The organism is Xanthomonas euvesicatoria pv. euvesicatoria, from assembly GCF_020880415.1.
Taxonomy (GTDB): Bacteria; Pseudomonadota; Gammaproteobacteria; order Xanthomonadales; family Xanthomonadaceae; genus Xanthomonas; species Xanthomonas euvesicatoria.
In genome coordinates this window covers 1-57,671 of record NZ_JAJIUJ010000115.1, presented here as the reverse complement: position 1 = coordinate 57,671, position 57,671 = coordinate 1, and the positions used below count along the sequence as shown (strand labels likewise).

General features: G+C 65.0%; 43 protein-coding genes and 1 riboswitch (1 of these 44 running past the window's edge). Of the genes, 21 read left to right on the top strand and 22 right to left on the bottom strand.

The features are described 5' to 3' along the window. On the top strand, window positions 1-1,189 hold the 3' portion of the coding sequence (locus LN450_RS20370; protein ID WP_011348176.1) for an MFS transporter. The gene continues 185 nt to the left of window position 1, outside the view; the window shows 1,189 of its 1,374 coding nt (coding positions 186-1,374); its start codon lies off the left edge, out of view; it ends in the stop codon at window positions 1,187-1,189. Between the two features lie 564 nt (window positions 1,190-1,753). On the opposite strand, the gene LN450_RS20365 is transcribed toward LN450_RS20370, so the two are convergent. The 8 genes from LN450_RS20365 to pdxH form a co-directional block, all read right to left on the bottom strand. Further along, entirely contained in the window at window positions 1,754-2,920 is a 1,167-nt protein-coding gene (locus LN450_RS20365) for a glutathionylspermidine synthase family protein (RefSeq protein WP_011348178.1), read from the bottom strand. Window position 2,921: 1 nt separating this feature from the next. Next, complete coding sequence (locus LN450_RS20360) at window positions 2,922-3,494, bottom strand: DUF1190 domain-containing protein (RefSeq protein ID WP_008573065.1); 573 nt, start codon at window positions 3,492-3,494, stop codon at window positions 2,922-2,924. 12 nt (window positions 3,495-3,506) lie between these two features. Beyond that, complete coding sequence (locus tag LN450_RS20355; protein WP_003489536.1) at window positions 3,507-3,911, bottom strand: DUF350 domain-containing protein; 405 nt, start codon at window positions 3,909-3,911, stop codon at window positions 3,507-3,509. A 37-nt stretch (window positions 3,912-3,948) separates the two neighbouring features. Then, window positions 3,949-4,626: a YjfK family protein gene (locus LN450_RS20350; protein WP_029819938.1), complete on the bottom strand. Its 678-nt coding sequence runs from the start codon at window positions 4,624-4,626 to the stop codon at window positions 3,949-3,951. Further along, entirely contained in the window at window positions 4,623-5,705 is a 1,083-nt protein-coding gene (locus LN450_RS20345) for a potassium channel family protein (RefSeq protein WP_011348180.1), read from the bottom strand. Before LN450_RS20345 ends, LN450_RS20350 begins: the two co-directional genes overlap by 4 nt. Window positions 5,706-5,730: 25 nt before the next feature. Further along, window positions 5,731-6,504 carry a PspA/IM30 family protein gene (locus LN450_RS20340; protein ID WP_011348181.1) on the bottom strand — a complete coding sequence of 258 codons (774 nt, stop codon included), beginning with the start codon at window positions 6,502-6,504 and terminating at the stop codon, window positions 5,731-5,733. A 12-nt stretch (window positions 6,505-6,516) separates the two neighbouring features. Then, window positions 6,517-6,933 carry a YjfI family protein gene (locus LN450_RS20335; RefSeq protein WP_007965635.1) on the bottom strand — a complete coding sequence of 139 codons (417 nt, stop codon included), beginning with the start codon at window positions 6,931-6,933 and terminating at the stop codon, window positions 6,517-6,519. A gap of 179 nt (window positions 6,934-7,112) precedes the next feature. Then, the gene (gene pdxH, locus LN450_RS20330) at window positions 7,113-7,712 is read right to left on the bottom strand and encodes a pyridoxamine 5'-phosphate oxidase (protein WP_008571714.1); all 600 of its coding nucleotides are present in this window, start codon (window positions 7,710-7,712) and stop codon (window positions 7,113-7,115) included. A gap of 167 nt (window positions 7,713-7,879) precedes the next feature. On the opposite strand from pdxH, the gene LN450_RS20325 reads away from it, so the two are divergent. The 5 genes from LN450_RS20325 to mdtD all read left to right on the top strand — a co-directional run bounded on the left by LN450_RS20325 (window position 7,880) and on the right by mdtD (window position 12,939). Then, window positions 7,880-8,422, top strand: coding sequence for a shikimate kinase (locus tag LN450_RS20325; protein WP_011348183.1), 543 nt, complete (start codon window positions 7,880-7,882; stop codon window positions 8,420-8,422). Next, entirely contained in the window at window positions 8,419-9,531 is a 1,113-nt protein-coding gene (gene aroB, locus LN450_RS20320) for a 3-dehydroquinate synthase (RefSeq protein ID WP_011348184.1), read from the top strand. Before LN450_RS20325 ends, aroB begins: the two co-directional genes overlap by 4 nt. 290 nt (window positions 9,532-9,821) lie before the next feature. Next, window positions 9,822-10,076, top strand: coding sequence for a WGR domain-containing protein (locus LN450_RS20315; protein WP_005928169.1), 255 nt, complete (start codon window positions 9,822-9,824; stop codon window positions 10,074-10,076). A 14-nt stretch (window positions 10,077-10,090) separates the two neighbouring features. Then, window positions 10,091-11,155 carry a uroporphyrinogen decarboxylase gene (gene hemE / locus LN450_RS20310; RefSeq protein WP_011348185.1) on the top strand — a complete coding sequence of 355 codons (1,065 nt, stop codon included), beginning with the start codon at window positions 10,091-10,093 and terminating at the stop codon, window positions 11,153-11,155. Between the two features lie 362 nt (window positions 11,156-11,517). Next, window positions 11,518-12,939: a multidrug transporter subunit MdtD gene (mdtD, locus tag LN450_RS20305; RefSeq protein ID WP_014090726.1), complete on the top strand. Its 1,422-nt coding sequence runs from the start codon at window positions 11,518-11,520 to the stop codon at window positions 12,937-12,939. Between the two features lie 34 nt (window positions 12,940-12,973). On the opposite strand, the gene LN450_RS20300 is transcribed toward mdtD, so the two are convergent. The 4 genes from LN450_RS20300 to LN450_RS20285 form a co-directional block, all read right to left on the bottom strand. Then, window positions 12,974-16,519, bottom strand: coding sequence for a hybrid sensor histidine kinase/response regulator (locus LN450_RS20300; protein WP_039418851.1), 3,546 nt, complete (start codon window positions 16,517-16,519; stop codon window positions 12,974-12,976). A gap of 391 nt (window positions 16,520-16,910) precedes the next feature. Then, window positions 16,911-20,480: a hybrid sensor histidine kinase/response regulator gene (locus LN450_RS20295; RefSeq protein WP_039418849.1), complete on the bottom strand. Its 3,570-nt coding sequence runs from the start codon at window positions 20,478-20,480 to the stop codon at window positions 16,911-16,913. 204 nt (window positions 20,481-20,684) lie between these two features. Beyond that, window positions 20,685-24,212, bottom strand: coding sequence for a sensor histidine kinase (locus LN450_RS20290; protein WP_041855075.1), 3,528 nt, complete (start codon window positions 24,210-24,212; stop codon window positions 20,685-20,687). A 301-nt stretch (window positions 24,213-24,513) separates the two neighbouring features. Beyond that, a complete protein-coding gene (locus tag LN450_RS20285; RefSeq protein ID WP_011348190.1) occupies window positions 24,514-28,089 on the bottom strand; it encodes a hybrid sensor histidine kinase/response regulator in 3,576 nt (1,191 codons plus the stop codon). A gap of 96 nt (window positions 28,090-28,185) precedes the next feature. On the opposite strand from LN450_RS20285, the gene LN450_RS20280 reads away from it, so the two are divergent. The 3 genes from LN450_RS20280 to LN450_RS20270 are packed head-to-tail and all read left to right on the top strand — an operon-like array spanning window position 28,186 to window position 29,987. Then, complete coding sequence (locus tag LN450_RS20280) at window positions 28,186-28,848, top strand: YceI family protein (protein ID WP_011348191.1); 663 nt, start codon at window positions 28,186-28,188, stop codon at window positions 28,846-28,848. Continuing rightward, on the top strand, window positions 28,845-29,408 hold the full coding sequence (locus tag LN450_RS20275) for a cytochrome b (RefSeq protein ID WP_011348192.1): 564 nt from the start codon (window positions 28,845-28,847) through the stop codon (window positions 29,406-29,408). The genes LN450_RS20280 and LN450_RS20275 overlap by 4 nt, the downstream gene beginning before the upstream one ends. A gap of 9 nt (window positions 29,409-29,417) precedes the next feature. Next, the gene (locus tag LN450_RS20270; RefSeq protein ID WP_011348193.1) at window positions 29,418-29,987 is read left to right on the top strand and encodes a YceI family protein; all 570 of its coding nucleotides are present in this window, start codon (window positions 29,418-29,420) and stop codon (window positions 29,985-29,987) included. A 146-nt stretch (window positions 29,988-30,133) separates the two neighbouring features. Here the strand turns inward: LN450_RS20270 and LN450_RS20265 are convergent, their stop codons facing one another. Continuing rightward, window positions 30,134-30,373: a glutaredoxin family protein gene (locus LN450_RS20265; RefSeq protein ID WP_041855076.1), complete on the bottom strand. Its 240-nt coding sequence runs from the start codon at window positions 30,371-30,373 to the stop codon at window positions 30,134-30,136. Window positions 30,374-30,460: 87 nt separating this feature from the next. Here LN450_RS20265 and LN450_RS20260 point away from each other — a divergent pair, with 87 nt between their 5' ends. Both LN450_RS20260 and LN450_RS20255 read left to right on the top strand, forming a co-directional pair. Continuing rightward, complete coding sequence (locus tag LN450_RS20260) at window positions 30,461-31,843, top strand: L-serine ammonia-lyase (RefSeq protein ID WP_011348195.1); 1,383 nt, start codon at window positions 30,461-30,463, stop codon at window positions 31,841-31,843. Window positions 31,844-32,179: 336 nt separating this feature from the next. Continuing rightward, window positions 32,180-33,187 carry an alpha/beta fold hydrolase gene (locus tag LN450_RS20255; RefSeq protein ID WP_039416471.1) on the top strand — a complete coding sequence of 336 codons (1,008 nt, stop codon included), beginning with the start codon at window positions 32,180-32,182 and terminating at the stop codon, window positions 33,185-33,187. 152 nt (window positions 33,188-33,339) lie between these two features. Here the strand turns inward: LN450_RS20255 and LN450_RS20250 are convergent, their stop codons facing one another. The 3 genes from LN450_RS20250 to metX are packed head-to-tail and all read right to left on the bottom strand — an operon-like array spanning window position 33,340 to window position 36,670. After that, window positions 33,340-34,428, bottom strand: coding sequence for a homoserine dehydrogenase family protein (locus tag LN450_RS20250; RefSeq protein ID WP_011348197.1), 1,089 nt, complete (start codon window positions 34,426-34,428; stop codon window positions 33,340-33,342). Continuing rightward, window positions 34,425-35,642, bottom strand: a complete 1,218-nt coding sequence (locus LN450_RS20245) for an O-succinylhomoserine (thiol)-lyase (RefSeq protein WP_008575294.1) — start codon at window positions 35,640-35,642, stop codon at window positions 34,425-34,427. Before LN450_RS20245 ends, LN450_RS20250 begins: the two co-directional genes overlap by 4 nt. Next, window positions 35,639-36,670, bottom strand: a complete 1,032-nt coding sequence (gene metX / locus LN450_RS20240) for a homoserine O-succinyltransferase MetX (protein WP_011348198.1) — start codon at window positions 36,668-36,670, stop codon at window positions 35,639-35,641. The genes LN450_RS20245 and metX overlap by 4 nt, the downstream gene beginning before the upstream one ends. A gap of 69 nt (window positions 36,671-36,739) precedes the next feature. After that, window positions 36,740-36,860: riboswitch (SAM riboswitch) on the bottom strand. Between the two features lie 127 nt (window positions 36,861-36,987). Between metX and LN450_RS20235 the strand changes: the two genes are divergently transcribed. The 4 genes from LN450_RS20235 (at window position 36,988) to LN450_RS20220 (ending at window position 42,370) form a co-directional block, all read left to right on the top strand. Further along, window positions 36,988-37,893, top strand: coding sequence for a M23 family metallopeptidase (locus tag LN450_RS20235; RefSeq protein WP_011348199.1), 906 nt, complete (start codon window positions 36,988-36,990; stop codon window positions 37,891-37,893). A 138-nt stretch (window positions 37,894-38,031) separates the two neighbouring features. Continuing rightward, on the top strand, window positions 38,032-39,636 hold the full coding sequence (locus LN450_RS20230) for a peptide chain release factor 3 (protein ID WP_011348200.1): 1,605 nt from the start codon (window positions 38,032-38,034) through the stop codon (window positions 39,634-39,636). Between the two features lie 75 nt (window positions 39,637-39,711). Further along, on the top strand, window positions 39,712-40,356 hold the full coding sequence (gene trhA / locus LN450_RS20225) for a PAQR family membrane homeostasis protein TrhA (RefSeq protein ID WP_008572085.1): 645 nt from the start codon (window positions 39,712-39,714) through the stop codon (window positions 40,354-40,356). Window positions 40,357-40,414: 58 nt separating this feature from the next. Beyond that, on the top strand, window positions 40,415-42,370 hold the full coding sequence (locus LN450_RS20220; RefSeq protein WP_041855077.1) for an AsmA family protein: 1,956 nt from the start codon (window positions 40,415-40,417) through the stop codon (window positions 42,368-42,370). Between the two features lie 12 nt (window positions 42,371-42,382). Here LN450_RS20220 and LN450_RS20215 read toward each other — a convergent pair whose 3' ends face one another. The 3 genes from LN450_RS20215 to mtgA are packed head-to-tail and all read right to left on the bottom strand — an operon-like array spanning window position 42,383 to window position 44,560. Then, window positions 42,383-42,811 carry a CBS domain-containing protein gene (locus LN450_RS20215; RefSeq protein WP_011348202.1) on the bottom strand — a complete coding sequence of 143 codons (429 nt, stop codon included), beginning with the start codon at window positions 42,809-42,811 and terminating at the stop codon, window positions 42,383-42,385. Continuing rightward, window positions 42,771-43,817 carry a glycosyltransferase family 2 protein gene (locus LN450_RS20210; protein ID WP_011348203.1) on the bottom strand — a complete coding sequence of 349 codons (1,047 nt, stop codon included), beginning with the start codon at window positions 43,815-43,817 and terminating at the stop codon, window positions 42,771-42,773. The genes LN450_RS20215 and LN450_RS20210 overlap by 41 nt, the downstream gene beginning before the upstream one ends. Further along, window positions 43,814-44,560, bottom strand: coding sequence for a monofunctional biosynthetic peptidoglycan transglycosylase (mtgA, locus tag LN450_RS20205; protein WP_011348204.1), 747 nt, complete (start codon window positions 44,558-44,560; stop codon window positions 43,814-43,816). Before mtgA ends, LN450_RS20210 begins: the two co-directional genes overlap by 4 nt. Before the next feature lie 74 nt (window positions 44,561-44,634). On the opposite strand from mtgA, the gene hslO reads away from it, so the two are divergent. From hslO to LN450_RS20190, 3 genes are all read left to right on the top strand, one after another. Beyond that, window positions 44,635-45,525 (top strand): Hsp33 family molecular chaperone HslO, encoded by an 891-nt coding sequence (hslO, locus tag LN450_RS20200; RefSeq protein ID WP_008572080.1) that lies wholly within the window; start codon window positions 44,635-44,637, stop codon window positions 45,523-45,525. Between the two features lie 153 nt (window positions 45,526-45,678). Further along, on the top strand, window positions 45,679-46,512 hold the full coding sequence (locus tag LN450_RS20195) for an XOO1806 family protein (RefSeq protein ID WP_041855078.1): 834 nt from the start codon (window positions 45,679-45,681) through the stop codon (window positions 46,510-46,512). A 243-nt stretch (window positions 46,513-46,755) separates the two neighbouring features. Beyond that, window positions 46,756-49,656, top strand: coding sequence for a TonB-dependent receptor domain-containing protein (locus tag LN450_RS20190; protein WP_011348206.1), 2,901 nt, complete (start codon window positions 46,756-46,758; stop codon window positions 49,654-49,656). Between the two features lie 114 nt (window positions 49,657-49,770). Here the strand turns inward: LN450_RS20190 and LN450_RS20185 are convergent, their stop codons facing one another. Then, complete coding sequence (locus LN450_RS20185; protein ID WP_003482399.1) at window positions 49,771-50,379, bottom strand: TetR/AcrR family transcriptional regulator; 609 nt, start codon at window positions 50,377-50,379, stop codon at window positions 49,771-49,773. 136 nt (window positions 50,380-50,515) lie between these two features. Here LN450_RS20185 and LN450_RS20180 point away from each other — a divergent pair, with 136 nt between their 5' ends. Beyond that, the gene (locus tag LN450_RS20180; protein ID WP_011348208.1) at window positions 50,516-51,439 is read left to right on the top strand and encodes an alpha/beta fold hydrolase; all 924 of its coding nucleotides are present in this window, start codon (window positions 50,516-50,518) and stop codon (window positions 51,437-51,439) included. Continuing rightward, window positions 51,436-53,910, top strand: a complete 2,475-nt coding sequence (locus LN450_RS20175; RefSeq protein WP_008572075.1) for an acyl-CoA dehydrogenase — start codon at window positions 51,436-51,438, stop codon at window positions 53,908-53,910. The genes LN450_RS20180 and LN450_RS20175 overlap by 4 nt, the downstream gene beginning before the upstream one ends. A gap of 302 nt (window positions 53,911-54,212) precedes the next feature. Here the strand turns inward: LN450_RS20175 and LN450_RS20170 are convergent, their stop codons facing one another. Further along, a complete protein-coding gene (locus tag LN450_RS20170; RefSeq protein ID WP_011348209.1) occupies window positions 54,213-54,566 on the bottom strand; it encodes a DUF1304 domain-containing protein in 354 nt (117 codons plus the stop codon). A 179-nt stretch (window positions 54,567-54,745) separates the two neighbouring features. Next, a complete protein-coding gene (locus LN450_RS20165) occupies window positions 54,746-56,107 on the bottom strand; it encodes an NTP/NDP exchange transporter (RefSeq protein WP_011348210.1) in 1,362 nt (453 codons plus the stop codon). 333 nt (window positions 56,108-56,440) lie between these two features. Between LN450_RS20165 and LN450_RS20160 the strand changes: the two genes are divergently transcribed. After that, window positions 56,441-57,671, top strand: a 1,231-nt coding sequence (locus LN450_RS20160) for a serine hydrolase domain-containing protein (protein WP_484607058.1), incomplete at its 3' end; no start/stop codon positions are given.

The following is a 57,671-nucleotide window of genomic DNA, read 5'->3' as shown; positions in this document are numbered from 1 at the left end:
GCTGTATGCATTGGCGTTCGGCGGCGCGCTGGCCACCAGCGTGATCGGGATGACGGCGGCCGGACGCTGGAGCGACCGGGCCGGTCCTGGCGGTGCATTGGCTGCCGGCCTGTTGTGCTTTGTGGTCGGCCTGCTGGTCGCCGGCCTGGCACCGAGCATGCCGATATTGATCGCCGGGCGCTTGCTGCAGGGGCTGGGGGCCGGCGCCTATTCGGTGGCCCTATACGTCATCGTGGGGCGGCTGTACCCGGAGGTCTTGCGCCCACGCGTGTTTGCCGCGTTTTCGGCCGGGTGGGTGGTGCCCTCGTTGATCGGGCCGGGCATCAGCGGATTGATCGTGCAGCACCTGGGCTGGCGCTGGGTATTTTTGTCGGTGCCGCTGTTGGCGATTCCGGCTGGATTACTGCTGTGGCCGGCGCTGCGCGGACAGGCCTGGACACGCGACCGGTCCGACGCGCCAACCGCCTCGATGGGGTGGGCTATCGGAGCGGCGATGGGCGTGCTTGGCGTGTATCTGGGCGGGCAACTGCACGGCATGCTGGCGCCGGGCGCAATGCTGCCGGCCGTGTTGCTCACCGCGTATTGCGCCTGGCGCCTGCTGCCGGCTGGTACGTTGCGGCTTGCGCGCGGCTTGCCGAGCGTGATCGCGCTGCGTGGCATTGCGGCGGCCGCCTTCTTCGGCTTTGAAGCCTTTTTGCCGCTGCTGCTGTCGCGCGAACGCGGACTTTCGCCGCTGCTGGCCGGCGTGGCACTGAGCGTGGGTGCGTTGGGCTGGTTTGGCGGTTCGTGGTACCAGGGCCACAGCCGCGCCGGTTGGTCGCGCCCTCGCCTGCTCAAGAGCGGCGCGCTGTTGATGACGCTGGGCATTGCGATCAGCGCGGGTGCGGTGTGGCCGCCGATTCCTGTGCCGTTGGCAATTGCCGGCTGGGCGCTGACCGGCCTGGGCATGGGCCTGCTGTATCCCAGCCTGTCGGCGGTGATGCTATCGCTGTCGCCACCGGCCCAGCAAGGCGCCAACAGCTCTGCCTTGCAACTGAGCGAAGCCATCGCGGTGGCGGCCATGCTGGCGCTGGCGGGCGCAGTGTTCGCCGCGCTGCTGACGTCGGCCACGCGCGCCGCCTACCTGAGCGTGTTCGCGTTGGCGTGGTTGCTGGCGGTGGCGAGTTTTCTTGTGGCGCGGCGGGTGTGATGGCGTCCGCGGCGACTACGCGGCATCGACGTGACGCCATACCACATTGCCGAGGCAACGTGGCCGGTCGATGGCAGCACGCGAATGAGCCCCAAGGCTTGGCGGGTCGCAAAGACCGACGTGATCTCCAGGTTCACCACATCGAGAGGGTCGCTCGATGCCGGCCCGAGACCACAGCGTTACCAGCGCCGACCACTTTGCCGATCCTGCCGGGATCGCATGGACCCACACACGAAAAAAGTCCCCCTCGAACCGCTGGTCATTTTTTCGCCACCCATCTTGACAGCGTTGCAGGCCGGGGCCTGCGCGCACTTGTCCACAGCCTTGTGCAACTTCCATCCACAGGGGATGTGGAAAAGATGCGTCGCCTTGCATGCGCCTGAGGCCTTGCGCGGCGCTGGCGCATCTGTCATGCGCGACCGGCGGAGCCGGCGCGGTGGCGTTGTCGCCGCCGCCCCCCTGGGCATGGCTCCCCACACCCGTCTGCAGGTGTGCCGCAAAGGACGGCCTGCTCCAATTAGCGGCACCGCTACTTCGCACTGGCGATGCACCCGCCGATACACATCAATCGGTGATGACGTGCGGCACGAAGCGCGAGGTGTCGCGGGTGATCGGGCCAGCGTCGTCGCGCATGCCCAGTCCGGCAGGACGATCCGCCACAACCCAGCTGCCCACCAACGCATGGCGCCCGTCGAACACCGGCAGCGGGTGATGCGCCTGCAGAATCGCCGGGCCGTCCACGTACGGGCCATCGGTGTGCGCGGCCTCGCCTTGCGCCGTCACCAGCGCGATGTTGGCGCCCTCGCGCGACAGCAGCGGCTTGCGCACCCAGCCTGCGGTTGGTGCCTCACCGGCCTGCGCAAAGCGGGCAGGCAGCAGATTCGGATGACCCTGATGGCGGTCCCACAGCAGCGGCAGGATGCCCTTGTTGCTCAACACCGATTTCCATGCCGGCTCGATCAGGCGCACCCGGTCGGCGATCAATGCCGGCCCGAAGCGTTCTTCCATCATGAATTCCAGCGGATACAGCTTGAACAGCGTGTGGATCACCCGGTCCTGTTCGTCGGTGAACCAGCCCTCGGCACTCAGGCCGATGTCTTCGATGGCCACTTCCTCGGTGCTGATGCCCACCTGATGCGCACAGTCGCGCAGGTAACGCACGGTGGCGCGATCCTCCAGCGAATCGCGCACCGCCGCAAAATGCATCTGCGCACCGATCGCGCCATCCACGGCCAGCGCGCCTAGGGTTTCGCACAGCAGGTCCTGGATCAGGTTGTACTGATCGGTTCCCTTGGGCAGCGCACCGCTGGCGATCTGCTGTTCCAGCCACAACCACTGGAAGTAGGCCGATTCGTAAAGCGATGTTGGCGTGTCGTAATTGAGTTCGTACAGCTTGGCCGGGCCATCGCCCGAATACGCCAGGTCCATGCGGCCATACAGATGCGGGTCGCGCCCTTTCCAGGAGTTGGCGATCCAGTCCCAGTAGAACGGCGGAATGGCCAGCTGGGTCATCAGCGCTTCCGAGCCCACCACCTCGTCCACCAGCTGCATCGCCATGTCGTGCAACTCTTGCGTGGGCGCTTCGATGTCGTCTTCGATCTGACGCAGCGAAAACGCGTAGTAGGCGCTTTCGTCCCAATACGGTTCGCCGTCGATGGTGTGGAAGTGGAAGCCCAGCGATTCGGCCTGCGTGCGCCAGTCCGCGCGTTCGGGGATCAGGATGCGTTGCATGTCAGCCGCCGAAGCCCGAGCTGCGCCCGCCGCTGCCGAACGAACTGCGCGCCGCCGCGCTGGAACCGAAGCCCGAACGCGACACGGTGATGGCGCGCGTGGGCATGTCGATGGCGCCGCTGCGCCCACGCACCGTGCCAATGCGGTTGCTGGCCAGATCGCCATTGGGCTTGTAGTAACCGCCGCTGCGGTAATCGCGGTACAGCGGAATCGAGCCGCCATAGCGGTAACCGCCGCCGCTCATGTTGCCCAGCGCATAACCCAGCAAAAAACCGCCCATCGGCGGGATCCAGCTCTGCTGCCCCTGCGGATTGGTGATCGCCGTGCAGCTGCCGAACTGTTCATCGCACTCGTAGCGCGTGGTGAAGCGCGGCGCGGCCTGCTGATGCTTGGCCACCGCCTCGTCGTAGGCCTTGAGGCATTGCTGGATATCGGACTGTTCCTGCTTGATCTGGTAACAGTCCGACGCCGATTGCAGCACCACACCGGTCTCCGGCTCCGAGCCGCAGCCGGTGACGAAGGCGGCCGGCAGCGCAGCCATCAGGGTGAGTTTGAGATTGCGTGATCGCTTCATGCCCGCGCTCCGTTACGGCGTGATCGCGGCGGCATTGATCAGCCCCACCGCGATCGACACGCCGGCCGAAAAGATACCGGCGGCGGTGATGTTGTCGGTGATCTGCCGCGAGATGCGCCCAGCCACCAGATTGGCCAGCAGGTAGGCCACCACCTGGATGCCGCAGGCCACCAGGCCCCAGATCAGGGCGTCGATCAGGCTCACCGAATGGGTGATGGCCGAATGCAGCGGCAGCGCCACGCCGATCAGGTTGCCGGCCAGCGCGGTGGCCGCTGCCACATTGCCCTGCCGCAGCAAGGTGAAATCCTTATGCGGGGTGACCAGGGTCACCAGCACCACCGAGACGATCAGCACACCCAGGCCGGTACCGAAATAGGAAAGAAACGCGAGAAAACTCTGCAGATTGATCGGATTCATGACAGGACCAAGGTGGGTGGAAGACGCGCGGGCGCGCTCAGGTGATATCCAGATCGGCAACGGTGACATCGATACCGACCGCATAGGTGACGCAGAATTCGTTGGGGCCGGAATCTTCGCCGGTCACCAGCAGGAATTCTTCGCGCTGCAGCTCCGGCACATCGCGGCTGTAGAGCATGGCGTAATGGGTCAGATCGCCATCGCGGCGCGGCGGCTGGTAGCGGTACAGCACTTCGTCGTAGGCGATCGGCGGAATCCGTGACGCGTCATCGGTGGATTGCGTTGCGCGCTGCCACTGTTTGCCGGCGTACTCGATCTGCGCCGCGCCCAGGTGCGGATGCTGCATGACGAACTCCTGAAACGCCTGCTTGCTGGGCGGGTTCACCGTTTCGCAATACACGAAGGCCTTCATCGCTTCCAGATCGCCCCCCACGGTGGTGACCTGCAGGAACGCATCGTCGTCCAGGTAGAAGCGATGCAGCGCATAGCCATCGCCCAGATTGACGTGACCGTAGCAGGGAATGCCCTGGTGCCCGCCCGGCAACTCGGCGGTCATGGCCTCCGGCGCCATGCGGTACAGGGTGGTGTCGATCTCCACCTGACCACCGACACGCAGCCCCAGGGGCAGCGCGTGACCGATCGCGCCACTTCCGGAAGTGGGCAGCGGCGGCGGTTGCGGTTGACCGAACAACTTGTTGAAAAAACTCATCGTCAGACACCTTGTGGCGATGTAGAAATGGGGGACGCCTCGCTGCGCATGGCCGGCCACGCGATGGCGTGCGCCGGCACGCGCTGCTCGGCCAGGTAATACAGCATGGCACCGGCGGCGACAGCGGTGCGTGCTGGCGGGTTCAAGCGCAACGCGCCGTCGGGCGCGCGCAGGCCCAGCAGCAACGCGCCACGCTGGCCGAAATCGGCCGCAAGCCGGCTGTAATCCAGCGGTTGCACATTCGCAGGCACAACAAGACTGAACTGGGTGGGACCATCGTCCACCGACAGCAGCTCGGCGGTGAGCGCCGCACTGCCCGGATCCTGCGCCGCACGTGCCAGGATCTCGGCGGTCATCGGCCGCGTGCACTCGATGGCCGGGTAATGGCAGTTGACCAATCGCGCCGCGCTGGCCGAATCGAAGTGCGCCACGACATGCGCGGCCGGCGCATGCGCCATCAACGCGAACACCGCCGCCAGGGTCTGGTCGTCGGAGGGCGGGTTGACGATCACCCGCGCCGCGCCGGCAATGCCGGCACGCAGGTACACCTCGGTGTGCGTGTACGACTCGGCGGCGATGAAGCGCATGTGGTCGGGCATCGGGTTTTCCGCCACGCCCTCGGCGATCAGCACCACGCCTTCGTCATCGGTGGCGGTGTCGGACAGCAGCAATTCCAGCAGGCGCGTGGAGGCCGCGCCCTGCCAGCCGATCAGAATGGTGTGCCCGCGCAGGTCTGCATAGGCCATCTTGCCCATGTGGTGGCGCCTCCAGAAAGTGATGAGCACGCCGCTGGTCTTGGCCAGCACCGTGGCGAACAACGCCACCGCGCCCGGCATCAACACGAACGCGGCGATATAGCGCCCGGCCACCGAACCCGGCGACAGGTCGCCGTAGCCGATGGTGGTGGCAGTGGTCATGTAGTAGTACGGAAATGCGTCCAGGCCGACGAGCTTGTGCTCGCCGGCCCACAGCAGCAGCAACCAGCTCAGCCCCATGTGCGCCAGCAGTGCCAGCGCCACCATGCCCCAGCTGACGCGGCGCACGTGGCGCCGCAGGACCCGCAACAGCCGTCCAACGATGATCATGGCGCATCCTGTGCCGTGCGATGGATCAGCTGTCGCTGCGCGGAACCTGCTGCACGTCGCGCACCTGGCCAATCAGCGGCGCGGTGCCGCCGGCGTTCTCGTGACCCAGCTGCGCGGCCGGCTTCTTGAAGCGTGCCAGCACCGCAGCGGCGTTGGATTCGCCTTCCATCAGGCCGGCCGCCGCCAGGCGCCGATTGAGATCGCCATCGCCGGTGGACGCTTCGAGTTCTTCGGCCGATTCGATGCGCGCCGAGGTTTCGGCCTGGCGCGCCTTGATGCGCTCCAGCGATTCCAGCGCCGAGCCCATCTTGCTGCTGGCGCCGGAGTGGCGCGCGGCAATGGCGGCCTGCGCCTTCTGCACCGCGTCGGTGGCCTTGACCGTATCGATCTGCTGGCGCATGCCGCGCAGCTGGTTCTCGGTCTTCTGGATGGTGGCCTTGAGCGTCACCACCGACTGGTCCAGCGCGGTCTTGGAGGCCTTGTCGCCGGCATCCTCGCTTTCCAGGGCGGCCAGCTTGACCGCCACATCGTGTGCCAGCGCTTCATCGTTCTTGGCCAGCGCGCCTTCGATGTAGCGCGTGTATTCGGCCATCTTGCCGGCGCGTGCGTCGATCTTCTGCTGGGCCAGCTTGCTCTGCGCCATCAGCTTGGTGAGCTCTTCGCGCGAGCGCGTGAGCTGGGCGCCGGCATCGCGCATTTCCTGATCCAGGATGCGCAGCGCATTGGCGTCGACGGCCTTCTGGCCGGTTTCGTGTGCGGTACCACGCAGCAGCGTGATCAGCTTGGAAAAGATACTCATGACAACACGCCTTTAGGAAAAGAACGGCTTGAGAGATTCGGCGGCATCCAACGTATTGGCCGCCAGGGTCTGGATTTCTTCGTCGATCTGGTCGAGCGTTGAGGAGGCCGACAGTTCGCCAAACACCACGTAACGGTCCTTGCCGTCGACCTGGACCAGGCCCAGGTTGGACAAGGGGTTGAGCGGATTCAGGCGCAGGCAGGCGTCGTTGAAGGCGGCGCGGTCGTTGACGTGCTCGGCATGGGCCAGCAGCGTGGACACAAAAACCTGCGAGCCGGAAGCGGCAACCTGGATCTGCATGTCGCCGTGGTCGGCCAGGGTGAGATTGATGGCCGGCTCCAGGCCGTCGATCAGTTCGACCTGGATTGGCTGGCCACGGTAGCGCTCGGCCAGCAGGCCGTGCAATTCGACGGTGGTGTACTGCGTCATACGATGTCCTGTCCTTTGGTCATGCCGTGGTGGTGATGCAGCGAATGTCCTGCAGCGACCGGACATACTACAGACTGCCCGTGACCGGCAGAAAGGGCCGGAAGTCAGCTGGTCAGGCGCGCGGCAGGCGAGCAAACCGCCCGTTCAGCTGGCTTGTCGCCCCCTGCCGGGCGGCTGCCTCACGGATACAGCATCCGCTTGCTCCAATGGCTGGCCGCGTCGGCCTCGTAGCGCCAGCGCTCGTGCAGGCGGAACTTGGCGCCGTACCAAAACTCGAACGCCTGCGGCACCACCCGGAACCCGCCCCAACCATCCGGGCGCGGCACCTCGCGCCCTTCGAACGTCGCTTCGACCTTGGCAATGGCCGCATCGAACTCTTCGCGCGAACCCAGCGTCTGCGACTGCCGCGAGGCCCACGCGCCGATCTGGCTCATGCGCGGGCGCGAGGCGAAGTACGCATCGGATTCGTCCGCGCTCACCAGCTGCACGCCGCCTTCGATGCGCACCTGGATGCCGGCTTCGCGCAGGCTGCGCCATAGGAACAGCAGCGCCGCCTGCGGGTGGGTCTGCAGGTCGCGGCCCTTTGCGCTGTCCAGATGGGTGTAGAACACGAACCCGCGCGCGTCGAAGGCCTTGAGCAACACGGTGCGCGCGCTCGGCCGGCCATCCACGTTGGCGGTGGCCACGGTCATCGCGCTGGCTTCGGGTTCGGCGCTGTTCTGCGCCTCGGCATACAGCGCGGCGAAGGTGGCAAGAGCTTCTGCGTACAGATCGGTCATGACGGTGCGTGGCAGCCAGATGGACGCCTATTGTGGGCGCATCGCCCGCGCTTCGCCTATGCACCGCGATCCAATCGCCGAAACGACGCGGGTTGGCGTGGTTGGAGACGGCAATTGCGCCGTGCCATCGGCCCGGCCCGATGGCGTGAATGCTACGATCCCTGCGCATGAACCCCGCACCCAATCTCGTGATGGTCGGCCCGATGGGCGCCGGAAAAAGCTGCATCGGCCGTCGCCTGGCCGAGCGCTTCGGGCTGGAATTCGTCGATGTGGACCAGGCCATCGTCGACCAGGTGGGCAGCAGCATCCCGGCCATCTTCGAGCAGCATGGCGAAGCCAGGTTTCGGCAGTACGAGGCCCAGATCCTGCAGGCGCTGCTGGAACAGGACAACAAACTGATTTCCACCGGCGGCGGCGCCGTGCTGGATCCGCGCAACCGCGAGCGCATCTGCGCGCGTGGCTTCGTGGTGTACCTGCATGTCAGCGTGCCGGCCCAACTGACGCGACTGGCGCGCGATCGCAATCGCCCGCTGCTGCAACGCGCCGACCGCGAGCAGGTGCTGCATGCGATGGCCGCGCACCGCACGCCGCTCTACCGCCAGGTCGCCGATCTCAGCCTGGAAACCGATCATCTTTCCCCCGCCGAGGCCACCGCGCAGCTGGTGCTGCGCCTGGCCGCGCAATGGCGCATGTCGAGTACCCCCGCATGACACTTCCCCGTTCCTCGCGCAGCGTCGATCTCGACGGTGTGCAGCCTTACACCATCACCATCGCCCCGGGTCTGCTGGCCGACGGCGCGCGCCTGGCCGGCCATGTGCGTGGCCGCCACGCGCTGCTGCTCAGCGACTCGCAGGTGGCTCCGCATTACGCGGCCGGCGTACGCACCGCCTTGTTGAACGCGCGGCCGGACCTGCAGGTCGGCGAGTTGGTCATTGCCGCCGGCGAAGCCTCCAAAACCTTGGAGACCTTTGGCTCTGCAATCACCGCGCTGGCCGAACTCGGCGCCACCCGCGACGCCTGCGTGTTCGCGCTGGGCGGCGGCGTGGTCGGCGACCTGGCCGGCTTTGCGGCAGCGTGCTGGATGCGCGGCGTGGACTGCGTGCAGCTGCCCACCAGCCTGCTGGCGATGGTGGATTCATCGGTCGGCGGCAAGACCGCAGTGGACATCCCGCAGGGCAAGAACCTGGTCGGCGCCTTCCATCCGCCGCGTGCGGTGATCGCCGACACCGACACCTTGCGCACGCTACCGCCGCGCGAACTGCGCGCCGGCCTGGCCGAGGTGATCAAGTACGGCGCCATCCGCGACCCGCTGTTCTTCCAGTGGCTGCACGCCGAGCGCCGCGCCCTGCTCGATGGCGATGCAGCGGCGCTGGCGCAGGCCATCGCCCGCAGCTGCGAGCACAAGGCCGAGATCGTGGCGCGCGACCCGCTGGAAAAAGGCGAGCGCGCCCTGCTCAACCTGGGCCACACCTTCGGTCACGCCATCGAAACCGAGCAAGGCTACGGCGCGCCCGGCAACGACAACCTCAACCATGGCGAGGCCGTCGCAGTGGGCATGGTGCTGGCGGCGCGCCTGTCGGCCGCGCTGGGCATGAGCGATGCCCAGGACACCGAGGCCTTGCGCACGCTGCTGCACGACTTCGATCTGCCCACCGAGATCCCGCCCGGCCTGACCCCTCAGGCCCTGCTCGCACGCATGCGCCTGGACAAGAAAAACATCGCCGGCCGCCTGCGCCTGGTGTTGTGGCGCGGCATCGGCAAGGCCGAGATCGTGCCGGATGTGGAAGAGGCAGCGGTGCTGGAGATACTGGCGGGATAAGGCCAGCCGGCCGAAGGCACGGAACGCTGGACGCCCGCACCCAGCTGCCGTCGATCGCCACGACTCACTCTTGGTAGGAGCGTCCCCGGCGCGATGGGGCCTTCCCGACAATCCCTATCGCGCCCAGGTGCGCTCCTACGCACTGCCTGCCGCCGTCTGCACGGCGGTCGGAACCTCGCGCAGGAGCGCACCGGCAAGCGTGGACGCCCAACGACGCTCCCGGCGCAACCAGCACACCCGGACGCGCCACTGCTCTCAGCCTTCAGCAGCGCCCGGCTACAATCGGCCGCATGCGCATCCTTCTACAACACGATCCCGGCGGTAACGCGCCGCTCCGCTACGTCCAGCTGACCCTGCAACCGGATCTGTTCGGTGGCTGGGAATTGCTGCGCGAAACCGGCGAGATCGGCGGACGCACGCAACTGCGACGCGACCAGTACCTGCAACAGGATGAAGCGGACCGCGCCTTCGACAAGGCGCGCGACACCCAACTCAAACGCGGTTTCCAACTCATCACCGGCGGCGCCGACGACGCGCCGCGCTGAGGACATACTTTCCCATGCTCAAGAACGATCGTCTGCTGCGCGCGCTCAACCGTCAGCCCGTGGACCGCACCCCTGTGTGGTTGATGCGCCAGGCCGGCCGCTATTTGCCGGAGTACCGCGCCACCCGCGCGCGTGCCGGCAGTTTCCTGGGCATGGCCAAGAATCCGGACATCGCCTGCGAAGTGACCCTGCAGCCGCTGCAGCGCTTCCCGCTGGATGCGGCAATCCTGTTCTCCGACATCCTCACCATCCCCGATGCGATGGGCCTGGAGCTGTACTTTGTCGAAGGCGAAGGCCCCAAGTTCCGCCACCCGGTGCGCGATGCCGCCGCAATCCACCGCCTGGGCGTGCCGGACATGGAAACCGAGCTGCGCTACGTGATGGATGCGGTGCGGGTGATCCGCCGCGAACTGGATGGTTCGGTGCCCTTGATCGGTTTCTCCGGCAGCCCGTGGACGCTGGCCTGCTACATGATCGAAGGCGGTGGCAGCAAGGAATACGCACGCATCAAGGCCATGGCCTTCAACGCGCCGGAGCTTCTGCATCACCTGCTCGGCACCGTCACCGACGCGGTGATCGCCTACCTGGCCGCCCAGCGCGCGGCAGGCGCGCAGGCGCTGCAGGTGTTCGACACCTGGGGCGGCGTGCTTTCGCCGGCGATGTACCGCGAATTCTCGCTGCCCTACCTGACCCGCATCGCGCGTGAACTGGAGCGCGGCACCGGGGCCGAGCGCACCCCGCTGGTGCTGTTCGGCAAGGGCAACGGCGCCTACGTGGCGGATCTGGCCGCCAGCGGCGCCGAAGCCGTGGGCGTGGACTGGACCATCTCGCTGGCTGACGCCGCTCAACGGGCGGGCGGCCGCGTTGCCCTGCAGGGCAATCTCGACCCGGCCACGCTGTACGGCTCGCCCGACGCGATCCGTAGCGAAGTCGCCAAGACCCTGGACAGCTACGCCCAAGGCAATGGCGGCTCGCGCGAAGGGCACGTCTTCAACCTCGGCCATGGCATGTCGCCGGATATGAATCCCGAGCACGTGGGTGTGCTGGTGGAAGCGGTGCAGAGCCTGAGCAAGCGCTAAGCCGCCGCGGCGAGCGGGCCGGGTCGCACGGACCCGGCCCGTGCCAGTGCCAGTTCCCGCGTGCATGTAGGCACTGCCGAGTCACCTATTTCGCAACTGAACCGACCCACTGGCTCTGCGCATTCACTCCGCCGCCAGATATATCGGTGCCGGACGCGTTGTGTCATCAAACGCGTCGCGCGATTCACTCCTGCACCCAAGCCGCCAATGCGATGACGCGATCTGCCTGAGCGTGCAGCGTCGGCCTTACGCGTGCACGCGGCGCAGGCTGCCAACGCAGGCATTCCCGGGCGTCGCACACAGCGTTCCGTGCCGTGCACAGCAGGGAGACGATAATGCAGCGTTCCCCCGGCCAAGCCCCCATGTCTCAGCCCGTCCCCACCTTGCGCGCCTACGCCACCATCAAGCCGCTGCTGTGGCTGGTGTCGCTGGCCATCTTCATGCAGATGCTGGATGCGACCATCGTCAACACGGCGTTGCCGTCGATGGCGCGCAGCCTGCGCGAAAGCCCGCTGCAGATGCAGTCAGTGGTCTTCAGTTATGCGCTGGCAGTGGCGATGTTCATCCCTGCCTCGGGCTGGATCGCGGACCGCTTCGGTACGCGGCGCACCTTCCTCGCCGCGATCATCGTGTTCACCTTGGGCTCGCTGCTGTGCGCGGCAGCCCAGCACCTGCCGCAATTGGTGGCCGCACGCGTGGTGCAAGGCATCGGCGGCGCGATGCTGCTGCCGGTCGGGCGGCTGGCGGTGCTCAAGACGGTGGCACGCGCAGACTTCCTGCGCGCGATGAGCTTTATCGCCATTCCCGCCCTGATCGGCCCGCTGATCGGCCCGACCCTGGGCGGCTGGCTGGTCGAAGTCGCCTCGTGGCACTGGGTGTTCCTGATCAACCTGCCGATCGGGGTGCTCGGGTTTATTGCCGCGCTGAAGATCATGCCCGACCATTATGGCGATGCACGCAGGCGCTTCGATTTGGTCGGCTACCTGATGCTGGCGTTCGGCATGGTGGCCTTGTCGCTGGCGCTGGATGGCATCTCGGAACTCGGCCTGCGCCATGCGTTCGTGATGTTGCTGGCCATCGGCGGACTGGCTGCACTGGCCGGCTACTGGCTGCATGCGGGCAACACCGCCAACGCGCTGTTTCCGCTGGCGCTGTTCAAGGTGGCGAGCTACCGCATCGGCATTTTGGGCAACTTGTTCGCGCGCGTGGGCAGCGGCTCGATGCCATTCTTGATCCCGTTGCTGTTGCAGGTGGGCCTGGGCATGAGCCCGATGAATGCCGGGCTGATGATGGTGCCGGTGGCACTGGCCGGCATGGCCGCCAAACGCGCGGCGGTCAAGCTGGTGGGGCGCTTCGGCTACCGGCGCGTACTGATGCTCAACACCGTGTTGGTCGGCGTGGCCATGGCCAGCTTTGCGCTCATCGATATCGGCCAGCCGCTGTGGCTGCGCCTGGTGCAACTGGCCTGCTTCGGCGCGGTGAACTCACTGCAATTTACGGTCATGAACACCGTGACCCTGCGCGATCTGGACCGCGACCAGGCCAGCCCCGGCAACAGTCTGCTGTCGATGGTGATGATGCTGGCCACCGGTTTCGGCGCTGCGGCAGCGGGCAGCCTGTTGGCGGCATTCAATACCCATCTGGGCGATACGCATGGCGCTACCGCCGCCTTGCATGCCACCTTCCTGTGTGTGGGCGGCATCACCTTGTCGTCGACGTTGATCTTCTGGCAGCTGGCCGAGACGCGCCCCCACCCCAAGGAAGTGGAAGCGGTTGCCGAGTAGGTGCCGCACTGGCGCACTGTCACTTCCGCCGCGGCTACGCCCCATCGCGCGCGCGGGCATGCCGCAACGCTTCGGCGATGGTATTGGCCAACATCTCGCCGGTGAGCGGCTTGCGCAGGAAACGGTCGAAACCCGCTTCCTGCGCGTTCGGTTCGGCGGCTTCATCGGAGCGTGCGGTCACCGCGATCAACGGCATCTCGTAGCCGAAGACGCGCAACTGCCGCGCCAACGCAAAACCATCCAGCCCGGGCAGGTCCAGATCCAGCAATGCCAGATCGAACGTGTTGTCGGCCGCTTCGGTCAACGCCGCCAGCCCATGCGGCGCATGCACCACCGAGTGCCCCTGCGCGCGCAGCAGGCCGATGATGACCTCGGCGATGGTCGGGTCGTCTTCCACCAGCAGGATGCGCTGCGGCTCGATGGGGCTGGCGGCATGTGCCACCTCGCCGTCCAGCGTTGCATCCGACGCCACCCAGCGCAGCGGCAGATCCACCACAAAGCGCGTCCCGGCGCCGAGCCGGCTGATCACCTCGATATGCCCACCCATCGCCATCGCCAGCTCCTGACAGATGGCCAGGCCCAGGCCACTGCCGCCATAACGTGAGGTGGTCTTGGCACCGTCGCCCTGCTCGAAGCGCTGGAACAATCGCGCCTTCTGTTCGGCATTGATGCCCGGGCCCGTGTCGGCAACCTCGAAGCGCAGGCCTTGATAGGAACCGAGCGTGGTCAGCTTCAGCGCGACCACGCCGCGCTCGGTGAATTTGATCGCGTTATTGAGCAGGTTGAGCAGGATCTGCCGGATACGGGTGGAATCACCGCTGGCGGTGATGTCGCCCAGCAGCCCGATCTCCAGGCTGAAGCGCAACCCGCGCTCTTGCGCCAATGGCGCCATCAGCGCTTCGACTTCGGCCACGAGCTGACGCACCGAAAATGGCTGGAAATCCAGTTCAAGCCGGCCCGATTCGATGCGCGCCAGATCCAGCGCATCGTTGACCAGCCGCAACAGATGCGCACCCGCACGACGGATCGACTCGGTGTAGCTGCGCTGCGTGGCGTCCTGCGTGGTCTTGAGCAGCAATTCGCTCATGCCCAACACACCCGTCATCGGCGTGCGCACTTCATGGCCCAGCGTCGCCAGAAACCGGGTCTTGGCCAAGGACGCCTGTTCGGCCAGCTCCTGTTTGTGCACGGCCAGCTGCCAGGCATTCAGGCGCCGCAGCCGACGGCGATACAACAAGATGGCCGCGGCGATCACGCACACGCTCAGCACCGCCAACAGGCCCAGACCCCACGGTGACAGCCACCACGGCGGCAATACCTGGAAACGGACGATCTGGCTGGCCGACCAGATGCCATCTGCCGTGCGCCCCTGCACTTCCAGCGTGTAATGCCCGGAAGGCAGGCGCGAAAACAGGCGTTCGCCGGTGGAGCCCACGTCGACCCAGTCCGGATCGTAGCCACTGAGGCGGAAGCGGTAACTGGTGGATTCGGGATTGGTGAACGTGGGCATCCGCGCCACGATATGCAGGTCGCGATCGCCGTCCTGCACCTGCAGCGGCGCCTTGCCGGTGACATCCAGTTCGCGCTCGCCGCGTCGCAGGCTGACACGTTCGATCAACAGCTGCGGTCGGCGCAGATTCGGACGCATCGTGGCCGGATCGAACACCACGATGCCATCGGATGTGCCGCCCAGGATCTGCCCCGTGCTTGCCTGCACCAGCGTGGCCACCTGCATGGGCGAACTGGGAAGTCCGTCGTGCACGTCGTACACGCGCACCAGCTTGCTGCCGGGGTCGACCCGGATCAGCCCACGATGACTGGAGACCCAGGCCACGCCACCGGCATCGATCACCAGGCCGGTCGGCGAGACCATCGGAAATTCCTGGTCCTTTCCCAGCGTATCCAGATGCGTAAGCTGCTTGCCGTCCCAGAGATAGCGCCGCAATTGTCCGGCCAATCCGATCCAGACGATGCCGCCATCTCCCTGGCGAAACACATAGGTTGGCAGGGACGGCGCGCCGCGTACCGGAACGAACTGGTCGGCAAGCGGATCCCATCGCCACAGCCCGGCATTGTTGCTCAGCCAGATCTGCCCATCCGGCCCGATCCGCATGTCCAGGACCGTCAGCGCCTTCAGCCCGTGGCTTCCGTAGTCGAGCGTCCTGAGCAGCTGGCCCTCGCTGCTCCACAGCTGCACCCCGTGCGTCAGCAGCGCCACCCAGATGCGCCCCTGTGCATCTTCGGCCATCCTGCCAGGCCTGCCGACATCTTCGAGATCGGCTGCGGAATCCTGGTGCCCGAGCAGTGGCCAACGCCTGGCCTCGCCCGTCTTCGGGTTGTACCGAACCAGCCGTTCCTGCACGCCGATCCAGACCATTCCCTGCCTGCTTTCGATGACCGTATCGGGAATGCGTTCCGGATCGACCGGGGCCAGGCGTGGCTCCACGCGGCCGGTGACGGGATCGAAATGCTCAAGCGTTCCACGCGTGCCGACCAGCCAGATGCCGCCGGTGACCGAAGGCGCTGTGGCAACGACCGAGGGATTGGCGAGCGATTGCGGAACATCTGCGCGATGCGAAAACAACGCGAAGGTGTCCCAGCGCGGAGGCAGGTGCCACAACCCGCCCTCCAGGCTGGCGAACCACAGACCTCCTTCGCGGTCCTGGTAGGCGGTGATCCAGTTCCGGTTGACCAGACCGTGCGCTGAAAAACTGTAGACCGGCACGCGTTCGACGCCACCGTCGCTGGAACTCATGCCCAGGCCGGTGGCGGTATCCAGCCAGTAGCGCCCGAGCCGGTCACGGAGCAGGACGCCCCGGACCTGCGCGGTGTCCTCACCGCTTTGCCAGCGGCGGGCCATGGGCCGCCCGACCGTGTTGAACTGGACGGGGTTGCCGTCGAAATCGGCAACCCAGAGCACCTTGCCGTCGGGCTCCTTGTACATTCGGTTGACCGACTGGGACGGGCCCGGAAGCGGCACGCGCTCCAGGCGCCGACCATCCCAGTGCACAAGCCCGCCCCAGGTGCCGATCCACAGGCCGCCGTCGGGCGCGACTTCCAGACCAACGATATTGTCGGACGGCAAGCTAGCGGCATCGCCCGCCTTGGCAGAAAAGTGCTGCATGCGCCCGTCGGGGCGATAACGATAGAGGCCCTGCTTGGCGGTGCCGATCCAGATATCCCCGTCCGGCGTTTGTGCCAACGACCACAGGGTGGCGTCGCGCAGTTCGGGGAATTGCGGATCTTCCAGTCGTTTGAACGTGCGCGTGTTCGCTTCCAGATAGCCGACGCCGCCGTCCTCGAAGCCCATCCACACCCGATCGTTGGCATCGACACAGATGGTCCAGACCACGTTGCTGGTCAGGCCATCTTCCATCCGCCAGATCCGGTAGTTGCGGCCATCGAATCTGGCCAGGCCGTCATCGCTGGCAAGCCACAGATATCCCTGTCTGTCCTCGGCCAACTGATTGATCGTGTCCGACGGCAGCCCGTCGGCGATCGTCAGCTGGATGGGCACCGGTGTTGCGGGCGTCCGCGCCTGCACCGGAAACACTGCCAGACACAGGCATACCCAGAGCACAGCGAGCAGCCGATGGGGCAAGCAGGATAGAAAGCGCACCGGATCAACTTCACGACAAGTCGGCGCATAGTGCGGGCCACGCGCGGTGCGGGCAAGCGCGCTCTGCCCGTTGTGCGCACGCGCTCAGGCTGCAAGGCGCCCGCGGCAGCGTCATTGGTCAGTCCGTTGCACGTTGCAGGGCTTGCGAAAAGCGGGCCCGACAATTCTTTCCGCCGACACTTGCTTGCGACGCAACCGCTTGCCGCGCCCCGGGTGGCAGGGCACCTGCAGCGCCCTTCCGCCTGGCCAGACCATCGCGACCCGCATCGCTGTTCGAGCGGCCCAAGAGCGGACGAACACGCCGCGTGATACTTGGATGCCTGCTCCGGTGACAGAGCATCCGCAGCGCTTGTCAGCGCTTGCTGCGTAACGCTTCGGCAATGGTGGCGGCCAGCATGTCGCCAGTGAGCGGCTTGCGTAGGAAGCTGTCGAAGCCGGCTTCCTGCGCGCTTGGTTCGGCGACCTCGTCGGCGCGTGCAGTCACGGCGATCAACGGCATGTCGTAGCCGAAGACGCGCAACTGCCGCGCCAGCGCAAAACCATCCAGCCCGGGCAGGTCCAGATCCAGCAATGCCAGATCGAACGTGTTGTCGGCCGCTTCGGTCAGCGCCGCCAGGCCATGCGGGGCATGCACGACCGAATGCCCTTGCGCTTGCAGCAGGCCGACGATGACCTCGGCGATGGTCGGGTCGTCTTCCACCAGCAGGATGCGCTGCGGCTCGACAGCCGTCTCGGCATGCGCGGTCTCGCCACCGAGCGCGGCGTTGGAAGCCACCCAGCGCAGCGGCAGATCCACCACGAAGCGCGTCCCCGCACCGAGTCGGCTGATCACCTCGATCTGCCCGCCCATGGCGATTGCCAGCTCCTGGCAGATCGCCAAGCCCAGACCACTGCCGCCGTAGCGCGAGGTGGTTCTGGCACCATCGCCCTGCTCGAAGCGCTGGAACAGCCGCGCCTTCTGTTCGGCGTTGATGCCCGGCCCCGTGTCGGCCACTTCAAAGCGCAGGCCTTGATAGGAACCGAGCGTGGTCAACTTCAACCCGACCACGCCGCGCTCGGTGAATTTGATCGCGTTATTGAGCAGGTTGAGCAGGATCTGCCGGATGCGGGTGCAATCGCCACTGGCAGTGATATCGCCGAGCAGCCCGATCTCCAGGCTGAAGCGCAGGCCACGCTCCTGCGCCAGCGGCGCCATCAACGCCTCCACTTCGGCCACCAGCTGACGCACCGAAAACGGCTCCACATCCAGCTCCAGCCGCCCGGATTCGATGCGCGCAAGATCCAGCGCATCGTTGACCAGCCGCAACAAATGCGCGCCTGCGCGGCGGATCGACTCGGTGTAACTGCGCTGTTTGAGATCCAGCGAAGTCTTGAGCAGCAGCTCACTCATGCCCAAGACGCCCGTCATCGGCGTACGCACTTCGTGGCCCAGGGTCGCCAAAAAACGCGTCTTGGCCAGGGACGCCTGCTCGGCCACTTCCTGTTTGTGCACCGCAAGCTGCCAGGCATTCAAGCGACGCAACCGACGGCGGTACAACAAGATAGCTGCAGCAATCACGCACACGGTCAGCAGGGCCAGCAGGCTCAAGCCCCACGGCGACAGCCACCATGGCGGCAACACCTGAAAACGCAAGGTCTGGCTCGCCGACCAGATCCCGTCTGCAGTGCGCCCCTGCACTTCCAGCGTGTAACGGCCTGAAGGCAGACGCGAAAACAGGCGCTCGCCACTGGGCCCGACATCGATCCAGTCCGGGTCGTAGCCGCTCAGGCGGAAGCGGTAGCTATTGGATTCGGAGTCGGCGAAGCTGAGCAGGCGGGCGACGATATGCAAGTCGCGGTCGCCGTCCTGCATGACCAAAGGCGTGACATGACTCAGATCCAGCCCGCTCTCGCCGCGACGTAGACCCACACGTTCGATCACCAACGGCACCCGATGATCATTCGGCTTGAGTTCGGCAGGATCGAAGATCACCAGCCCATCCGGCGTCGCGCCGACGATCATGCCCTTTGACGATTGCACCAAAGAACGCGCAACGAATTGCGGATTGGGCAGGCCGTCATGAACCCCGAACACGCGCACGCCCCGCGTGGCCGGGTCAACGCGAATCAGGCCACGCATACTGGACATCCAGGCAACACCGTCGTGGTCGATCACCAGTCCCTGTGGCGCAAGCGCAGGGAAGTTCTGCTCGGGGCCCACTGTATCTAGATGTTGCAGGGTGCCGTTCTTCCACAAATAGCGGCGGAGCTTCCCTAGCCCGGCAAACCAGGCGATCTGGTTGTCGCTGAAGCGAAAAGTGAAGATAGGTTCGTCGGGTGCGCCGGCAATGCGCTCGAAGCGCGCAACCGACGCGTTCCAGCGCTGCAGACCACGATTACTGGCCAGCCAGAGCGCTCCGTCCGGCCCAGCCTGCAGGTCGTAAACCACCAGATCTGCTGCAAGGCCGTGGGTCCCGCGCAACATGGTGCGCAGCAAGCGACCTTGTTCGTCCCGCTCTTGTAGCCCAAGCGTGGCATGGACCCAGATGTGACCATCGGCGGTCTGCTGCAGCGCTTCCAAGGAAGCGTCCAGTGTCGCGTCCTGTGCAGCCGCGTCCGAGCCGCTTGCTGCAGCCTTCCAGTGCTGCACCTGGCCAGTAGCGGGATCAAAGCGCACCAGCTCGGCAAACTGCCCGACCCAGACGTTACCCTTGCGATCCTCCAGCACGCTATTGGACCAGCTGGCAGACCCCAGGGTGGGCAATACACGCTCGATTTTGCCGGTGGCAGGATCTACGCGTTCGAGCACGCCCGAGGTGCCCACCAACCACATCCGACCATCGCGCGATTTTGCAGTGCCCTGGATCGCCAGGTTGCCACCTTGGCCACCGTCGTCCATGTAGTTGAAAACTACCGCGAAACGATGCCAGTTCGAGGGGAGATGCCAGAGCCCGCCGTTGGGGCTGGCAAACCATACACCGCCCTCGCGATCCTGATATGCCGATTCCCAGTTGGGACGGATACGCCCGTGCGCAGACAGACTGTACAGGGGGACATTGCGCACCTCCGCACCAGTCGTATGGCCTAGGCCGGCCAGGGTGTCCAGCCAATAGCTGCCGTCCTGGTCGCGCAACAACACGCCCAATACCGGATATTCTGCAGGTGCCTGCCAACGGTGCGGACTGAGATGACCACTTGGATCGCGCCGAAACAGCTTGTCGTCGCTGGTCCCGATCCAGATGCTGCCATCGGCATCGGCAGTTAGCCGGGTGATGATCTGTGCGGTGCCATCCGGAAATGCCTGCCGCTCGAAGTCATTACCCGTCCAATGCGCAGCACCATCGGCGGTACCGATCCAAAGTGTGCCGCGGGTATCGACATCAAGCCGATAGATCGCGTTGTCGGGCAAGCTGCGCGGATCGTCGACACGATGTGCGAAATGCTCCAGCGAACCATCCGGCCGCAGCCGGTATAGCCCACTCATTTCAGTGCCGAACCATATGCTGCCGTCGTCGGTAGACTTGATGTTCCAGATCGCAGCGCCGCGAAGTTCCGGATAGCGCGCACCATCATAGAAAGTGAATTGATGGCGTGCGGGGTCCAGCATCGCAAGGCCTGCCATGCCGGTCCCGATCCAGACCCGGTTGCGCTTGTCGACGTGAACCGCCCAGATCTGGTTGTCGCGCAAACCGTCTTCGATGCGCCAGATACGGAAGTTTCGCCCGTCGTAACGCGCTAACCCATCGCTGCTGGCCAGCCACAAATATCCATTGGCATCCTCATCGAAGCCGTACACCACGTTGGATGGCAGCCCGTCGGCCACGGTCAGCTGCCGCGGCTGCGGCAGTACCGGCACGCCGGCCAGCGTAAGACTCGGCCAGCCTGACACGACGGCCAGGCAAAGCAGTAATAAAGCCCGCGTCATCAAGGCTTTCAGCGGCATGCGACGACTGGGGTGTTGTGGTGGTAGCAGCATGCGCTCGCGTGTCCTTTGCACGCATAGTGCGGACCTTGCCTGATGCTGGCAACACACAGAAGCGCGCCAACGGTGATCGTTACAGCAGGCAGGCATCGTACGGCCGTCTTTACGCGATGCGATGCCCGATGAGCACCGGCATCGTCAACGCATCGGGGCCGTGCACCCACGCTAGGTCGCGGCCTGCATGCCGGCGGCTGCGCGCGCAGCCGTAATCGCTTCCACCAGCAGATCGGCAGTGACCGGTTTGCGCAGGAATCCGTCGAAACCTGCGGCCTTGGCCTGGGTCTGCGCGGCGCTGTCAGCGCGTGCCGTGACTGCCAGCAGCGGGAAGCGATGGCCAAGCTGGCGCAGCTGCGATGCCAGGGCAAAGCCGTCCAGCCCGGGGAGATCCAGATCCAGCAGCGCGATGTCGAACCTGCCATCCACCGTTTCCGACAATGCAGCCAGCCCATGCGCGGCATGCACCACGCGGTGACCTCGATTGGTCAACAAGCCGCTGATCACCTCCGCCACGGTCGGGTCGTCTTCCACCAGCAGGATGCGCAGCGGCTCGCCTGCAGGCACCTGCACCTGGCCGGTGGCGATACGTGTGCCGGAGCGGTCGATCGGCAAGGGCAGATCCACGGTGAACTGGGTGCCGACGCCAAGCCGGCTGCGCACGCGGATTCGGCCCTTCATCGCCACGGTGAGTTCCTGGCAGATCGCCAGCCCAAGCCCGCTGCCGCCGTAGCGCGAACTGGTGCGCGCGCCCTCGCCTTGTTCGAAGCGCTGGAACAGTCGCTTCTGCTGTTCCGACCCGATGCCAGGACCCGTATCGCGCACCTTGAAGCGCAGGGCATCGCCGTGCTGGCTGACGGTGAGCGACACCTCGCCGCGTTCGGCAAACTTGATCGCATTGCCCAGCAGGTTGATCAGGATCTGACGCACCCGCGTTGCATCGCCCACGACCACCACATGCGGGGGAAGCTGATTGCGGTACTCCAAGCGCAGGCCGCGCGCGTCAGCGATGGGATGCATGAAATCGGCCAGTTCCTGGGTGAGCTGCGCGGGATCGAAGGGCTGCTGTACCAACTCCAGCTTGCCGGCCTCGATGCGTGCCAGATCCAGTGCATCGTTGACCAAGCGCAGCAGATGCGTGCCGGCCTTGCAGATCGCATCGACATACCCGCGCTGCTTGGCATTCAGCGGCGTGGCCAGCAGCAACTCGCTCATGCCCAGCACGCCGGTCATGGGTGTACGCACTTCGTGGCCAAGCGTCGCCAGGAAATGCGATTTGGCGATCGATGCCTGCTCGGCCAGCTGTTGCCGCTGCTGTGTCAGCACCCACTCCTGCTGCCGCCGCACGCGCTTTCGCCAGGCCCAAACACTTAAGTACAGCAGCAGCATGCAGAGCGCTGCCGCCGCCAACTGCGCGGCCGTGCTCAACCACCACGGCGGCCGCACCTCCAGTTGCAACACCGGCGCAGCGACCCAATCGCCATCGCCGGCACGCGCCTGGACCTCGATGCGGTAGTCGCCAGGCGGCAATCGCGAGATCACGCGCTCGCCGCTGGCACCCTGCTCCACCCAGCGTTCGTCGTAGCCATTGACACGGTAGCGGTAATGCGCGGAGGCCGGATCGACAAACGACAACAGCCGTGCGCTGATGCGCAGATCGCGATCGCGCGCCTGCAGGATCACCGGCGCGTTGTGGGCAACCGTCTGCGGGCGCTCGGCATCGTTGCGCCGCACCTGCACCGATTCGATCACCAGGCGGGCCAGCGGCGCAGGCGCAAATGGCCGCGACGGATCGAACAACACGATGCCGCTGGTCGTCAGCGCCAGCACCTGGCCGTTGGGACCAATCGCCGGCGGACGCATCGAAAACTCGCTATCTGGCAGGCCGTCGCGTGGACCGAACCGGCGGACCTGCGGCTGGCCGCGCCTGTAGGCGTACAGGCCCCGCGAGGTGGTGGCCCAGACCGTGTCGTCGCCGCCCAGCGCCAGGCCGCGTATCTCGGTAGGAGGCAGGCCGTGTTCGTGCCCGACCCGCTCCAGCAGGCGCGCCTGCCGCCCGTCCCAGCCGTAACGTTCCAGCGCACCGGAACGCCCAACCCAGAACTCGCGCGGCGACACGAAGGCCAGCGCATAGACTTCATGATTGGCGTCCTCGATCACTGCGCGAAAGCGTTCGCCCTGCCAGACCCACACACCATCCCCGGCTGCGACCCAGGCGGTGCCATCCGGCCGCACCGTCAGTTGCTGCACCATGCCGCCGACTTCACTGAGATCGGTGCCGAAGCGGAACGTGGCCAGCAGCCGTCCATCCGCGGCACGTCGCTGTACGCCACCTTCCACGATCGAAACCCAGAATTCGCCATCGATGCCGGGTGTCATCAGTTCCACCCGATGCGTTGCGGAAACACCGATCTGCATTGCGAGCTTCTGCTGCTGGCCGGTCTCCGGGGTATAGCGCGTCACGCCATCGCGCAGCGCGATCCACAAACTGCCGCCGCCGGCCGGCAGCACCGACTGCACGGTGCCGCCGCCCAATGCGTCGCTATGCAGGACCGGCACCAGCTCACCGTCATTGCCGAGCCGGTAGACGCCTTCGCCGGTCGTCACCAGAAAGCTGTCGCCATCGGCCACAGCGTTGACCAGATACAGGCTCTCCAGCGGCTTGCCCTGGGTCTGGAAAATGGTGGAGAACCGCCGCCAGTCCGGCGGCAAATACGCCACGCCCTGCGAAATCAGTCCGAGCCATAGCCCGCCCTGCCGGTCCTGCATCACATCGAGCACGCCGCTATGTGCGGTGAGGAAGCCGCTGCCGCGATCGCCTTCCATCAGGCGCAGCGCGGTTTCTCCCGGCGCCACCCGGAAAAATCCGTCGGCTGCACCAATCCAGTAGCCACCGTGCACATCGTGTACCACGGTCGCGGCACGCAGGGCATCGGCCCCGCTCCAGGGCGCGCGTTCCAGCGCACCAGCAGGCGTCACCCTGTACAAGCCATTGCTGGTCCCGACCCACACCGTACCGTCGGCATCCTTGCTGAGCTTGAAAACCGTCGTGCTCAGTCGGTCTGGCGCGATGCGCACGAAGCGCTCGCCGTCGCGCATCACCAACCCGCTGTCGGTGCCGATCCATAGCCGGCCGCGCGCATCGGTCAGCAGGCTCATGATGGTGTTGCTGGGCAGTCCGTCCGCCGCATACGGTGTGGCACGGAACGCCGTCACCCGACCATTTTCTTCGCGCCGGCACAGCCCGGCGCTGCTGGTTCCTACCCAGATCGCATCTTGTGCCTGGGCCAGTGCCCAGACCTGCCCATCGCATGCGCTGCCAACGTCGGGAAATGTCGTAAACGCCGAGCGCGCCGCATCCAGCATGCTCGGTGGCGAGCCGTTGATGCCAACCCATATCCGGTCGCGATCATCGACCAACAGCGTTTCCACTTCGTTGCCCGGAATCGAACTGGCGACATGCGGATCGTGCTGCCATACCTGCAAACCGATGCCGTCATAGCGCGCAAGGCCATCGCTGGTCGCCGCCCAGACATAGCCTTGCCGATCCTGGGCCAAGGCCAGCACCATGCGCGAAGGCAGGCCTTCGGCACTACCGAAGCGGCGCATGCGCGGGGTCTCGATCTGATTCACCGCCGCCGCATCCAGCCCGCTCAGCAGCAAGAGCACGGCCAGCACCGACATCAGCACGTTCTTCATCGTCATCCGTGTCCCCATCGCCGCGTGTGCGCCCGGCGTTCCTTGTTGGGACTGCACTTTACCCGCTACGCCGCAGTTCTTGGTCCCAGGAACTGGCTCGCTCCCTGGCCGAGTTGCCGTTCTGCTGCCCGCTGCGACTGACCCGGCATGCGACCAAATGCTTGGCCGGCCAGTGCAGCAGGTATCTGCTGCGCATGGCACTGGTCGTGGCGAACGCACTGCCGGTTTGCTGTCTGCCATGGAACCAAGACAGCGCCGGCGCGAGGCTGCTGTCGCGTCCTCGCCTGGCTTGCACCTGGACCTACGCGTCGCCGGCCTCGCGATCGCGCTGGCCATCATCGACATCGGCAAGCACCCGCGCCAAGGCCTGCGCCAGCAAATCGCCCGTGACCGGTTTGCGCAGAAAGCCATTGCAGCCGGCGGCCATCGCCTGCGGTTCGGCATCCGTGTCGGCACGTGCGGTCACGGCCACGATCGGGAAGCGCACACCGCGCGCGCGCAACTGCGCCACCAGCGCCGCACCATCGAGGCCGGGAAGATCCAGATCGCACAATCCCGCATCGAAACTGCGCGTGCTCACCTCTGCCAGCGCGGCAAGACCATGCAGCACATGCGTGACGTGATGCCCACGCGTCTGCAGCAGGCCCACGATCACCTGCGCCACGGTCGCATCGTCCTCGACCAGCAGCAGCTGCAACGGCGCTTGCTCACGCAGCGACGGAGCGCGCACTGCAGGCAGCGTGACCGCAGGCAAGGTGGACACCCAGTGCAACGGCAGCTCGACCACAAAACACGCGCCCTGCCCCAATTCACTGGTGACCGTCACCGCGCCGCCCATCGCCGCGGCAAGTTCGCGGCAGATCGCCAGCCCCAGCCCACTGCCGCCGTGCCGTGCCAGCGTGAGCGCGCCTTCGGCCTGTTCAAACCGCTGGAACAGCCGTCCGCGCTGCTCGGCGCTCATGCCCGGCCCGGTGTCGCGCACTTCCACGCGCAGACCCTGCCGGGTGTACTGCGGCAACGTGGTAAGGCGCAGGTGCACGCTACCGCGCTCGGTGAACTTGACCGCATTGAACAGCAGATTCAGCAGGATCTGCTGCACGCGACTGGCATCGCCATGCAATGCCGGTGGCAATGCCTCGTCGAGCTCGCACTGGAAGGCCAGCTGCTTCTGCTCGGCACTCGGGCGCACTAGTTCCACCACCTGGCCGACCAACTGGCGCAGATCGAAATCGCGGTAATCCAGCGGCAATTTGCCCGCTTCGATCCGGGCCAGATCCAGTGCATCGTTGACCAGACGCAGCAGGTGCTTGCCGGCCAGCTGGATCGCGCTTGCATAGCCTTGCTGACGGCCATCCAATGGGGTCTGCAGCAGCAACTCGCTCATGCCCAGCACACCGGTCATCGGCGTGCGCACCTCGTGACCCAACGTTGCCAGAAAGCGCGTCTTGGCCAGCGATGCCTGCTCGGCCAACTCGCGCTTGTGTTGCGCCAGCTGCCATTGCGCGCGCATGCGAATACGTCGCCGATATGCGGCGGCCAGCAAGGCGCTCAACAGCAATCCGGAAAACCCAATCGCCGCAATCCCGATCTCGCTACGCCACCAGGGCGGCCTGACCGAAAACTGCAGCGAACGTACCTGCGAGCGATTGCCCAGCGGGTCGATGCCCTGCAGCGCAAGCGCGTAGTTGCCGGCAGGCAGGCTGGCGAATTCGCGGATGCCGGTGTTGCCTATGGTCTGCCAGTCCGTATCGAAGCCTTTCAGGAAGCTGCGATACCGATTGGACAGCGGGTCGCTGTAAGACAGCAGGCGGCTGACGATCTGCAGCTGGCGGTCCTCCGGGCCCAGCTGGAACGGGCGGTCCATCGGCAAGGCGATGCGTGCGCCATTGCGCAGCACGCTGACGTGTTCCAATTGCAGTGCCGGCACGAACGGTGCAACGTCCGGCATTGCGGTATCCAGCAGCACGGTAGAGCCATCGCTGGTTGCCCCGATCAAGGTGTCGCCCGAGGTCAACAGGCAATGCTGGATGAACTCCTGACTGGTGAGGCCATCGCGCGTGCCGATATTGCGGACCCGCGCCGGATGCACTGAGGGATCGATCCGCCAAAGCCCGCGCAGACTGGAAATCCAGACCCGGCCACGCGGGTCGATCTGCATGGCAGAGGCATCGAACCCGCTCAGTCCATCCGCTTCGCCTACCTGACGCACGCGCTTCCAGCCGGCGGCGCGCTTTTGCCACTGCTCTGCACCGGAGGCGCGATATACCCAAAGTGTGTCCGCAGACTGGCTGGCGAATGCCTGGATCGGCGTCCCCTCAAGCCCTGCCACCGGCACGAAGCGGCTTGTCGCGTCGTCCCATGCGAACATGCCGCCCTCGCCGGCCACCCAGACGCGTCCGTCGGGGCCCTGGTCCAGTTGTTGGATGTCGATCGCGCGTAGGCCATGCAGGCCTTGTTGGGTCATCCGCTGCAAGACCTTGCCGGTGCGTAGATCGCGCTGCTGCACCATGTCGATGAAGGCCATCCAGACGGTGTCGCCATGCTCCATGATCCATTCCGGCGCCGACAACGCCGACGACGGCTCGGGCCCATCGGACGGCCAGTGCACGAAGTCACCGGTACGCAGGTCCATCCGCGAAAGGCCAAAGGTCAAATTCCCCAGCCACACCCGTTGCAGGCGATCTTCCAATGCCGACACCAACTCCATCCCTTTGAGCTGCGGCGACTGCAGGCCTGTCTGGAACGAATCGCCGGTGCTCGGATCCACGCGCAACAGACGCCCCTGCGCATCGACCTGCCATAAGCCCCCTGAGCGCTTGGCAGGCGCCAGGTTGCAATAGATCGCATCGCCCATCGGCACCGCGGGCTTGAGCACGGCACTGCGTTTCCAGTCGGCTGGCAGATACCCAAGCCCGGTGCCATGCATGGGCACCCATAGGCCGCCATCGGCCGCCCCCATCAAGCCGATCACGTTACGACGCGACAGCGGCCCCTCCCCGCTCAGGGCGGGCACCGGTGGACGCTCTCCGCGCGTGCGCCAAAGACCACGTCCGCTGCCCAGCCAGAATTCGCCATCCGGCGTCGCGACTGCGCCCCAGAACTCATTACCGTTGCCGAACATCGTTGACCAGGCAAGCGGCTGCCAGCGACCGTCGGCGCGCAGCACGTGCAATCCCGATTCGCTTCCCAGCCACAAACGGTCCCCGGCCCACTGCAAACCGAAGATGGCCGCTTCCCGGTTTGGCTCGTCCGCGACGTATTGGCGGTGCAGTTGCGTGCCGTCGTAATAGGCCAGGCCATTGCTGGTGCCGATCCACAGGCGGTGCTGGTTGTCCACCGCCAGGTTCATGACCATGGCGTGATCCAGCGCGCCTTCGATCCCGCCCAGGTTCACCGACGACATTCCTCCGTCGGCACCGATGCGCACCAGCGCACCGGTGGTGGTGCCGGCCCAGATGCCGCCATCGAATGCGGCGATGCTGAAGATCTCGCCGTCCTTCAGCAATGGATAGTCTGCAGCGCGATAGTGAACAAAGCGCCTGCGGCCGGCATCCAGCACGCTCAGCGTCTTGCCGCAGCCCACCCAGACCCGGTCCAGCGCATCGATATGCAATGCCTGCACCGCGTTGCAGGGCAACGACCCGGGGTCGGCCGGATCGTGCCGCCAGGTCCTGAAGCCCGCGCCGTCGTACCGCACCAGACCGTCGAGCGTTCCAAGCCATAGATAGCCGGCGCGATCCTGGCTGATGGCAACCACCATCGTCGAAGGCAATCCTTCGCTGGGTCCCACGATCCGAAAGCGTGGCACTTCCGGAATCTTTGCCGCGCACGGCCAGATCGCCAACAGCACGGCCAGCACCACGATGAGTACACGCATGGGGGAATCCTTTCCTCGTCCAGCCGGCATGCTCGCAACGGATCGTTGCGAGCGCAAGCCGAGCGCGCGTTGCCGGGATATGTCTAGAATCCGCCCATGACAATCCTCGCCCGCCTATTGGTGTCCTCTGCCCTGGTTGCAACCAGCCTCGCCGCCACCGCTGCGCCTGTGCGGTATGCGCTGGATCCGGTGCATACCCGGGTGTTGTTCGCGGTGGAACATGCCGGCTTTTCCAAGGCATTGGGCACCGTTTCCGGAAGTAGCGGCACCTTGGTCTTCGACCCGGACGACTGGGCCGCCGCCCGGCTGGATGTCACCGTGCCGCTGCACCGCGCAGACCTGGGCGATGCCAAGTGGAACCAGGCCACCCTGGCACGCAACCTACTCGACGCCGAGCGCTTTCCCGACGCGCATTTCGTCTCCACGCACGTCGAGGCCAGCGGCGAAAACCACGCCAAGGTCAGCGGTAACCTGACCCTGCACGGGGTCACCCGCCCGGTTACCCTGGACGTCACCCTCAACGCGCTCAAGCGCCATCCGCTCCCGCCGTTCCGCCGTACGGCCGGTTTCTCCGCCACCGCCACGCTGAGCCGTTCCGAGTTCGGGATTGATGCCTGGAAATCGATGATCGGCGACAGCGTGGAGTTGCGCATCGAAGCCGAAGCCGTGCGCGAAGGGCGCGCCGACGACGAGACCCACGAGCCGCAAGCCGCACCCACGCCTGCGGACGCCGCCGCCACCCAGGAATCGGGCACATGAGCACGAAGAACCTCGAGCGCTGGGGCGGTGTGAGCCAGACCCTGCACTGGTTGATCGCACTGCTGATCCTGGTGCTGGGCATCGTCGGCCTGACCATGGGCGAGCTGCCCAAGACCCCGAAATACTTCTGGGTGTACACGGCGCACAAATCGGTGGGGCTGACTGTCCTGGCCTTGGTGATCGTGCGGCTTGGGTGGCGCATCTACGCCGGCGCACCGCCGCCGGTGGCCGGTACGCCGCGCTGGCAGGAGCGCATCGCCGGGTTCACCCACTGGCTGCTGTACGCCATGATCTTCGCCATGCCGCTGTCGGGCTGGTTGTACGACTCCACCAGCGGCCTGCGGCCGTTTCGCTGGTTCGGCCTGTTCAATGTGCCCAAGCTCAGCCCCCCGGACGAACAATTGCGCGCCATTGCGCACTTCGTCCACGAATGGGGTTTCTGGTTGCTGATTGCCGTGGTATTGGCGCATGCCGGCGCTGCGTTTTACCACCACCTGTTCCAGCGCGACGCCACCCTGGCGCGGATGTTGCCGCGTGGCTGGCTGGCTCCCAAACCATAAGGATTTCCCATGTCGTCCAAGTTGTTTGTCTCTCCGATGCTGGTCGCGGCCTCGCTGGTGGCCACGTTCGCCGCCGCGCCGGTGCTGGCCGCCGATTACGTGCAGGCGCCCGGCTCCAGCCTGGTATTTGCCAGCAAGTACGACGGTGAAGTGTTCACCGGCAAGTTCCCCGGCTTCGACACCACGCTGAGTTTCGATCCGGCCAACCTTGCCGGGGCCAAGCTCGACGTGCGCATCCCACTGGCCAGCGCGGTCAGCGGCAACAACGATCGCGATTCCACCCTGCAGGGTCCGGATTTCTTCAATGTCGCCAAGTTCGCCACTGCGCGCTACCGCGCCGACAAGTTCCGCGCCCTGGGCGGCAACCAGTACGCTGCCGATGGCACCTTGGAACTGCGCGGTGTCAGCAAGCCGGTGACGCTGACCTTTACCTGGACGCCCGGCGCGCAGCCGGTGCTGTCCGGCAAGGCCGTCGTCAAGCGGCTGGACTTTGGCGTGGGCGGCGGCGACTGGGCCGACACCAAGACCATTCCCAACGAAACCGCGATCAGCACCAAGGTCGTGTTGAAGGCGAAGTAACGCCACAGGCTGCAACCGGACGCAGCCACTGAGCGGCGGACTACTCGTCGGGTCCGCCGCTTTTTTGTGCCCACATGGCGTGGAACAGCGAGCCGGTGCTCACCGGCTGCAATAGATTGCGGAGCCGGCGCGTTGTCGTGCCGCTCCTACCGCTCGGCGACGTCGTCGTCCAGCCATGCACGCAAGCGCACGCGATCGAACGGCCAATCCAGCTCGCGTCCACGCGCATCGCGCAGCACCGGCACGCGCGCGCCGTAAACGACCTCAAGCGCCGCGTCGTCGTCGATGAACGCGCTGTCGAAATCGCCTGCACGCGCCTGCGCCAGCACTTCCAAGGCCTGGTCGCACAGGTGGCAATCGTCGCGCTGGTACAGGGTCAGGGGCATCGGCCGGGCTCTCATGCTGCGCTGCAGCCGTGCCGCAAGCGCCGAACGACTAGAATAGCCGCCTTTACGCTCACCTCTCCGGCACGCATGGCTGTCAGCACGTTCGACCTGTTCAAGATCGGTATCGGCCCGAGTTCCTCCCACACCGTGGGGCCGATGCGCGCCGCCGAGCGCTTCGTGCATCGCTGGCTGCTCGATGCCGGGCGCCTGCAGGACGTGGTGCGCATCCGCGCCGAAGTCTTCGGCTCGCTCGCCCTGACCGGCCGCGGCCATGGCACCGACAAGGCGGTGCTGCTCGGGCTGGAGGGCCACCGCCCCAACCTGATCGACCCGGACATCATCCCCGCCACGCTGGAGCGCATTCGTACCAGCAAGCGCATCACCTTGATGGGCCAGCACGCCATCGTCTTCGACGAAAAGCGCGACCTGCCGATGAACAAGCGGCAGAAGCTGCCGTACCACACCAACGGCATGCGCTTTACCGCCTACGATGCCGATGAAGCCGTCATCGCCACACGCGATTACTATTCGGTCGGCGGCGGCTTCGTGGTCAATCAGGATGACGCCGCAGACGACCGCATCGTGGCCGACGAAACGCCGCTGCCCTACCCGTTCCTCAGCGGCGACGAACTGCTGGCGCAGTGCGCGCGCAGCGGCCTGAGCATTGCCGCGCTGATGTTCGAGAACGAAAAGAGCTGGCGCAGCGAAGAGGAGATCCGTGCGGGCCTGCGCGAACTGTGGAATGCAATGCAGTCCTGCGTGAAGCGCGGCATCCGCGAAGAAGGCACGCTACCGGGCGGCCTGAATGTCTCCCGCCGCGCACCAGCGCTGTACCGCGAACTGTCCTCCAAGCCGGAGGCGGCCATGCGCGACCCGTTGACCACGCTGGATTGGGTCAACCTGTACGCACTGGCCGTCAACGAAGAAAACGCCGCCGGCGGCCGCGTGGTCACCGCGCCGACCAACGGCGCGGCCGGCATCATTCCGGCGGTGCTGCATTATTTCGACCGCTTCTGCGCAGGCGCATCCGAACAACGCATCTTCGATTTCCTGCTCACCGCAGCGGCCATCGGCATTCTCTACAAAGAAAACGCCTCGATTTCCGGTGCCGAAGTCGGCTGCCAGGGCGAAGTGGGCGTGGCCTGCTCGATGGCCGCCGGCGGCCTGGTTGCCGCACTCGGCGGCAACCCCGGGCAGATCGAAAACGCTGCGGAAATCGGCATGGAACACAACCTGGGCCTGACCTGCGATCCGATCGGCGGGCTGGTGCAGATTCCGTGCATCGAACGCAACGCCATGGGCGCGGTGAAGGCCATCAACGCCAGCCGCATGGCCATGCGTGGCGACGGCAAGCACAAGGTCTCGCTGGACAAGGTCATCAAGACTATGCGCGACACCGGCCGCGACATGCAGGACAAGTACAAGGAAACCAGCCGCGGCGGGCTGGCGGTGAACGTCATCGAATGCTGAGCCAATCGTAGGCGGAGTGCTGCTCAACCCAGCGCGCGCAGCGACGAAAAAACCCGCTCCACGGATGCATGCCCTTGCACTGCCGTTCTCGTGCACGCAGGAAGAAGATGCGCGAAATGCAGATGAGGGGACGCACCAGCCGCGGGGAACGCGCTGCCCCGCTCCCGCACGCGGGAGAAGGTGCGCGAAGCGCGGATGAGGGCAATAGAGATCGGCGCACGCATCGGAGCCGGGTCGCCAGTCATCGTCAGCAACGCGCCTGCAGCGCCCGACAACCGTCACCCGGCTGTACGTTCCCACCACATTCGCCGCTGTACCGTCAGGGCCTGGATTTGGATGGAGATCACGATGCGAAAGCGTGTTTGCACCCTCATGCTCGCCCTGGCCAGTAGTCCGCTCCTGGCGCAGGAAGCCAGTTATGGCGCGCGGCTGGAAGGCTTCGACTACCCACATCCAGTCAAGACTTATGCATTCACCTCGCAACAGCAGCCGCTGGAAATGGCCTATCTGGATGTTGCGCCAACCGGCACACCCAATGGCCACACTGCGGTCCTGTTGCATGGCAAGAACTTCTGCGCCGCCACCTGGGAAGACAGCATCGCCGCGCTAAGCAAGGCCGGCTACCGCGTCATCGCGCCAGACCAGATCGGTTTCTGCAAGTCCAGCAAGCCGGCCGCCTATCAGTTTTCGTTCGCGCAACTGGCAGACAATACGCATGCGTTGTTGAAGACGCTCGGCATCGAACGTGCGGTGGTGGTCGGCCATTCGATGGGCGGCATGCTGGCCATTCGCTATGCGCTGATGTACCCGCAATCCACCGAGCATCTGGCGCTGGTGGACCCCATCGGGCTGGAAGACTGGAAGGCCGAAGGCGTCCCCTGGCGCAGCGTGGATGCGTGGTACGACAACGAGCTGAAGACCAGCTTCGAACGGATCAAGAAGTACCAGATGGACGTGTACTACGCCGGTCAATGGAAGCCGGCATTCGAACGCTGGGCGCGCATGCAGGCCGGTATGTCGCTGGGCAAGGGCAAGCAGGCCGTGGCGTGGAATCAGGCGTTGACCTACGACATGGTCTTCAACCAACCGGTGGTCTACGAGCTGCCCAAACTTGCGGTGCCGACCACGCTGTTCATCGGCCTCAAGGACCGCACCGCCATCGGCAAGGACACCGCACCGCCCGAGGTCAAGGCACGCGTGGGCGATTACACCAAGCTGGGCAAGCGCGCGGCAGCCGCGATTCCGAATGCGAAACTGATCGAGTTCGCCGATCTGGGCCATTCGCCACAGGTGCAGGACCCGGCCAGCTTCAATGCTGCGCTGTTGAAGGCGATCGCGCCGTAATGCTGTGGATCTATGGGAGGGCAACGGTCGGTCGCCCTCTTATCTTCACCGCGGCCGGTCGAAACCGGCTGCAGCCAGCACCGATGGGCAGATCGCACACTCCAGTGCCGCAAGGCGCACGGCAACGCACCGGCGTCAGCTCGGTCGCGCCATCAGCCGGCCACGATCCGCAACACGTCATCCAGCAACGCCGCTGCAGTCACCTCGGCGCCCGCGCCCGGGCCCTGGATCAGCAGCGGCTGCGCGCGATAGCGGTCACTGCTGATCGCCACGCGGTTGTCGGTCCCGGCACCGCCGGCCAGGGGGTGGTCCAGCGCCAGCTCACGCAATCCCACGCTTGCACCATGCGCGTCCACACGGCCGACAAAGCGCAGGCAACGCCCTGCCGCACGCGCCTGTTGCCACCGCGCGCCCACCACCGCATCCAGCGCGCCCAACTGCGCATCCAGTTCAGCAAGCGGCGCCTTGGCAATGACGGCAGGCACCAGCGATTCCACATGCACCTGCTCGGCCTCCAGTTGCCACCCCGCGGCACGCGCCAGGATCAGCAGCTTGCGCCGCACATCCTCGCCAGAGAGATCGATGCGTGGATCCGGCTCGGTATAACCAGCCGCCATCGCTTCGCGCACGCAGGCGGAAAACGCGCCACTGCCGTCGTAGCGATGAAACAGCCACGCCAACGATCCGGACAACACGCCTTCGATCGAATGAATGCGATCCCCACCGGCGACCAAGGCGCGCACGCTGCTCAACACCGGTAGCCCGGCGCCCACAGTGGCGCTGTCGCCGTAATACGCGCCGCTGGCATGGCGGGCCGCATGCAGCGCCTGCGCACGCGACAACGCGGTGCCCTGGCCCAGTTTGTTGGCGGTGACCACATGCACACCGCGCTGCAACCATTCGACATGCCAATCGGCCACGACATCGCTGGCAGTCGCATCCACCAGTACATCGCCGGCACGCAGTGCGGTGGTTTCCGCCCAGGGCTGCAAGAGCGTTTGCCAGCGCGGCGCCGCATTGGCGTGCTGCAGGGCCTGCTCGGCGCTGACGCCACAATCCTGCGCAACACGCGAATTGGCCAGCCAATCGAAGCGCGGCAAGCGCAGTTGGCGCTGCTGCAGCGCGGTGTAGCGCGTCACGAACGCGCGCCCCACGGTGCCGGTCCCCAGCAAGGCTAGGCGCGGTGTGGGCGTCACTGCAGCGACCGGAGCGCGGCGCGAAACGGGCAGGACATTGCTCACGCGTCGACCTGTTTGCGGCTGGCGGCGGTCAGGGTCGCTTCGGCACGGGCCAGGCCGGCGCGCAGATCGATCAGCAGATCGTCGGCCGATTCGATCCCGATCGACAAGCGCAGCAAGCCATCGGAAATACCGGCTGCCGCACGCGCTTCGGCGGTCATTGCCGCATGCGTCATCGAGGCCGGATGCGCGATCAGGCTTTCCACTCCGCCCAACGATTCGGCCAGGGTGAAGTAACGCAAGCCATCGACGAACGCACGCACGGCCGCTTCGCCGCCTTCCAGTTCGAAACTCATCATCGCCCCGAAGCCCTTCTGCTGACGCGCGGCCAGTGCATGGCCCGGATGCGAGGCCAGCCCCGGGAAATACACCCGATTCACCGCCGCATGCCCGTCCAGCAATGCAGCGATCGCATCGGCGTTTTCCTGATGCACGCGCAGCCGGGCATCCAGCGTGCGCAGACCGCGCAAGGTAAGGAAGGCATCGAACGGCGAGCCGGTCAGGCCCAACGCATTGGCCCACCACACCAGTTGCTGATGCAGTTGGGCATCGCGTGCCACCACCGCACCGCCCACCACATCGCTATGGCCGTTGATGTACTTGGTGGTGGAGTGCAGAACCAGATCGGCACCGAAATCCAGCGGCTTCTGCAGCGCCGGAGACAGGAAGGTGTTGTCCACCACCGTCAATGCGCCGACCTTCCTTGCAGCTTCGATGACAAAGCGCAGATCGGTGATGCGCAGCAGCGGATTGGACGGGGTTTCGATCAGCACCAGCTTGGGCGACTGCGCCAATGCGTCGGCCAGCGAACGCGGATCGGTCAGATCCGCGGTGATCAGCGCGAAGTGGCCTTTCTTGGCCAATGCATTGAACAGGCGCCAGCTGCCGCCGTACGCATCGTGCGGCACCACCAGCGTATCGCCGGGTTGCAGCACCGCGTTGAGCACCAGATTGATCGCGCCCATGCCGGTGGAGGTGATCACGCCGCCCGCGCCGCCTTCCAATTCGGCCAGCGCTTCGCCTAACAGGTCGCGGGTCGGATTGCCGCTGCGGGTGTAGTCGTACTGGCGCTTGTTGCCGAAACCATCGAACGAGAAATTCGACGACAGCACGATCGGCGGGGTCACTGCCCCGTAGGCGGTGTCGCGATCGATACCGGCACGCACGGCGGCGGTGGCAGCAGTACAGGGGGCGTCGGTGGGGTCACGAAAGCTCATGCGGTTTCTCCGGTGCTGCGAAGGGCGGTAGTGAGGATTGCGTCGATGCGATCGATTTCTTTCAGGAAGGCGTCGTGCCCATACGGCGAGCGCAACACGCGCAGGCTGCCGCGCGGGCCGAGGCCTTCGACCAGGCTGACCATGTCGGCCAGCGGCACCAGGCGGTCGCCCTCCACCGCCACCACCACGGTGGGCACGCGCACTTGCGCGGGGTCGATGCGATGCAGGTCGATCGATTCGGACAGGCGCAGATACGCGTTCACCGGCGTGCGCGCCACGTACTGCGCACCGGCGGCGTCCAGATAGTCCTCGGCGGCCACACGCACGCGGCCGTTGATGACCTCCGGCGGCGCATCGAAGCGCTCGCTGAATTCTTCCGGCGTGCGGTAGCTGAGCATGGCGAACTGACGCGCCAGCGCCAGGCCATGCTGCTCCGCGCACTGCAGCTGGCCCAGCGCTACCGCGCGGCGCTGCAGGGCACGCCAGGCCGCCGCATACGGATGCGCGCGGTGCGCGCCGCTCACCGCGACCAGGGTGCCGACACGGGCCGCATGGCGAATTGCAAATTGCAATCCCACCAGCGCACCGTAGGAATAGCCGACAAAGCCATGCAAGCGTCCGATGCCCAGCGCGTCCAGCAAGGCGGCAATCGCATCGGCCTGATCGGCGGTATCGATCGGCGCGTCCAGGTTGCCGTCGGCACCGAGAAAGTCGAATGCCAGCAGGCGACGCGCGGCAGGATCCAGTGCGCGGCCATCGCCGACCAGCCCATCCACCCAGCCCTTTTCGGGGAACAGGTCGCTGGCGGCCAGATGGCGGTGCGCGGAAATCCCGCCGGCCACGAACACCACCGGCGCATTGGCCGCGCCGATCAGTTCATAGCGAAGCCGCAGCTCGCGCATGCCGGCATGGCGCATCGGCAGGGCGATGACGCGTTCGCCGCGCACGGCAGTGATGCCGTCGTCGCTGCTGGCGGGGGTGTCAACGAAATCGTTGGTAGACGGCGATGCTGTGTTCACGAGGCTCATGGCGGTATCCAGGTGGATCGGCCATCGAGCTTCGCGGAGCTCGCGTTCGACGTGCGCAAGGCACGATTCGAACCATCTTTCGGCGGACGCGGAGGTCCCCGCAGGATTTGGCACCAAACGCGGACGCTTGCGCGCTCCGCTGGCTGCCCCGGCATCAAAGGGCCTGTCCCTCCGCCGGTCTCGATGGTGAGGCTAAGATGCCACCGGAATTTTGCGATGTCAATCTCTTCATACGGATGGAAAGATATATTTTCATCCGTTACCACTCGGGTCGATGCTGGGCCGCATACTTGCGCCCCCTTGCTCGAGTCGATGGCGTGCCCTACCACGTGTCTCGTACTGCCCTGCCCGCCCTGATCGCGGCATGCGTCCTGCTGCCGGCCTGGGTACCTGCGGCACACGCACAACAGCCTTGGCACTGGCCCGGCGCTGCAAAGCACTCGCCCCAGGCACCTGGCGCACAACCCGCGACGACAGCCACAGGCACTGGCGCCTCGCTGCAACTGGAATGGCAGGCACCGGTGTATCTGGCCTGGGTCACCAATCCACTGGCCGGGCCTGCGCAACTGCGCCTGAGCGCACCGCCCAGCGAGGATTACCGCGCCGTGCCGCAATTACCGCTGACGCTCGAGTTGGCCGCCCACGAGCGCCGCCTCGTGACCCGGCTGTATCCAGCCAGCAATCAGCGCACCCTGGGCGGTTTCGGCCTCACGCTTGAGGTGGTGCCGGGCGATCCGAGGGCCGCCCCGCAGCCTGTGCGCTATCAATTGCCATTCCACAACGTGCCGGTGCAGGTGGCGCAGGGCTTTGGCGGGCAGTTCAGCCACGCCGATCCGCCCAACTGGTATGCGGTGGACTTCGCCATGCCGCAGGGCACGCCGGTGCTGGCAGCGCGCGAGGGCGTGGTCATGGAAGTGCAGCGCGATGTCCTCGACAGCACCCCAAGCGACCCCGCCGCTGGCGGCGGCAACCTGGTGCGCGTCCTGCATGCCGACGGCAGCATGGCCCTGTACGCCCACTTGGCGCCCGACGGCGTGGCGGTGCGACCTGGCCAGGCGGTGCGCACCGGCGAACGGCTTGGTGCCTCAGGCAATACCGGCTTCAGCACCGCGCCGCATCTGCATTTTGCAATCCAGCACAATGCCGGCATGCAGTTGCTCTCGTTGCCGTTCCGCATGCTCGGCCCGCAGGGCGAGCTGCGGTTTCCCTCGCCGGCGCCCTGACCGGCGCAGGCTCGACCGACGTCCGCCGCCCAAATCGCCGAGCCCAACCCCTGCCGCAAAAGCGTGCCGCAGCGAAGCCGCTATAATCGTCGGCTTCCTCAGTTTCCGCAGGCGTCCGACCGGGCGCGCGCCCCGCCCATGTCCGAAGTCTCCAACGAAGCCGCGCGCCGGCGCACCTTCGCCATCATTTCCCATCCAGATGCCGGCAAGACCACGCTGACCGAAAAGCTGTTGCTGTTCGGCGGCGCGATCCAGATGGCCGGCTCGGTGAAGGGCCGCAAGGCCGCACGCCATGCCACCTCGGACTGGATGGCGCTGGAAAAAGAGCGCGGCATCTCGGTGACCTCCTCGGTGATGCAGTTCCCGTACGAGGGCAAGATCGTCAACCTGCTCGACACGCCCGGCCACGCCGACTTCGGCGAGGATACCTACCGCGTGCTCACCGCGGTGGACTCGGCGCTGATGGTCATCGACGTGGCCAAGGGCGTGGAAGAACGCACCATCAAACTGATGGAAGTCTGCCGGCTGCGCGACACGCCCATCATGACCTTCATCAACAAGCTCGATCGCGAGGGCAAGAACCCGATCGATTTGCTGGATGAAGTGGAAACCGTGCTCGGCATCCAGTGCGCGCCGGTCACCTGGCCGATCGGCATGGGCCAGCGCCTCAAGGGCGTGGTGCACCTGATTTCCGGCGAAGTGCATCTGTACGAACAGGGGCGCAATTTCACCCGTCAGGATTCCACCATCTTCCCCTCGCTGGAGGCGCCCGGCCTGGTCGAAAAGATCGGCGAGCAGATGCTGGCCGAGCTGCGCGAGGAGCTGGAACTGGTGCAAGGTGCCAGCAACCCGTTCGATCTTGACGCGTACCGCGCCGGCCAGCAGACCCCGGTGTTCTTCGGTTCGGGCGTCAACAATTTCGGTGTGCAACCGTTGCTGGATTTCTTCGTCGAACACGCACCGCCGCCGCAGGCGCGCGAGACCACCGGCCGCCGCGTGGAGCCGACCGAAGCCAAATTGAGCGGCTTCGTGTTCAAGATTCAGGCCAACATGGATCCGCAGCATCGCGACCGCGTGGCCTTCATGCGCGTGTGCTCTGGCAAGTTCACTGCCGGCATGAAGACGCTGCATGTGCGCAGCGGCAAGGACGTCAAATTGGCCAATGCACTGACCTTCATGGCGTCCGATCGCGAGATCGCCGCAGAAGCGTGGCCGGGCGATGTCATCGGCATCCATAACCACGGCACCATTTCCATCGGCGATACCTTTACCGAAGGCGAATCGCTGTCGTTCACCGGCATTCCCAACTTCGCGCCGGAACTGTTCCGCCGCGCGCGCCTGCGCGATCCGCTCAAGCTCAAGCAATTGCAGAAGGGCCTGGCGCAGCTGTCCGAAGAGGGCGCCACGCAATTCTTCCGCCCGTTGATGAGCAACGACCTGATCCTGGGGGCGGTCGGTGTATTGCAGTTCGACGTGGTCGCGTACCGGCTCAAGGACGAATACGGCGTGGATGCGATCTTCGAGCCGGTGAGCGTCACCACTGCACGCTGGGTGCACTGCGACAATGCCAAGAAGCTGGAAGAATTTCGCGAAAAAAATGCCGGCAACCTGGGCATCGACGCGGCCGGCCAGCTGGTGTACCTGGCACCGACTCGCGTGAATCTGCAGCTGGCACAGGAACGCGCACCGGATGTGCGCTTTTCGGCCACCCGCGAACATGCGCATGTCAAGGCAATCGATTGACCTGCACATGACCTGCGGCAAGCGTGCGGTACCGCTGGCGATGCGAATTGCTCGCAATTGCGGTACCTTTTTGGCATGAACGCAGACGCCTCCCCCTCGACCGACCTGCGCGACGAAATCGCCAGTGCCGTCACGCACGGCCTGGGTGCGGTTGCCGCACTGGCCGGTGGTTCGGTGCTGATCACGCTGGCCGCCATCTATGGCGATGGCTGGCAACTGGCCACCGCCATCGTGTTCAGTGCTACGCTGGTATTGCTCTACGTCGCCTCCACGCTGTTCCATGCCATTCCGCATCCGGGCGCCAAGGCGCGCCTGCAGGTGCTCGATCATTGCGCGATCTATCTGCTGATCGCCGGCACCTACACACCGTTTACGTTGATCAATCTGCGCGGCCCCTGGGGCTGGGGATTATTCGCCGCCATCTGGACGATCGCCGCCGCCGGGGTGATCTTCAAACTGTTTTTTACCGGTCGCTTTCGATTGCTCTCGACGGTGCTGTATCTGGCGATGGGCTGGCTGATCATCGTGGCCATTGAGCCGCTGCTGCGCTCTGTCGACACCTGGTCGCTGTGCTGGCTGCTGGCTGGCGGGCTCTTCTACACCTTGGGCACGTATTTCTATCAGCGCGACACCCAGCGTTACTTCCACGCCATCTGGCACCTGTTCGTGCTCGCCGGTAGCGCTTGCCACTTCGTTGCGGTGACCGCGCAGGTGATGTGATCTGTGACCGACAGCGCGTTCGCGCGCCGTGCACGAGCCATCGCCAACCATTGCGCACGTGAACAACGTGCCCTCCTCTCCCGCTCATTCGCCCGCCCGCGTCTCGCGCCGTCGCCGCTGGTGGATCGGGCTCGGCATCGTTGCTGTCCTCATAACGATCTTCGTCCTGCTGTTCGACTGGAACTGGTTACGCGGGCCGGTCGAACGCGCGGTCAGCGCGAAGACCGGGCGCGAATTTCATCTGGGCCATCTGGATGTCGATCTGGGCCGTATCACCACGGTGCGCGGCGAGCGATTGAGCTTGGGCAATGCGCCTTGGTCCAAGCGCGGCGCGATGGCAGAAATGAACGCGGCCGAGATCGATGTCGAATTCTGGCCATTGCTGCGCGGCAGTCTGCGGCTGCCGGAGATCCGGCTGGAGCACCCCACCCTGTTGCTGGAAGCCGGCAACGACAGCCATCCGGGTAACTGGGTCTTCGACCAGAGCGATGGCGACGGCAGCATGCCGCGCCTGGGCCGCCTGTTGGTGAACAACGGGCGGCTGCAATATATCGACGATGCCAGCCGCTCGGACGTGGATGTGGCGATCAACAGCCTGGCGCCGCCCAGCAGCGACCAGCGCGCTGCGCCGATCGGCATCGATGGCAAGGGTCGCTGGAAAGGCTACCCGTTCTCGCTCAAGGGCAATACCGCCTCGCCACTGGAATTGAGCCAGACCGAACACCCCTTCCGCATCGATCTGCGCGGCAGCGCCGGCGCCACGCGGACGCACGTGCGCGGCACCTTGACCAATACGTTTCAGTTCCGGGTGTTCGACCTGCAGATGGCGCTCAGCGGGCAGGATATGGAAGACCTGTACCCGCTGATCGGCGTCGCGATGCCCTCCACGCCGCCTTACAAGCTGGACGGCCGCCTGCGCCGCGACGGCGATGTCTGGCGCTATGAAAAGTTCACCGGCACTGCCGGTGACAGCGATCTTTCCGGCACTGCAGAGATCGACCTGCGCAACAAGCGCCCGTTCCTGCGCGCAGACCTGGCGTCCAAGCGGCTGGATTTCGACGATCTGGCCGGGTTCGTCGGCGCGCCCCCAAAGACCGGAACCAACGAATCGGCAAACGCCGAGCAGAAAAGGCAGGCCGCGCAGCTTGCCGCCAGCCATCGCGTTCTACCGGCAACGCCTTACGACTTGTCCAAGTTACGTGCGATGGATGCCCAGGTCCGTTGGCGTGCGCAGCGCATCAACGCGCCGTCCTGGCCACTGGACGACATGGATGCCGCGCTGACTTTGAAAGACGGCTTGCTGCGGTTGGACCCATTGAACTTCGGCGTTGCCGGCGGCGACATCCGCTCCACCATCGGCATGGATGCGCGCAATGCAGTCATCACCACCCAACTGAAGGCCAGCATTCGCGGCATTCGTCTGGATCAGCTGTTTCCCGATGCCGCGCTCGCCAAGCAGGCCTCGGGTGCGATCGGCGGCGAGCTGGATCTGCGTGGCCGCGGCAACTCCATCGCCGCGATGCTCGGCAGCGCCGATGGCAGCATCGGCGTCGGCATGGGCCGCGGCCATGTCGGCAACCTGATCATGGAGCTGGCTGGCCTGGACATCGCAGAATCGCTGAAATACCTGCTCACCAAGGACCGGCAGATCCCCGTGCGCTGCATCTTCGGCGACTTCGGCGTGCAGGACGGGCTGATGCAGTCGCGGGCACTGGCCTTCGATAGCACCGACACCATCATCGTCGGCGAAGGCAACATCAGCCTCAAGAACGAAACGCTCGATCTGCTGCTGCGTCCGCGCCCGAAAGATCGCAGCATCCTCAGCCTGCGCTCGCCGCTGCGGATCGGCGGCACCTTCAAGGACCCAAGCTTCCGCCCCGACTTCAAGGCGCTAGGCGTGCGCGGCGCGATCGCGGTCGCGCTCGGCAGCATCGCACCGCCGGCGGCCCTGCTTGCGACCTTCGAACCAGGCCCTGGCAAGGACAGCGATTGCGGCGGCAAGTACGCGCAGTAAGGCAACGCCGCGTCAGCTGGCGATGTAACGCTGCAGCTGGTCGATATCCTGCCGCTGCGCTTCGATCACCGCCTTGACCAGGTCGCCGATCGAAATCACGCCTTGCACGCGGCCGTTTTCGACCACCGGCAGATGGCGAAAGCGTCCGTCGGTCATGAGTTGCATGCAGCGCTCCACCGTGTCCGACGGCGACACTGTCACCACCTCGGCGCTCATGATCTCGGCGACGCTGGTCGTGGAAGACGCGCGATCGCGCAGTACCACCTTGCGTGCGTAATCGCGCTCGGAAACGATACCGACCAAGCGCGTCCCTTCCATCACCAGGACCGCGCCGATGGCCTTCTCGGCCATCAGGCGAATCGCCTCGATCACCGCGGCATCGGCGGCAACCGCAAATACCTCAACCTGCTTGGTCCCCAACAGCTGTCGTACGGTCTGCATGGCCCGCTCCGCGCTTGGTCTGATGATCGCAGACTACTCCCACCGCGCCGCGGTGGGTATCGACCAGATACAGCGGGCGCTGCTTGGCCTCGTCGTACAGGCGGCCCAGGTATTCGCCAATCAGGCCCAGGGCAATCAGCTGAACGCCCCCCAGAAACAGGATCACCGACATCAGCGTCGGCCACCCGGCCACTGGGTCGCCCATCAGCGCAGCCTTGATGACGACCCACGCGCCGAACAGGAACGCCAGCACCGCGGTCAGCAGGCCCAGATATGTTGCCGCGCGCAGCGGCACCGTGGAAAAACTGGTAATGCCATCGAGCGCGAAATTCCACAGCCGCCATACCGTGAACTTGCTGTGCCCAGACAGACGCGGCTCACGCCGATACGGCAGCGCTACCTGGCGAAACCCGACCCAGCCGAAGAGCCCCTTCATGAAACGGTGGCGCTCGCGCAGCTGCTGCAAGGCTTGCACGACACGCGGCGACAGCAAGCGGAAATCGCCGGTATCGGCAGGAATCGGGGTACGCGACAAGCGCCGGATCACCCGATAAAACGCGTGCGCAGCGCTACGCTTGAGCCAATTCTCGCCCTCGCGAATGACCCGCGTACCGAAGATGTTGTCGTAGCCGCCACGCCATAGCGCAACGAATTCCGGGATCAGCTCCGGCGGATCCTGGCCATCGGCATCGAGCAACACCACCGCACCCGGGAGCACGTGGTCCAGTCCGGCAGAAATTGCCACTTCCTTGCCGAAATTGCGCGACAACCGCACCGCACTCACCTGCGCATCCGCTTCGGTCAGCGCATGCAACACCTCCCAGGTGCCATCGGTGCTGCCGTCGTCGACATACAGCACGTGCGTCTGAAGTCCGGGCAGCTGCGCCAACACCGCGCACAGGCGCGGATGCAGCAGCGGAATGCTGGTTTCTTCATTGAAGGCCGCGATGAGCACCGTCAGGCGTTCGGGTGCCGGCGGCAGTTGCGCAGTCTCGATCGTGCTCACCGTGATGGCCCCTGCAGATAGACAGGGCCGCCCAACTGGCGCGCCTGCCGCTGGATCCACGTCGCACGCCGCTGCACGAATGCACCCGGACGACGCGCGTCATAGCGCCGTGGCGATGGCAACACCGCTGCCAGGCGTGCCGATTCGCTTGGCGACAAGCCTGCCGCATCCTTGCTCCAGAACTGCTGTGCAGCCGCCTGCGCGCCATACACCCCGTCGCCGAACTCGGCCACGTTGAGATACATCTCCAGGATGCGTTGCTTCGGCCAGAACAGCTCGATCAACACCGTGTACCAGGCTTCCAGACCCTTGCGCACCCAGCTGCGGCCCTGCCACAGGAACACATTCTTGGCGACCTGCTGACTGATGGTGCTGGCGCCGCGCACGCGTCCACCGCGGGCATTGTGATCGCGCGCCTTCTCGATCGCCTGCAAATCAAAACCGTGGTGCATCGGAAACTGCTGATCCTCCGCAGCCACCACCAAAATCGGCAGGCTTGCGGCGATCTTGTCGTAATCACGCCACTGCTGATGCAGCGAAAAACGCCAGTCGCCCTCGCCCCAGGCTTCCAGGTAACGCCCCACCATCATGCTGCTGATCGGCGGATCGACCACCCGCAAGATCAGCACCTGCAGCACGCTCGCCGCTGCGAACAGCAGCGGTGCCGCCATCAGCCAGCGCAACCAGCGCCGCGCGCGCCGCGGTGGCGCCGCCTGCTTGCCATCCCATGCATCCATCCCCATTGTTCGCTACGACCTTCAATCCCGATGCCTGCCGCATTATCCGGCAACCCGCGTCCCTTACGCCCGATGTTTCCATGACCGATCACGATCAGCTTTCCCGTTTCCTGCTGCCCGCCGCCGGCGTGCGCGGCGTCCATGTGCGCCTGACCAAGGCCTGGCACGACATCCAGGGTGCCGCCGCCTACCCGCCCGCCGCGCGCCAACTGCTCGGCGAAGCTGCGGTGGCCGCTGCACTGTTCACCGGCCACACCAAGGTCGACGGGCGCCTGTCGGTGCAACTGCGTGGCAACGACACCTTGCGCACCCTGTTTGCCGAATGCACCGCCGCCGGCACCTTGCGCGGCATCGTGCAGCTGGCCGAGGGTGCGGATGCGCCGACCGACCTGCGCGAACTGGGCGAGGCCGCGCTGCTGGCGATCACCATCGAGAACCCCGGCCTGGACCCGCGCGAGCCGCAGCGCTACCAGAGTCTGGTCGGCATGCAGGCACCGGATCTGGCCGAAGCCTTCGAAACCTATTTCCAGCAGTCCGAACAGTTGCCGACGCGCTTGCTGCTGGCCGCTGGCCCGGATCAGGCCGCCGGCCTGCTGCTGCAGAAGCTCCCCGGCGATGAAGGCGATAACGATGGCTGGACCCGCATCGGGGCCCTGTTCGACACCCTGGGCGCACCGGAGCTGCTATCGGTCGCCGGCCAGGACCTGCTGCATCGCCTGTTCCACGAAGAAGCGCCGCAGTTGCTCGGCAGCAAGCCACTCAGCTTCGGCTGCTCCTGTTCGCGCGAGCGGGTTGCCTCGATGCTGCAATCGCTGGGCGAAGAGGAGGCGCGTGCGGCCGCCGAGGCCACTGGCGAAGTCGAGGTGCGCTGCGAATTCTGCGGTCGTGAGTATCACTTTCCGTTGACCGCGCTGGACGTACTTTTCAACGAGGCGCAGCCCTCGCAGGAAGCGCCGGAAAGGTTGCAATAGATAGGATGACGGTTGCGTTCCGGGGGCACGCGACCACTTGTTAAATAATCATAAACACCCTAGCATCCTAATTGCCCGCTCTCGGGAACTTAACAACTGCCCCTGGGTCTGACCTCTGGTATGCGATACCTCCTGCGCCTCCCGCTAGCTTTGATGGTTGCCCTCGCGGCGCCCACTGGCGTGCATGCGCAGTCGGCGCAACAGTTGCGCGAAAGCACGATCCTGCCGGTGTGGAACAAGGGCAGCGGCAAGGTGGAAGCGTTTCTGTACCTAGAGCCGACCGGCGAGCAGAAAGCCGGTGCACGCTGGCATTTCGGCCGCAACTCGCTCGATGCGGCGTTTGGCCTGAGCTCCGGCGACTCGCTTGGCCTGCTTTGCAACAGCAGCCGCGGCACCAACATCAGCGGTCTTGCCAGCCACTGCCTGCTTGCAGGCATCGGCGATGACGAAGAAGACAGCGCGGCTGCCTCGCGCCGCGTGTCCGGCACGCTGGGCTTCAATCGCGGCACTGGCCGGGTGGGCGTCACTGCCGGCACTGGCCGCGACACCCTGCCCGCCTGGCTGATCGGTGCAGGCAAGGCCCCGCTGACGCGGGTCGAGCAAAACGACCTAACCGTCTTCGGGCAGAAGAACATCGGCCGCGAAGGCTTTGTTTCGATCGGCGGCACGTATGCTCGCGCACGCCTGGTCCCGCTGGCCGACGTGTCCCCGGCCATTGCCGACCAGTGGGACAGCAAGACCTTGAGCGTTGGCGGCGGCTACGGTGCCTTCAGCGCAAATGTCATTGGTCGCGTCGTCGACGTCCCCGGCCAGCCCGAAAAGTGGGAAGGCCTGGGCCTGGGCCTGACGTGGCGCACCCCTTGGAGCGGCCAACTCACCGTTGGCGCCGAGAACGTCATTTCCCGCGGCAAGAACCCGTTCGCACCGAGTAACGAGAGCAACAGCGACGGTACGGTTCCGTACGTCAGATACGAGCAGGATCTGTAACCCACTGATTCCATAGCAATTCTCATAACGCCATCGGCCCGCAGCCGGTGGCGTTTTTCGTTGCGGGTCACGCGCCCGGCTACCACTTTCACAGCCTTCTTCTTTTTCGTTAACGGGACTTTAATTTCTCTCGCAACGCATATACCATCGGTTCACCCTGACGTTTTGGATCCGCTTTTTTCGGAACCCCCGGCAGGCAAAACAACCCTTGGCAGTACCCAAGATCACTTGGAGAGAGAGCTAATGAATTGCAAGTCCAACAAGCTGCGCGATGCAGTTGTCCTCGCGCTCGTCGTGGGTGTGGGCGGTACCGGCACCGCCATCGCCCAGGAAGCCGGCACCACCAACCTCGACAAGATCGAAGTGACGGGTTCGCGTATCCGCCAAGTCGATAGCGAGACAGCCCAGCCGGTGCTGCTGATCAGCAGAGATCAGATAGAGAAGCAGGGCTTCAAATCGGTTGCTGACATCCTGCAGAACATTCCAACCGCAGGCTCGCCGGCAATTAGCCGCACCTCGCCGCTAAGCTCTGGCGAAAACGTTGGTGGTTACTACATCGATCTGCGCAACTTGGGGGCGAATCGCACATTGGTCCTGGTTGACGGCCACCGCCTTGGCATCACAAACGGCGGCCTGCAGGACGTTGCCTCGATCCCAGCTGTCATGGTTGAGCGCATCGAAGTCTTGAAGGACGGCGCGTCCACAATCTACGGTTCTGACGCGATTGCAGGCGTGATCAATATCATTACCCGAAAGGATTTCGAAGGTGCCGAAGCCAACGTCTACATTGGCCAGTGGGGCCAGGGTGACGGCCAGCGTGACGTGTACGACTTCACGATGGGTTTCCGGGGCGATCGCGGCTCACTGACTGCCGGCGTCGAATACACTAACGAAGATCCGGTTTGGGCACGTAACCGCTGGTTTAGCCGCGCCCGATTCCCGACTGGCGAAAAGACAGCACCGCGTCCTGGCGGTCTTTCAGGAACCACTGAATTCGGCCGTTTTGCCTATACCAATGCTACTGGCGGTACCTCGACTCGCACCCTGCGCCGCGACGTTGCTGGGCTAGATCCGGCTGACTTTTCTAGCTACCGCGCGCTCAACGGCACCGACACTTCCAATCCTTCGCTGGAATCTACTGTCTACAGCGGGATCAAGCGCAAGTCGGCGTTCCTCAACGGACACTTCGATTTCACCGACAATGTTGCGTTCGACACCAGCGTGCTGTACACCGACCGGGAGTCGTTCGCACAGAACGCCGGTTATCCCATGCAGAGCGCCAATTTCGACCTGAGCAGCGGCGGTCTCTCCATCGACAGCGTCTTCAACCCCCTGGGCAATCAGGCGACCGGCGCACTACCTGCTGGCGTAGCACCGCAGGCTGTTCAATATGTCCGGCGTGGCTGGGAAGTTCCGCGCGAAGTTCAGAACAATCTGACCACCTCGCGATTCACGGGCAAGTTTAGCGGTAATTTCAATTTCGGCGAGAAGTACTGGGATTGGGAAGCGGGCTTCCTTTACAACCAGAATAAGGGCACGCAGATCAGCACGGGTAATCTCAATACCTATGCGGTCGGGCAAGCCACTGGCCCGTCGTTCATTAATTCTGAGGGTGTGGCACAGTGCGGTACCGCCGCTAACCCGATCACCCTTGGCTTCGGACCCGGGGCATGCACGCCCTGGAATCCGTTGGTTCCCTTCGGCTACAACGCTCCAAACGGCTTGAATGACCCCAACGTACAGGCTTACCTGTATCAGCCCGGCCAAGCGCTGTCCGAAACCACGACCAAGAACTACTTTGCAAGCGTTTCCGGCATCCTGGCTACGCTGCCAGCTGGCGATCTCGGCCTAGCAGTGGGTGTGGAACGCCGCGAAGAAACTGGCTCTTTCTCGCCAGATGCACTTGCACAGACCGGTATATCGACGGATCTAGCTGCCGGCCCGACGCGCGGCGGCTACAATCTCAATGAAGTGTATGCAGAGTTGCAGGTCCCATTGCTTGCGGACCTTCCTGGTGCGAAAGAATTAAGTGTCACCCTGGCAACTCGTTATTCGGACTACGACACTTTCGGCAACACGACAAACAGCAAATTCGGATTCAAGTGGAAGCCGTTTGAATCCGTACTGGTGCGTGGAACCTGGTCAGAAGGCTTCCGCGCGCCGACCGTCGCAGACTTGTTTGGCGGCCTGTCGCAGAGCTTCGAAAATTACACCGATCCTTGCGATACCTCGTTCGGCCCGGCGGCTGGCAATGCAAGATGCTTGGCTGATGTGCCGGCAGGCTTCCGTCAACTTAATGCGTCGGGCGTCGCTCCCGCACCGGGACCTGGCGAACAGACGAATGTGCCCTTCGTATCCGGCTCGACTCCTACGCTGACTCCGGAAACCTCGACCTCCAAGACGCTTGGCCTCGTATGGAGCCCAGGCTTCATCACCGGCCTCAACGCCTCTTTGGATTGGTGGAATATCCGCATCGAAAATACCATCGTTGGCGACACGCCGACCGACCTTCTAGACGATTGCTACCTGCGCGGTATCGAGTCGCGTTGCGTAGGCTTCACGCGTAACGCAGCGGGCAATATCACAAGCCTGTCGTTCGGTCTACGCAATGCGGGTTATGTTGAAACTGAAGGCTTCGACTTCGACCTTAATTATCGTTTTGAGACGCAGTGGGGCAACTTCACCACATCGCTGCTGAACACCTACGTTTCCAAGAACGAGCTGAAGGCCGACAACAGCACCAATCCACCAAGTCAGCAGAATGGGTACGGGGGTAACTTCCGCGTTCGTTCCAATCTCTCCGTGAATTGGCAGTGGGACGACTGGTCCGTAACTTGGAGCGCGCGTTACTACTCGCGTACCAAGGAGCGTTGCTTCGCAACAGATCGCTGCAGCCTTCCTGACTTCACCGCTCCCGAGTTCCAGGGCTCAACGGTTGGCATGAATGAGCTGGGTTCAAATACCTTCCACGATCTACAAGTGGCCTATGCTCTTCCGTGGAACGCGACGGTTGCCGTAGGTGCGAACAACATATTCGAACACTATTCGGCACCCGCTTATGGCCAGCCCAACTCCGGCTACTCCTATTACGGTGGCTACGACATTGGGCGCTTCATGTACATGAAGTATCAGCAGCGTTTCTGATTTAAAACTGGAACAGGTACGTTATGAAAAAACGGCCCCAAGGGGCCGTTTTTTTTGTTGGCGAGCGCCAAGTTTCGAGTAGAAAGATCCGTTCACCTCGTATCAAATAGTCAGTCACCCCGGAATCAACGTCTGGATCACATGCTCGACGTAGGCTTCGAAATCTTCCCGGGCCGGCTTAGGCTGTTGCAATTGCAGCGAGAGTTGCAGGAAGCCGACATAGGCGGCGTAGGCCAGGCGAGCGCGGTGCTGGGCGTCGGTGCGGGTCAGGCCGGCCTGGCGGAACGAGGCGATCAGGTAATCGAGGCGACGTTGCGAAACGCGGTCGATGACCGGGCGCACGGCCGGGTGGTCGAGTGCCTTGAGCAGTTCGCTATAGATGACGTGCGGTTTGACTTCGTGGGCAACCAGCTGAAACAACGCGCGCAGGCGAGCGCTGGGGTCGGGCACGTCTTCCAGGCTGCCGAACACTTCTTTTTGCTCGAAGATTTCCCAGCGCTCAAGGGCCGCCTGCAGCAGAGCGTCGCGCGAGGGGAAGTGCCAGTAGAAGCTGCCTTTGGTGACGCCGAGCCGGCGCGCCAGCGGCTCGACTGCAACCGCGCCCACCCCTTGTTCGGCGATCAGGTCGAGCGCGGCCTGTGCCCAATCGTCCGCGCTGAGGCGATTGCCGCGACCGGAGCTGGCGCGGGGCGTGGTGAGGCTGGAGTCGATGGTGTCGTTCATGCCGCGATTTAACCATACGCTTGTGTCAGTTGCAGTATGCATCACGAAATTGACATATCAGCGCCATGATTCAGTGGCTTAACCGTCCATACGATTGAGTATTGACAGTCGCCATCGTGCATCCATACCATTAAGTATGGTCATCTCACCCGCTAGCCTCGCCTCCACTGCGTCCCTGTCCAGCGTCAACGCTGGCGACGCAGTGCTCGCGGTGTCGATGCGGGGTGCCGAACACGCGCCGTCGGTACTGTTCGCACATGGCTTTGGACAGACCCGACATGCCTGGGAAGCCACTGCCGCGACGCTGGCTGACAGGGGCTACCGCACCCTGTCGTACGACGCTCGCGGGCATGGCGATTCCAGCGCCAATGCGGCGGATCACCCCTACTCGGCAACGCAGTTCACCGACGATCTGATCGTGCTGGCCGGCGAGCAGCCCGAGCCACCGGTGCTGGTTGCTGCGTCGATGGGGGGCTTGTTCGGGCTACTGGCCGAAGCGCGCTGGCCCGGCCTGTTTCGTGCCATCGTGCTGGTCGACATCACGCCACGCTGGGACACCACGGGTGTGGAGCGCATCCTGCGCTTCATGACCGCGCATCCGGACGGCTTTGCATCGCTGGATGCGGCCGCCGATGCGATTGCCGTCTACCTGCCGCATCGGCCGCGCAAAACGCCCGGCCAACTGCAGGCATTGCTGCGGCAGCGTGCCGACGGGCGTTGGCATTGGCACTGGGATCCGCGCCTGGTCGACGAGCTCGCCGGTCAGGACGCCCAGCTCCAGCAGCATGCATTGCTGGAGGCGGCAGCACAGGTGCGTTGCCCGATGCTGCTCATCAGCGGCGGACGCAGCGATCTTGTGACGCCAGCCAACATTGCCGAATTCCTCTCCATCGCGCCGCATGCGCAGCACGTGCATCTGCCCGATGCCACGCACATGCTGGCAGGCGACGACAACACCACGTTTACCGCCACCGTGTTGCATTATCTGGACGCACTGCCGGCGGCTTGCACCATCGCAGCGTCCAACACTACCGAGCATGTCACTGGAGCAAGACCATGAGCATCATTGCACCGTTCCTCCTCGTCATCCTGGCGGCGGGTATCGCTGCCTATCACCGGATGCGCCTTGCCACGTGGGTTGCGATCAGCGCCTGTGTGCTGGTGGCGTGCTGGCTGCTGGGTGCCAATCTCACCGCCACCCTCGTGGCCGCCGCGCTGGTGGTGCTGGTGTCCGCACCGGTGCTGCTGCCGTTCCTGCGCAAGCCGCTGCTGACCACGCCGCTGATGGGCTTCTTCCGCAAGGTGCTGCCGCCGCTGTCGCAGACCGAGCGCATTGCACTGGAGACCGGCTCGGTCGGTTTCGAAGGCGAGCTGTTCACCGGTGACCCGGATTGGCAGAAGCTGCTGAACTATCCCAAGCCGCAACTCACCGCCGAAGAGCAGGCCTTCCTGGATGGCCCGGTGGAAGAGTTGTGCAAGATGATCAACGACTGGGAAATCACCCACGTCCACGCCGACCTGCCGCCGGAGCTGTGGGATTTCATCAAGAAGAACAAGTTCTTCGGCATGATCATTCCCAAGCAGTACGGCGGCCTGGGTTTCAGCGCGCTGGCGCACCACAAGGTGATCCAGAAGCTGTCCTCAATCTCCAGCGTGGTCAGCTCCACCGTGGGCGTGCCCAACTCGCTCGGCCCCGGTGAGCTGCTGCTGCACTACGGCACCCCGGAACAGAAGGACTATTACCTGCCGCGGTTGGCGGTCGGTGCGGAAGTGCCGTGCTTCGGCCTGACCGGTCCGTTCGCCGGCTCCGATGCCACCTCGATTCCGGACTACGGCATCGTCTGCAAGGGCGAGTGGAATGGCGCCAATGTGCTGGGCGTCAAGCTGACCTTCGACAAGCGCTATATCACCCTGGCACCGGTCGCCTCGCTGATCGGCCTGGCGTTCCGCGCCTACGATCCGGATGGCCTGATCGGCGACAAGAAGGACATCGGCATCACCCTGGCGCTGCTGCCGCGCGAAACCCCGGGCGTGGAAATCGGCCGTCGCCACTTCCCGTTGAATTCGCCGTTCCAGAACGGCCCGATCCATGGCGAAGAAGTGTTCATCCCGCTGAGCCAGCTGATCGGTGGCGTGGAGATGGTGGGCAAGGGCTGGAACATGCTCAACGAGTGTCTGGCTGTCGGTCGCTCGATCACCCTGCCCTCCACCGCCAGTGGCGGTAGCAAGGCCGCGGCGGTGGTCACCGGTGCGTATGCGCGTATCCGCAAGCAGTTCGGATTGTCGGTGGGTCGTTTCGAGGGCGTGGAAGAAGCGCTGGCCCGGATCGGCGGCAAGGCCTATGCGATCAGTGCGCTGTCGCAGGCCACGGCCGCGGCGGTGGATCGCGGCGACGTGCCGTCGGTGCCGTCGGCGATCGCCAAGTACCACTGCACCACCATGGGCCGCGAAGTGGTCAGCGACATGATGGACGTGATCGGCGGCAAGGGCATCATCCTGGGGCCGCGCAACTTTGCAGGCCGCGCCTGGCAGGCCGCGCCGATCGGCGTGACCGTGGAAGGCGCCAACATCATGACCCGCAGCCTGCTGATCTTCGGCCAGGGCGCCATCCTGTGCCATCCGTGGGTGTTGAAGGAGATGCAGGCCGCACAGGATCCCGATACCCGTCGTGGCCTGGAGCAGTTCGACCAGAGCCTGTTCGGTCATATCCGCTTCGGTATTTCCAACGCCGTGCGCTCGTTCTGGTTCGGTCTGACCGGTGCGCGCATCGGTGCGGCGCCGGGCGATGCGTATACCCGTCGGTTCTTCCGCAAGCTGGATCGCTATTCGGCCAATCTGGCCTTGATGGCAGACGTGTCGATGCTGATGCTGGGCGGCAAGTTGAAGTTCAAGGAGTCGCTGTCCGGTCGCCTGGGCGATGTGCTGAGCCATATCTACATGACCAGCGCGATCCTCAAGCGTTATCACGACGAAGGCGCGCCGGCGAGCGACCAGCCGCTGCTGGCCTGGGCTTTCCACGACAGCGTGCACAAGATCGAAACCGCGCTGTCGGCGGCGCTACGCAACTTCCCGATCCGCCCGGTGGGCTGGTTGATGTGGGTGTTGATCTTCCCGCTCGGCCGTCGCGCCGAAGCGCCTGGCGATCGCCTCGGCCATCGCGTTGCTTCGCTGTTGATGACGCCCAACGAGGCGCGTGACCGTCTGGCCAAGGGCGTGTTCCTGACGCCGTGCGCCAACAATCCGGGCGGTCGTATCGCCAGCTACCTGACCAAGGCGGTGATGGCCGAGCCGGTGGAGCGCAAGTTCCTGAAGGCGCTCAAGACCAAGGGCATCGAAGCGCTGGATTTCCCGGCGCAGCTGGACGAAGCCGTGGCCGAAGGCGTGATCAGCTTGGAAGAGCGCAAGCTGCTGGAAGAGCTGCGCGAGATCATGATGGACACCATCACCGTGGACGACTTCGATCCGCATGAGTTGCGTGCGGCCAGCTTCTACGACAAGCCGCAGGCGCAACAGCCGCGCGAAGCCGCGTAAGGCGTCAAGCTTGGGCGAGAATGGACGACGGCGGGCTTCGGCCCGCCGTTGTTGTTTGTGGAGATGGGTGTTGTCTCCGGCATGCTGCCTGCAGACCTGATCAGCTGCAGTTTTCGACAGCACGCATGTGTGAGCGACGCCACGCAGTTGGCGGCCATCGAATGAGCGGGTGCCAGGGGCCGAACACGCGCGCAAGTTGCGCACGTCACGCGCTTGAGGCAGTCAGGCGCTAAGGCTATGAGCAGGAGCTCATCGCAGCAGTGCCCCACTCCTGCGTGCAGCGGACAACTACCGAAACCGGATCAGAACGGCAGCCACACCAGCGCCAAGGCGATCAACGCCGGCAGCGCCTGCACGAAGAAGATGCGGCGGTTGACGCTGTAGGCGCCGTAGCAACCTGCCACGACCACGCAGACCAGGAAGAAGCTCAGCACGTCGGCGCGGGCGGCCAGTGCGCCCCAAAACAGGCCAGCGGCCAGAAAGCCGTTGTAAAGCCCCTGGTTGGCCGCGAGCACGCGGGTGGCCTGCGCCTTTTCGAGGCTATTGCGGAAGGTCTTCAAACCCAGCGGGTGCGTCCACAGCACCATTTCCAATACCAGGATGTAGACGTGCAGCAGTGCGATGCACAGGCCGGCAATGATGGCGAACAGGGACATGGCAGACCGCCTCGGAAAATGGTGCCGCCAGCATAGCCGCGATTGCGGTCGTTCTGTTCGGCACACCTGCACTACCGGGCTGGCGCCTGCGCTTCTGGCGCTGCCAGTGTGAGACGCAGGCCCCCTGCCTGGTCGATGCCGAGCGCCAAGCTGCATCTGCGCATGTGCTGTCGCGGTGCTTAGTCGGAAACGCGCTTGTCCGTCTCCACGTCGCGCTCGGCGGGTAGCTTGCGCGCTTGCCGCAACAGGCCGAACGCACCGACCGTCATGCCGGTCGCCACGACCAGGCCGACGCCGAACACCGCGCTGGAGCCGAACGCAGAGACCAGCTTGTGCACCCAAACGAAGGTGAGATCGCCACCGCGATAAACCACCGTATCGATCGCGGCGCCGGCCTTGTAGCGCCACTCGCGATTTACCCGTGTGTACAGCGTTTCGCGCGCGGGCTTGGCCAGTGCGAATTCGCTGGAGCGGGTAATCACCTGCACGATCGCAATCATTAGTGGCAACGGCGACGCCGCCAACGCCGCATAGCCCAGCATGATGGCCACACCCGGGATCAACAACGCCGGCGCGATACCAAAGCGCGACAGCAACGCGCGCGTCACCAGCAGCTGCAGCACCAGCGCGAGCGCATTGATCGCCAGGTCGATGCTGGAGTAATAGGCGGTGGCCGCCGCTGCATCGGTGTAAAGCCGCCGCACCAGCGCCGCCTGTTCGTTGTAGAGCAAGGTCCCCACGCCCACGCCGAACAACACCATGAAGGCCAGCCAGCGCAACAGCGGTTCACGCACGATCAGCTTGAGGCCGCCGAGCACATCGCCGCCCATGGGCACTTCGCCGGAGCTCAGCTGGCCCTCCTGTTCGCGCGCAACGGCCCACAGCCGCAAGCGCAGCACGCAGAGCACGCATACCGCCAGGAACCCGGCCGACACCAACATCAGATGTGCGATGCCGATACGTTCGACCAGTACGCGCGTCAGGACCGGGCCCAGAAACGCACCCAGCGTGCCTGCCGCGCCGATATAGCCGTAGTAGCTGCGCGCTTGGGCATTGCTGAAGACATCGGCCATGAAACTCCAGAACACCGCCACCGCAAACAGGTTGAAGACGGTCACCCACAAAAAGAACGCCATGCCACGGCCCGGCACGCCGGTGTCGAACAGCACGTAGAACAGCAGCAGGGTGGCGATGAAGAAGCCATACACCCCCGGCAGGAACACCCGCCGCGGATAGCGGCTGACCAAAGCGCCGTAGACCGGTTGCAGCAGCACCATGATCAGGAAGGTGCAGGTAAACAGCACCTGCAGCGTGAAGTCCTTCAAGGGCACACCGTGCGCGGCGAAGAACGCGATCATGCCGGTGGGAAAGAGCGCCTCTACGTCGGCCGAGGCGCCCATCGCTTCGCGCACCGGGCGCAACACGTAGTAACCGCTGAGCAGACAGAAAAAGTAAAGAAACGACCATGCCAATGGTGGCGAGCTACGCAGTGCCGCGCTCAAACGGCCAGCCGCAGATCGCGGCGCAGAGGGGCTGGTCATGGGGTAACGGCCGCTCGCGCAGGCGGGCCCGACAGAAAAAACATGGCAAAGGCAGCACCTGTGAAAGAAGCGCGCAAGTTAGCCGATGCGAGGCAGCGCCACCAGCGACCAGTCGCAGGAGCCTGCGGCCCGGGTGCCCTCCGCGCCGGCACGCTGCTTGCTTCTTGTATCGCACCAGCGCGTGGCAACGCTTCGGCGGTACCGGAATACTCGAATTCTGAATCTAAAATCATCAATAGGATCAATGCGATGCCCATTCATCTTCCGGCAGTTTGTGCTATTGCAAAGCGCGGCGCTAGAATCGCCGGAGGCAGCGGAACAGGCGGGACAACCATGACAGAAATGCGCACGCGCCGACGGTTCCGACCGTTGGCTATCGGGCTGTTCGGGGCGTTGTTGCCCCTGGCCCTCTCTTCCACCGCGCAGACACCCGCGCTCACCGCTACTGCATTGCAGGCGGCCACTGTGGCGCAGTCGCCCACCGCACCGCTGCCCTATCGCACCTCGCTGCCGGCCAACCAAGTGTTGGCACCTGCTGCCGGTTTCGATGTGGCGGCATTCGAATCGATGGCGGACCAGCTGACCTACGGCAACCGGGTGCCCGGCATGGCGATGGCCATCGTGCAGGGCGGCAAGGTGCTCAGCGCGCGCGGCTATGGCGTCACCGATGTCAATCATCCGCAGCCGGTCGATGGCCACACGGTGTTTCGCCTGGCTTCGCTGTCCAAAGCCTTCGCCGGCACCATGGCCGGCCTGCTGGTCAACGATGGCGTGCTGCGCTGGGACAGCAAGGTGGTCGACTATGTGCCGGGCTTCCAGCTCAGCGACAACGCCGCCACCCGTCAACTCACCGTGGCCGAAGTGCTCAGCCATCGCGTCGGCCTGACCCGCAACGCCTACGACCGCGATATCGAATCCAACGTCGATTACTACTCGCTCAGCCATAAGCTGGCTGCTGCGCCGCTGCGTTGCGCACCGGGCGATTGCTACGCGTATCAAAACGTCGCCTTCAGCCTGGTTGGCGATGTGGTGTTCGCCGCATCGGGCAGCTTCTACGAGCAATCGGTAGAGCGTCGCATCTTCAAGCCGCTGGGCATGAACGACGCCAGCATGGGGCTGGCCGGTATCCAGGCGAGCCCGCACTGGGCACGTCCGCATGTGCGCAGCCGCAATGGCTGGGTCTCGCTGACGCCCAAGCCCACCTACTACCGTCTGGCGCCCGCTGCGGGCGTCAACGCCAGCGCCAGTGACATGGCGCAGTGGCTGCTCGCGCACACCGGCCATCGCACCGACGTGCTGCCTGCACCGCTGCTGGCGACGCTGCACGCGCCGCTGATCTCCACGCCGGGCGAAATGCGTTCGGGCTGGCGCCACGAGCGCGTGGATGCGGCCAGCTATGCGCTGGGCTGGCGCGTGTTCGACTACGCCGGCCATCAAGTGGTGTTCCATGCCGGCGCGGTGCAGGGTTATCGCGGCTTGGTCGCACTGCTGCCGGAGCGCGACCTGGGTGTTGCGATCCTGTGGAACGGCGAAAGCGGCCTGCCCTCGGGCATGCTGCCGACCA

Bases quoted from the DNA above. Each gene is read 5' to 3' on its own strand.
- LN450_RS20315 (WP_005928169.1), top strand. From the start codon at position 9,822: ATGCGCATCCTTCTACAACACGATCCCGGCGGTAACGCGCCGCTCCGC.
- LN450_RS20325 (WP_011348183.1), top strand. From the start codon at position 7,880: ATGAACCCCGCACCCAATCTCGTGATGGTCGGCCCGATGGGCGCCGGA.
- aroB (WP_011348184.1), top strand. From the start codon at position 8,419: ATGACACTTCCCCGTTCCTCGCGCAGCGTCGATCTCGACGGTGTGCAG.
- hemE (WP_011348185.1), top strand. From the start codon at position 10,091: ATGCTCAAGAACGATCGTCTGCTGCGCGCGCTCAACCGTCAGCCCGTG.
- LN450_RS20295 (WP_039418849.1), bottom strand. From the start codon at position 20,480: ATGCCGCTGAAAGCCTTGATGACGCGGGCTTTATTACTGCTTTGCCTG.
- LN450_RS20285 (WP_011348190.1), bottom strand. From the start codon at position 28,089: ATGCGTGTACTCATCGTGGTGCTGGCCGTGCTGTTGGCGATCTGGCCG.
- LN450_RS20270 (WP_011348193.1), top strand. From the start codon at position 29,418: ATGTCGTCCAAGTTGTTTGTCTCTCCGATGCTGGTCGCGGCCTCGCTG.
- LN450_RS20340 (WP_011348181.1), bottom strand. From the start codon at position 6,504: ATGAGTATCTTTTCCAAGCTGATCACGCTGCTGCGTGGTACCGCACAC.
- LN450_RS20245 (WP_008575294.1), bottom strand. From the start codon at position 35,642: ATGAGCTTTCGTGACCCCACCGACGCCCCCTGTACTGCTGCCACCGCC.
- LN450_RS20165 (WP_011348210.1), bottom strand. From the start codon at position 56,107: ATGACCAGCCCCTCTGCGCCGCGATCTGCGGCTGGCCGTTTGAGCGCG.
- mdtD (WP_014090726.1), top strand. From the start codon at position 11,518: ATGTCTCAGCCCGTCCCCACCTTGCGCGCCTACGCCACCATCAAGCCG.
- LN450_RS20360 (WP_008573065.1), bottom strand. From the start codon at position 3,494: ATGAAGCGATCACGCAATCTCAAACTCACCCTGATGGCTGCGCTGCCG.
- LN450_RS20195 (WP_041855078.1), top strand. From the start codon at position 45,679: ATGGTTGCCCTCGCGGCGCCCACTGGCGTGCATGCGCAGTCGGCGCAA.
- LN450_RS20265 (WP_041855076.1), bottom strand. From the start codon at position 30,373: ATGCCCCTGACCCTGTACCAGCGCGACGATTGCCACCTGTGCGACCAG.
- LN450_RS20190 (WP_011348206.1), top strand. From the start codon at position 46,756: ATGAATTGCAAGTCCAACAAGCTGCGCGATGCAGTTGTCCTCGCGCTC.
- LN450_RS20280 (WP_011348191.1), top strand. From the start codon at position 28,186: ATGACAATCCTCGCCCGCCTATTGGTGTCCTCTGCCCTGGTTGCAACC.
- LN450_RS20175 (WP_008572075.1), top strand. From the start codon at position 51,436: ATGAGCATCATTGCACCGTTCCTCCTCGTCATCCTGGCGGCGGGTATC.
- hslO (WP_008572080.1), top strand. From the start codon at position 44,635: ATGACCGATCACGATCAGCTTTCCCGTTTCCTGCTGCCCGCCGCCGGC.
- pdxH (WP_008571714.1), bottom strand. From the start codon at position 7,712: ATGACCGATCTGTACGCAGAAGCTCTTGCCACCTTCGCCGCGCTGTAT.
- LN450_RS20260 (WP_011348195.1), top strand. From the start codon at position 30,461: ATGGCTGTCAGCACGTTCGACCTGTTCAAGATCGGTATCGGCCCGAGT.
- LN450_RS20290 (WP_041855075.1), bottom strand. From the start codon at position 24,212: ATGAAGAACGTGCTGATGTCGGTGCTGGCCGTGCTCTTGCTGCTGAGC.
- metX (WP_011348198.1), bottom strand. From the start codon at position 36,670: ATGAGCCTCGTGAACACAGCATCGCCGTCTACCAACGATTTCGTTGAC.
- LN450_RS20275 (WP_011348192.1), top strand. From the start codon at position 28,845: ATGAGCACGAAGAACCTCGAGCGCTGGGGCGGTGTGAGCCAGACCCTG.
- LN450_RS20170 (WP_011348209.1), bottom strand. From the start codon at position 54,566: ATGTCCCTGTTCGCCATCATTGCCGGCCTGTGCATCGCACTGCTGCAC.
- LN450_RS20185 (WP_003482399.1), bottom strand. From the start codon at position 50,379: ATGAACGACACCATCGACTCCAGCCTCACCACGCCCCGCGCCAGCTCC.
- LN450_RS20345 (WP_011348180.1), bottom strand. From the start codon at position 5,705: ATGATCATCGTTGGACGGCTGTTGCGGGTCCTGCGGCGCCACGTGCGC.
- trhA (WP_008572085.1), top strand. From the start codon at position 39,712: ATGAACGCAGACGCCTCCCCCTCGACCGACCTGCGCGACGAAATCGCC.
- LN450_RS20255 (WP_039416471.1), top strand. From the start codon at position 32,180: ATGGAGATCACGATGCGAAAGCGTGTTTGCACCCTCATGCTCGCCCTG.
- LN450_RS20180 (WP_011348208.1), top strand. From the start codon at position 50,516: ATGGTCATCTCACCCGCTAGCCTCGCCTCCACTGCGTCCCTGTCCAGC.
- LN450_RS20215 (WP_011348202.1), bottom strand. From the start codon at position 42,811: ATGCAGACCGTACGACAGCTGTTGGGGACCAAGCAGGTTGAGGTATTT.
- LN450_RS20355 (WP_003489536.1), bottom strand. From the start codon at position 3,911: ATGAATCCGATCAATCTGCAGAGTTTTCTCGCGTTTCTTTCCTATTTC.
- LN450_RS20365 (WP_011348178.1), bottom strand. From the start codon at position 2,920: ATGCAACGCATCCTGATCCCCGAACGCGCGGACTGGCGCACGCAGGCC.
- mtgA (WP_011348204.1), bottom strand. From the start codon at position 44,560: ATGGGGATGGATGCATGGGATGGCAAGCAGGCGGCGCCACCGCGGCGC.
- LN450_RS20335 (WP_007965635.1), bottom strand. From the start codon at position 6,933: ATGACGCAGTACACCACCGTCGAATTGCACGGCCTGCTGGCCGAGCGC.
- LN450_RS20230 (WP_011348200.1), top strand. From the start codon at position 38,032: ATGTCCGAAGTCTCCAACGAAGCCGCGCGCCGGCGCACCTTCGCCATC.